The organism is Kordiimonas aestuarii, from assembly GCF_025574465.1.
In the GTDB taxonomy this organism is placed as follows: domain Bacteria; phylum Pseudomonadota; class Alphaproteobacteria; order Sphingomonadales; family Kordiimonadaceae; genus Kordiimonas; species Kordiimonas aestuarii.
Window position 1 is genome coordinate 115,344 of record NZ_JAOBPP010000017.1, and the last position, 49,657, is coordinate 165,000.

The window sequence follows — 49,657 nt, forward strand, 5'->3', positions numbered from 1 at the left end:
AAGCAGCGCCCAGAGCGCACCGAGGAGGCTTAGTCCCGCCCCCGGGCCCACATAGGCCTGAGCTGAGGCCGATACACCGGCAACTGCCAGCATCCCCATCAGGATCGGAAGTTTTTTCATTGCGATATCTCCTTGTTATCCAATGTATTCTCCCCACTGAGAACAGCCTCGTCCAATACGGCGCGGTCAAGCCGCATGGCCCAGGCAATGATCGGTATCTGTGTTTCTTCTTCACCCCCCCGCACCGGGTTCACAAACTGCCACACCAGATCACCCTGGGGCGTAACTTCAATGATGCGTCCGCCGGACGATTCAGTAATTAGGGTATTGCCGTTTGCGAGCCGCTGCTGGTCCGACCTGATCGCACTCTCGAGCGGATCGTCCGCGGTTCCCCGATACTGCCAGACGATTTCCATGGTTGCAGGGCTGAATTCGATCACACGGGAGCGCCCTTCCGGCGTTTTGAAATTGCCATAGTTGTCGAACATCAGAATATTGCCATTCGGCAGGATGTCGGGGTCGTGCTGCCCGATCCAGGGCCCCCTCGCCACCCAGGGCAGTTCGCCGGTCTCCGGGTCCACGACACCAATGGAATGTGTCTCACGGAAAGAGAGCAAGACCTGCCCTTCCTTGCCAAACGGGAAGTTTGCCGCCTTGGCCGCGTCAATATACTCCACTGTATTGGTATGAAGCGGGTCAGCACGAGAGAAAGCCGAAACAGTGTAAACCAGTTGTCGATACTGCGAATCTGCGAAGGACTGCAGGAGCGTCACGGTGTTGAGCACCTGCCCGTCTGGCGACAGGGTTACAAGATAGTCATCAATTCGGGGGGTCTCAAGATTGGCATAAACTGGCATGACCTCACTTTCAATCGCATGTGTGAGGACAAAAATGCGGCCATCGGGCGCGATGTCGAACTGGTGATGCGTGCGTCCTGTATATTTCCAGATAACCTTGGAGTTGCGGTCCAGTTTCACCAGCCCATACCCGTATGGCGTATCTCCTGCCCCTTCATAGAGGGCGATCAGCTCCCCGCCCGGGGCGACCCTGGCCTGCCGGAAATAGACATATTCGTCCGGTTGCGGGTTCTCCGGACCGCCGTCTCCTGTCTGATGGAATTGACTGAAGGGCAAGCGCCATTCATGCAGCAGTTTTCCCTCTTCATCGACAAGGAAAGCCGCGGGCGCGCTACCGGATGTGTAAAGTGTAACACCCGGCTGCATGCGGTTGGAATCCCGGAAGGTAACCCCTTTGCCATCGTACCGTGATTTTACCCAAAGGTCGGTATCATAGACGATATGCTGACGGGTCAGCTTGTCATACCAGGCCATGCCGCCCTTGTAGGCGCGCTCAATCACTGGCCCCGGGAAATAGCCGACAACGACAGAGAGTGCGCCAAAGAGAAATATGAGCGTAAAAACGCCCACACATGTAATAGCGAGAAAAAACCTGTCACTGCGATCAGTACTGTTTTCCCCCGCGTCCGGCCCATTTTCCCGAGAGAAACTCTGCATATAGGGTCCTTCTGAAACAGCGAAAACTGCCCAAGTTTGCGGCTAGAAAATGTGTTCTTTCACCATTCAGAGGACACTATAATTGCGGCTTAATCATGTCTCGTTGCTTCCACCGTGCGGAAATGACTGCGTTTTTTTCCATCGAAGAAAAGATTCCGTGCCCTGCCCCATACTATCAAGGGCCATCAATGCCAGCCCCATAATCCGGACAAAAACAAAGGCCCCGGATGGGCGCCTTTGTTCGCCTTGGTTTTGGTTGCAGGATTACCCTCACCGCCGCAGGGACACCGAGGCTGCAATGCCAAGGGCTTACGGCGCGATAAGTGATCAGAAGGTCATGGTGACGCCGCCAAGTTCATCGAGGCCAAGGCCAGCAATAAACACGCTTTCCCCCACAGCCAGTTCGATCATTACGCCATCCACGCCGCCTTGGGTCGCATCGCTGGCGGCCGCTATTACATCCTCCACGGCGCTGAAAGTGGTGCCATCCACAAAGCTAAGGCTGTCTTCCGCCGCGTCGAAGTCCGTGACAGTATCGCTGCCTGATTGAGCCCCGAAGACAAAATTATCGGCACCATCACCGCCTGTCAGCGTATCGTCTCCGTCTCCGGCCCACAGGGTATCGTCACCCGCGCCACCGGAAACCGTGTCATCGCCCGCCCCGTTGTGGAGAATATCATCGCCGTCACCGCCATTTATGATGTCGTCGCCAGCATTCCCCCAGATCAGATCATCGCCACCATCACCGGTCAGGCTGTCGTTACCTGCGCCGCCACCCAGTGAATCGTTGCCGTCAGCCCCTTCAACGGTGTCAGCGCCATCATCCCCGACGCCCGCGTACACAAGGTCGTCATCACCGCCGGCCATAATTCGGTCATTGCCTTCGCCACCGCGCAAGGTGTCAACGCCCGTCCCGCCATCGACAGTGTCATCCCCCGCACCGCCAAAAAGTTGATCATCGTCATTACCGCCGGAGATGTCGTCGTCCCCCGTGCCCCCGTCGACGGTGTCGCGGCCATCACCTGAGGTGATCAGGTCATCATCGCCACCGCCGCTGACACTATCGTCCCCCTCGCCGCTTTCCACGGTATCCCGGCCATCGCCGGCCTCAATCTCGTCACCGCCGGCGCTACCTGTAATGGCGTCAGGCCCGTCGCTGCCGACCACCGGGTCGCCCCCGCTGTCAGGCTCATCTTCATCCGCGTCCTCTACCGTCAGCCAAAAGAACTTTTTGGTGCCGTTATGCTCGCCATCAAACGCATTGATACCTATCCGCACCGTGGCTTCGGCTTCATAGTCGAGGCTGATACCGTCCTTCAGCTTCAGGACGCCATCCACAACCTCAAACCGTTGGTCCGTCAGGATGAAGCTAACGCTGTCCCCGTCCGCATCGCTTGCTGACAACCGACCAACGACCGCGCCCGAGACATTCTCCTGAACCGTAGTGCTGTCAAGCTGCGCGGCGGAAGGAGCCTGATTACCCGGCGGCGTGCCGATATCAAGGTTAACGGTCGCGAGGATTTCCGGATCACGCCCACGGTAGCCTGTCTGGATGGTCAGAGTTGCTGCGTCATCGCCCTTGACGCCAGTTGCGCTGGTATACCGGATGTTCGAGGGGTCGCTCAGGTATGTGTTAATATTTTCAATAGTACCTGAGATGGTGAGCGTTGCGCCAATTGCTTCGCTGGGCGATGCCGACGGCGCCTGGCCCTCTATTCTCATGCCTTCCCGCCCGTTTATCAAATCTGAACTGCCTATTTTCAGCCCACTTACGCGTGTCGCAGTTAATGTGCCGGTGTCAACAGACAACACAATGGTTATCAAATCGCTATCCTCGTCCGCCAACGTTGCGGCCGACAGGTCAATATTCGATGCTTCTTCAATCTCGACATGGATATCAGTTGGCGTGCCGGTAAGAGTTGGCCCTTCATCCAACACCACCGTCACGGTCGAGCCGATACCGCCGCTTGCCATACCGTCGCCACTATCCGAAATATTGCTAAGGTAAAATGTTCTCGTATCTGCCACTGTTGGGCTGTCTGCAGTATTCCTGTAGGTAATACCTTCAACAAAATCCTCAACTCTGCTTTGGCTCCAGTTGCTGAATGAAAACACAACATTCATCCCGCTTGAGGTAGCGCTCACAGAATAGGAAAGGCCGCTTTGAAATGAAGCAGAACGACCATCGACAAGGGCAACCGTGATGTCGGAGATGTAGAGATATTCATCTCCTTCATCCACCACGCCATCAACATACAATGTGAAACCCGCAATAGTTTGTCCGGCCTCAATCGGATCCATCGTCACACCCGAGAACAGGCTTTTCGCGCTGCCGTACTGCGTGAACGTGGGGTCAAGAGCCGTGGCAGACACCTCCGGCACATCTTCCACGGCCTCTACATCAAACGGTTTATCTTCTGTGGCGCTACCGTTGTTGGCATCAGTTGCCGTAACGGTCACGGTACGGGTGAGCGTACTGGGGTCATCTGACGTATTTTCGTATGTAACGCTGCGCAGCACTTCCTGCACGATATCGTTGGTTGCGCTGTCACCGAACGTAATGGTCAGCGCAGTGCCGCCCGAGACCGTGCCGCCAGAGGCGCTCAGGGTGCCTACTGTCACACCGCCCGCAAGCAGGTCCGTGCCCGAGACCGAAATATCAATGCTGTCGTTATTACTGTCCTGAATACCGATCTCATCGGCATCTGTATTGTTACCGGTGATCTGGATTACAAGAGTGCCACCGTCCCAATCTGCGTCGCCGTCGCTATCCGACAGACGGCCCGAGGACGCCAGGTACATGGCCTCGTCGCCTTCGGTAAAAGTAGGTTCTTCTTCCGGCACGGTATCGAGGGACGGATCGGTATTGACGAGCAGAGACGTGGGGAAAGCACTAGCCGTGACGCCTGCGACGCTGTCACCATCCACGTCACCATTGGTGGTGAACTTGGAGTTAATGACGAGTTGCTCATGATAGGCGAACGTGATGGCGTCACTCTGTAAGCCCTCTGTACTCCTGTCCAGGTCAAAGGCGATCGGATCATCGCTTTGGACATTGCCTATGGCCTTGCGGAGCGACAGGTCGCAGCCGTCGCTCATATCGGTTGCCAGATCTGTATCGGTGATGTTGTCAACGCCACTATCACTATTGGTGGTTACGATGCGCGTAGCCATAGCCCGCCTCCCCTAATATTGGTAATTGGTAAAAATGATTGTTACTCAGGCAACAGCGCTCACGGGCAAGGGCTCGGCCTTGTCTCCAGTGATGATACGGGCGCAGCTGTCTTTCAGGTTTTTCCAGAAATTGAGCCTGCCACATTGCTCAAACAGGTCTGGCGGCAGGATGGTGTTCCGTGGCGTTGGCTCGACCTTGCGGTGTACTGTGTGCAGGCCCCCCAGCCCGAGCTGCTCGTCAAACGCGCTGGAATGAACCTGGCGGCCAAGGCTGTCCATCACCCAGGCTACATTGCACGCGCCGCACAGCATCCTGGCGACCGGGAACAGCCCCGTAACCGCCGAAAGGTTGGCTGTCCACGCCCGGTTGGTATCAAACACCGGGCGGCGCCCGTTCGGCAGATCAGCGTAAAGACTGTCAAACAACCCGTGTGACAGACGCTGGCGTTGAGCCACCGACACCATGGTCGATAATTCCGTGCCCACGCTGGCGGAGCCAATCAGATTGCTGAACAAAGGGCCCACCGGACGCGTCATACCTGCGTGGAATTTTGGGTTCTGCCGCAGAATAGCCGAAAGAAGGATGGCGCCGGCGCGAAGGAGGCCGGAGATAAAATGAAAGTCCCGCCGGGCGTCTGAAGTGCCTGTCATCGTCGCTTACCCTTTACCTGAAAGCCTGAGCGTGGTTTGCTCGGCAAGGGTCAGGCAAGGGACAGCACAAAACAATCGCCCAAAAGGGTGATTGACGTCGCTTTTTTAAATGCGGAAAATGCAAATCACTCCATGGGGATACCTCCCATTAAGGCGGGATATGAAACCAGCAGACAGCAACAGGGAACAACGCTCCCGTTTTACGCTTTGGCAATTGATATCATATGGCTTTCTGACAGCGCCGCTGGCGATGGGTGGTTTTGCGCTCGTGATGTTCGTGCCCACGTTCTACGCCGTTGACTTGGGACTGGGCCTGGGGCTGGTTGGCGGCATTTTTGTCGCTGGACGCCTGTTCGACGTCATCACCGACCCCGTTATCGGCCATATGAGTGATGAAACCTGCTCACGCTTCGGCCCGCGAAAACCATGGATGATGGTGGGTGTGCCCGGTTTTGCACTGGCGGTTTTCCTGCTGCTGATGCCGCCCGAGGGCGCGGGCCTCGGTTATCTCCTGATGGCCAGTGCCCTCTATTTTTTATTCTACACCGTTCTTGATGTGCCCTATTCCTCGGTTGGGCTTGAAGTTTCGCCCCACGTGCACGAGCGATCGGTGCTGGCAAGTTCCAAGGCGGCATTCCAGATCATCGGTGCGCTTACTGTGGCGCTAGTGCCCTTTGCCCTCGCGCTGCCCGTGGCGCCCTCGCTATCGTTGGTGGCGAAGCTTGTACTCATAACCTCGCTTGTCGGTCTAGTACTGTTTCTTCGCTTCGTGCCTGTGCGCACCCGCGCCGTCACCGCAGGAAAGGCCGGCTTTGTTGCTTCGCTGAAAACCATATGGGCCAGCGCGCCCTACCGCCTGCTTATCCTGTGTTTCCTGATTGTCCAGGCTGCCAACGCGCTTTCCGCCGGACTTATGGTGCTATTTGTCACCCATGTGATCAAGGCCCCGCAGATGATTGGCCTGTTTATGGGCCTGCTGCTGCTGTCCACCGCGCTGTTTCTGCCATTTTGGGTCATGCTGTCCAAATGGCGGAGCAAACGCTTTGCCTGGCAGGCTTCGATCCTGCTGTGCTGCGTGAACCTGCTTGCCGTTTTGTTTCTCGGTGAGGGAAGCATCATGGGCGCAGCGCTTGTTTCAATGCTGCTGGGTGCCTGTTTCGGCTGCGATGCCATCATGCCCACCTCCGTGCTCGCCGATATTGTGTACACCGGCGAACAGGAAGGGAAAAACCGATTGGGAGGGCTTTTCCTCGCGCTCAAGAATTCGGTGTCAAAGCTGGCCTTTGTCGTACCCATGGGGTTGGCTTTCCCCGTGTTGGAGGCGGTCGGTTTTAACAAGAGTGGCGATAATTCATCCTTTCAGCTCATGACTCTGGTCTTTTTCTATGCGCTTCTTCCCCTCGGGCTGCGGTTGGTGGCTTGCCTGCTGCTCAGCCGGTTGCCGCTGGTGGCAGAAAACGGCAGGGAACGCACTTCTACCCGCTCGGCGGTTGAGGCTGCCTGACGTGGGCGACAACCCGACATACGACCTGAAAGATGTGCGGGTCGAACAAGCAACCTTGCTCAGGAAGCGGACGGTGGGGTCCTGCCTGTTCGTCCAGTTCATCATCATCAACTATTTTATCATCCTGTATTTCGTTGGATATGAACAGAAAGCCATCCTTTGGCTTTGTGCTTCGTCCCCGATGGTCGGCCTCGTGTATCTTTACGGCACCAGGATACTGCCAGAAGGGATAACCCACGCCAATGTCGGTGCCTACCTGCACGGACATATCCTGATTTGTTGCCTCACCGGCGCCCTTTGGTCCGCCTTCTCCATCTATTTGATCGACTGGTCGTCATATTTCACCGTTTTTGTCGCTTGCGTGCTTGTATTCAGCATCACGGTTGGTGGCATGTTCCCCAATTCCGCCTACCGTCCGGGCTATATCGGGCTGGCGGCCTTCGCGCTGCTGCCGCTTGCGTTTTACATTCTTATTTTTGCCGAGTGGCCAACCCGGCTTTTGGGCTTCGCCACCTTTGTGTATTTTGGCTTCGGCATGATCACAAGCGCACGCGCCGAACTGGACATGCGTGAAGCCATTACCGCCCGCAACTCCCGCGAGCTGATGGAAAAAGTGAAGGCACAAAACGAGATTATCCGCCGAGTGAACGAAGAAAAGCACCGCTTTCTCGCCGCCACCAGCCACGACCTGTCACAGCCGATCCATGCGCAGGGCTTTTTCATTCAGGCACTACGGCAACACCTCAAGACCGCGCCGCAGCGCGAACTACTGGACAAAATCGAGCTGACATGGCTGCGGCAAAGTCAGTTTCTGCGGGGGCTTACTGATGTAACCCATCTCGATAGCGGCACGATCCGCGCCAATCCTTCTTTGGTACACCTTGACCGCGAAATGCAGGCCGTTCTTGATGAATTCAAGGACCAGGCCGCACAGAAACAGCTCCGCCTGACGGGTCAGTTCGACACCATCATGGGTACAACGGACCCCGTTCTCCTCAATCGTATCGTACGCAACCTGATGGCTAATTCCCTGAAATACACACCGGCAGGTGGCGCCGTCACGCTCGGGCTCACCAGCACAGCCCAAACGGCAATAATAACCGTTGCAGACACAGGCCCCGGTATTCCCGAAGCCGACCAGAAGCGCATTTTCGACGAATATGTACAGCTTGGAAACGGGACCGCGCAGGACGGCGTTGGCCTTGGCCTTTCCATCGTCAAAAGACTGTGCCAGCTTCTCGGTATCAAGCTTGGTTTATCTTCAGCTCCCGGACAAGGCACAAGCTTCACGCTGGCGATGTCACTTACCCGGACTGCACAGACCGAAGACGCTTATAATGGCAGTGCCCGCAGCGCCAGCCGGTTTGCAACCGCCCCGCTTGTGGTGCTGGTGGACGATGAGGAGCCAATCCGTGACGCCATGGCAAGCCTGCTGACAGACTGGGGCTGCCAGGTAATCTGCGGCGCAGACGCGGATGAGGTCCTCGGGCCCGTTTCAGCAACGCCTGAGGTGCCCAGCCTGCTGATCATCGACAGGATGTTAGGCCCCGGACCAGACGGAATAGTGCTGATCGAGCGGCTACGCGAGGAAGTGAATGAAGACACCCCCGCAGTGCTCATGAGCGGCGCAGCGGTTTCCGCCACGGATCAGGCGCATGTTCCTGACATGCAGTTTCTGGCCAAGCCGGTCGATCCCGCCGCGCTGCACCGCATCCTTGAACGTGTAACCAGTCAGACAAAAGTACGCCGATAGGCGGCCTCACGCACTCATATCAGGCCAAGCGCCTGCGCCTTGCGCACACAAGCGGTTCGCTTGTTCACACCCAGCGCCGTAAATATGTGTCTCAGGTGGGTTTTCACCGTGTTTTCGCTGATCGCAAGCCTGTTTGATATCTCTTTGTTGGATGCGCCCTGCGAAATCATTTTCAGCACCTCAGTCTGGCGTTTTCCGAGGCTGGGCAACGGGTCGGTCAGCGCACAAGCCTCATCAAACCGCACACTATCCACCGGTTCGGCGCTCATACCGCCAAGTTTTTCATAGCCTTCAAAAAAACTCCCTCCAGCCAGCAGGCTCTCCACGGCTCTCTGCAAGGTCTCGTTGTCAGCGGATTTATGCACAAATCCGCTGGCCCCCAGCCGCACCATCTCGGCAATCGGAGGGTCGGTATTGATCCCCGACAGCATCAGGATGGGCACGCGCTTGTTGTGGGCTCGGGCCGCAGCAACAAAGGCCAGCCCATTCATCTGGTCCATAATCAGATCGCAGATGATCAGATCGTACTGTGTGTTGTTTTCGAGGCTGCCCAGCAAGTTAACCGGCATGTGGAAATTGCTGACCGCATAGTGCGGAGCCATGCTTTCCACCAGCATGGAAATGCCGTCAAGAAACATTCGGTGGTCATCCAGAACCACAATTTTTACGGTATCAGCCACGACGCCCCTTTATCCGCCCCAACGTGTGCGTGCCGCAAATCTAATCAGGAGTGCCCCCGTTAATCAAGTGCCTGCTGGCTATACCCTGGGAAGAACAAGGCCCACTACATAAACCTGCAACCACTCCGGCTAATATACGCCGCCACCTGTGATGGTTTTCCTCCATGAGACAACAAATAATTCATATATCTTCATAACTTAGGGTGATATAGCTGTCCTTCGCATGCGTGACCAGGGGGCATATGGAAGCGGGTTTGGGGAAGTCGATGATCAGAGACCACGGTTCCGGTTTGTTAAGTAGCGTCGCAACATTTGCCTTACTGACGACCATCTTTCAAGGCGCAGCTCTTGCTTCGGATACCATTGAAGAGGTGATCGTCACCACCCAAAAACGCGGGCAGAATATTCGCAACGTACCCCTGACCATTACGAGCCTCGACGGCGACCTTCTCCAGAAGCTGAACATGGACGAATTTGACCGGCTGTCAGACCTTACCCCCGGTCTGCTGGTGCAGGAACAAAGCCCCAACAATCCGGCTTTTGTAATCCGCGGCATCACCTCCGATAGCGGGTCGCCACAAATTGCACCAAGGGTTTCGGTGTACCTCAATGGCATCGACGTGTCGCGCTCCCGTGGGTCACACTTTGAGCTGTTTGATATTGAACGGGTGGAAGTGATTAAAGGGCCACAGGCCACACTGTTCGGAACCGCAGCCGCCATCGGCGCCGTGTCGGTGATCACCCGCAAACCCCAGCAAGATTTTGAAGGTGAAGTCTCGCTCGGCTATGGCAACTTTGACAGCCTTGAGGCCAAGGGCTATGTCACGGGCGGAAGCTCGACGGTGCAGGGTCGGCTGGCTTTCAGCTACCGTCGGCGCGACGGCTATATTGAGAATATCGCCGGGGATCTGGGCTCCCAATCCGAAGGTGGGACCGTGCAGCCAGACCTGAACGGCATCAACCGCGTTGCTGTACGCGGCAGTCTTCGGCTCCTCCCCACCGATACCCTCACCGTCGACCTGGTGTTGAACTATGAAAAAGATGATGATACCGGCAGCAGTTTCAAATCAGGAACCCTCGCCCCCACCGGCGGCGGTACTGACCCGTTCAGCTTTGCAGAACTTGGGGGCGCAGGCCCGCTTTCAGCCGATGTCCTCGGCAGCGCCACCCTTGGTATAGTACGCGAACTTTACGACGCCAACCTGACCATGGATTGGGCCGCGGGCGAAACCTGGACCGTCACCTCCGTCACAGGTTACCGCAAGTTCGACAGCCTAGAGGTCTTCGACGCAGACGGCTCGCAGGCCATCTTTGCCGAATTTGCAGAAGACGCCACGGGTGACCAGTTCAGTCAGGAAATACGCACGTCCTTCGCCGCCGACAGCCTTGATGCCTTCATTGGGATAGGCTATTTCACCGAAGACGGGCGTGTGGCTGTGCCTTTCCTAACCGAAGAGGGCACTTTTTTGCAATGTGCGGCCGGACTAATCCCCGGCCTTCCGTGTGTGGGCCCCGACGGCACCATCGGTTCACTGACGGCCGCGCAGGGCCTGCCCCCAATTTACTATGTCGCCCAGTTCGGTAACACCGGCACCTTCCACACCTATTCGGCCTTCGCCGATGTTACCGTCGCGGTGAGCGAGCGGCTCTCGGCTACAGGCGGTTTGCGCTATGCGCATGAAACCCGGGAAAGCGGCGCCTTCGCCAGCCTACCCGCTTCTGTACTGACCGGTGCCCCGCTGCTTGATTTTGGCAACGTGGATACCGCCGGCGCAGTGGTGAAGGAGAAACGTAGCTATGACGCGCTGCTGCCACGTTTCAACCTGCGCTATGCACTGCAACACGATACAAATCTGTATGTCACAGTTTCAAAGGGGCGGCGGTCAGATGTCATCGAAGTCGCATCGATGACAGACGCAGGGGGCGCCCCTGCCGCGCGCACTACCTTTGTACCAGCGGAAGTCATGTGGAATTATGAAACCGGGATCAAGTCGCGCCTGATGGATGGTCGGTTGGATATTGCCGCGTCAGTCTTTTATCAAACCTACAATAACTTTCAGGTCACCATACTCGACCCCGGCGGGGTCACCCGGCAAGAAAACGCCGGCACCGCCCGAAATATTGGCGCGGAAGGCGAGATCAGGGCCCTTGTCGGCGAGTATATCCAGCTTTTCGGCACTCTTGCCCATATCGACGCCCGGATCGACGACAAAGCCGAAAACGGCGTTTTTGCCGGTAACCGCTTTCGCCTGCAACCTGAGTGGTCCACCGCACTTGGCGCGTTAGTCGTTGTGCCGATCAGCAGTTCCCTCAAATTAACGGGCAATGCCACATGGACCTATCGCTCCGACGTATTTTTTGAAATCGAAAATCAACCTATCGCCGGGCTGGAGATCCGGCAAGGCGGGGTACATCTCGTTAACGCAAACCTCGGCATCGCGGCCACTGATGACCGGTGGGCCCTCACGGCTTTTGCCAGCAACCTGCTTGACAACAACCATCTCATTGATGCGGGCAACACCGGCGGCTTGTTCGGCTCTCCTACATTCATCGCAGGGCCACCCCGCTTCTATGGCCTCAAACTTACATCCCGGTTTTGAGCCTCCCGCGGTGAAGGACAGGTCCAGACCTCTGGACAAAACCCTCGCCTCCAAGCCACAAGACAACGGGTCCAGCCAGCTTGAATAGCGGATTCCCTCACCTCGTCCATCGTATCAAGAAGCGGCATGTTCTTCAGCCGTGTTTTCAATAACCTTGGGGGAGACGAAATGATCGGGATTATCAGACAGCCAGTGCTTGTGGGTATAAGCCTGATAATGACTGCCACGCAGGCGCATGCCAGTGACACCAGCCATTATGATGTAAACGCACATCTATCACCAGACGGAAAACTGAACGCCACAGTGACCATCACGCTGACACCGGAGGACGCAAAACGCGACCTCGACTTCGTGCTGGCGAAACGTTTCAAGATCACGAAGTTGGAGGTGGATGATGCCGCCACCTACAAAATTGGTGTGGCCGAGACACCGCTGCCCGACCTTCAACTGATCGAAACCGATTTTCCTGATAGTCAGAGCGAATTCGCAACGCTGACATTCACCTATGAAGGCCCGCTTGACGAACCTGACAGTAAGGCCCCGGCCTATGGCCCCGATGGGCTTGAACTGGCGCTCGATTATATGTGGTTCCCGCTCGCGCAGCAGATCAACCTCAATTTCAGCGCGCATACTGTCCTGTCTGGCTTGCCGGAGGAGCTTGTGGTTGCGGCACAGGGTGAGGTCGAGCGCAAAGGTGACACAGTAACCATCACGCGACAGTCGCCAGACTTTGATATCCCGCTTGTTGCCGCGCCGGGCTTGAGCAAACGCTCATCGGGCCATGTGGATGTGTATGCGCCAGACTTTGACTATCCGCCGGTTGAGAATATCACCGACCATGCCGCAAAAAGCGCGGCATATTTTGAGGATATTTTCGGGCCGGCCGGGTATCAGGGCCGCATAGTGTTGAGTGTGCTACCGCGGGAGCGTAACGCCTACGCACGCCGCGGCTATGTTGTGATGTCCGAAGCCAGAAGCGCGATAGAAAAAGACCCTAATGTGCCCGCATGGGCGTTCGCACGTATCGTGGCACATGAGTTTTCTCACGCTTGGTGGATGTATGCTGATCCCATGAGCGATGACTTCTGGATGACCGAGTCCCTCGCAGAATATTCCGCAATGCGTTACCTCGCGCGCGGTTTTGGCAGCGCGGTCGCCGATGATCTGATGGAAAAACGCTACCAGACTGCGCTTGACGCCGGGCCCATCCTTGGGGGCGGCAGGCCGAGCTCATCCTCGCTCTATCGTCGCGGCCCTATGATCCTGAACGAGCTTGAGGGCCGTATCGGTCGCGACACCATGGACAAAGTCCTGCGCGTAGTAGCGGAAGAACAGCTTGGCACGACGGACGAATTTCTCACTGTTCTGGAGGGCCATACAGAGGCAAGCATCGCTGCCTGGTTCAAGGCAATGCTGAAAACCGGCCCGGGCCCCTGGCTACCGGAAGACGCGGCAAATACCGCTCAGGGTTCCCGGTAGACAGTACCCGCCTTCATAACGAAAACGACCCGCTCAAGTGAGGTGATATCCTTGAGCGGGTTTTCTTTTACCGCCACGATATCCGCAGACATGCCCGGGGTAATGCGCCCTGCCTCATCCGAAATACGCAGGTGCTCCGCCGCATTCACGGTCGCGGCCTGAATGGCTTCAAGCGGGGTGAGGCCCGCCTCCACTAGCAGCGCAAATTCCCGCGCATTCTGCCCGTGCGGGCTCACGCTGGAGTCCGTCCCGAAGGCGATTTTCACCCCACTTTCATGCGCACGGCGGGTAGCGCCCACCATCTTGGGGCCCACGTCAAGCGCCTTCTTCGCCGTGACCGGCGAGAGCCATGTATCGGGCTTATTCGCCCATTCAGTAACCGTGGCACCGGCAAGCAGCGTTGGCACCAGATAAGCACCATTTTCCCGGAACAGAGTGATGGAGCTGTCGTCTAGGTAAGTGCCATGCTCGATCGAATCGCCACCCGCCTCAAGGAAGGCATTGATACCCGCCGTGCCGTGCGCATGCGCCGTTACAATGCGGCCAAGCGCATGGGCGGTCTCCACAATCGCCTTCAGTTCATCCCCGGTGAACTGCTGGTCAATACCCGCGTCAGCGTCCGATAACACGGCGCCGGTCGCGACAATCTTGACCATATCCGCACCAAACTGGATATGCTGACGCACCACGCGGCGGCAGTCATCAGCACCTGAGCACAGGTTGGGGCGTGCGATCGCATGGGTCACATCTGCCCGGTAGCCAAACACGTCCCCCTCCCCGCCATGTGGGCTAATGACATTTCCGGCCGCAATGACGCGCGGCCCCACGATCTTGCCGGCCTTGATACCGTCGCGAAGCGCATAAATAGAGGTGTTCTCATCCCCCACATTCGCGACCGTGGTGAAACCGGCCATCAGTGTTGCGCGCGCGAAGGGCACACCTTCAATCGCCCAGTCCGCCGGGGTTTTGGTAACCCGTGCCAGCTTGTCGCCAGGGCCGTTTTCATGCAGGAGATGCACATGGGCATCAATGAGACCCGGCAATACGAACTGGCCAGAGAGGTCGACGACATCGCCTTCCCCCACATAGCCGTCACGAATTTCAAGAACGCGACCATCTTCGACAAATATGGTCTGGCCGTTTTTCACCTGCCCGCTGGCAGGGTCCGCCATCAGTTGGCCCGCGTGAATATAGGTCACCTTCGCGAGCGCTGCGGTCGAAAAAACCGCGATAAATGAAACAGTTGTGAGTGTTTTGCGAAGTTTCATGAGCCCTCTCCCTGATCGCTCCGGCGGTGGATTTCTTCTTCGAGCATTGGTAGCGGCAGCGGGCCGGAACCAAGCACGGCATCATGGAAAGCGCGCAGGTCGAAGCGCGTGCCCATAGTCGCGCGCGCCTCATCCCTGAGTTCCAGTATCTTGAGCATGCCGATATAATAGGAGGTCGCCTGCCCCGGCAGCACAATGTAGCGCTCCACCTCGCGCTGATTGTCATAGTGGCTGGAGGGCATGTTCGCATCCATGTAAGTGATCGCTTCCTCGCGGCTCCAGCCCTTCGCGTGAATGCCGGTATCGACCACCAGCCGCACCGCGCGCATCAGCGCCATGGAGAGCCGGCCAAAATCGTCATAAGGGCTTGGATATAAACCCATTTCCTTTGCCAGCTCTTCGGAATAAAGGCTCCACCCCTCGCTGAAAGCGGCGATGCTGGCATATTTCCGGAACATCGGCAGGGCAGGGAGTTCGTAGGCGAGCGCGGTCTCGATATGGTGGCCGGGAATGGCTTCATGATAAAGGAGAACCGGCAACTGATACGCGGGCTGCGCCTTCATATCATAGAGGTTTACATAGAAAATTCCGGGCCTTGAAAAGTCCATTGGCGGGCCGCTGTAGTGGGCTTTTGGGGCTGACTTTTCGCGCCAGGCGGGGATGGCGCGGGCGACGACCTCAGCCCTCGGCAGGCGGCCAAAAATCTCGTGCTCGCGGGCTTTGATGCCAGCCAAAAGTTCATCCGTGCGGGCCATATAGGCGGCACGGCCGTCCGCCGTATCGGGGTAATAAAACGCGGGCGACGTGCGCATATGGTCAAAAAACGATGACAAATTCCCTTCAAAACCAACGGCTTGTGCTATATCGCGCATCTGTGCATGGATGTGTGCAACGGCATCAAGCCCGGTCAGGTGCACTGCATCCGCATCCAGATCAAGCGTGGTATAGTGCCTGAGGCGCGAACGGTAGTAAGCTGCGCCCTCTTCTAGCCGCCAAACGCCATCCTCGGTTCCCGCTTTTTGTTTTGAACCTTCAAGGTGAGCGATAAGCGCCTGATAACCATCAAGAAAATCGCCGACCAGTGCCGCGTTTGCGCGCGTGAGCAGGTCCCGCCGAACATCCTCCGCCACATCCAGCGCGGCCACTTTTGCCTTGAAGTCGGCCCATAAGGGGCTATCCGCTTCCTCGTCAAACGGCTGGCCGGTAATGATTTTCCGCGACGGGTCTATCACCAGGTCATAGACAAACTTTGGCGGGCGTATGCCCTTTTTCTCCTGCAGTTCCAGACGCTTGACCACTTGCCCGAGCAGAGTTCGCACACTGTGCAAGCGGCTGATGTAAGCTTCCGCGTCGTAAAGCGTTGAAATCGCATGATTATTCATCAAAATGGTCGGAATTCGCGTGTGCATGCCGCCCATCTGGCTGACCACATAGCCATAACCCCGCCACCGGAGGCTTTCGATATCACGCCTTGTGATATAGTCGAAGAAGCGGTAATTCTGTTTTGAAATTTCTCGTAAGACATTGAAATCAAATGATTTAAGCGCTTCAAGATCACCTTCCAGTCGCGCCTGCTCCGCCGCTTCTGCCGCTTCGCTGACATCGTCCCAGCCTGCCTGCCCGTCCCGTATGCCCATACGGGACTGCCGGATCGGGCTGAGCGCCAGTTCACGGGAAAAAGCCTGTTCAAAGAAGCGGTTAAGACGCGTGTCTTCCTCACCACCCGCGAACGCAGGCGCAGTGAGGAGTGTGAAAAGAATGAGTAACGAGTGTGCGAATACCCTACTCATGCTTTTTCACCCACACGCTGATATTTTCCTCCAGCACCGAAAGGGGCACGGGGCCTGCGCGCAACAGCTCGGTATTAAACGCCGGCAGCGAGAATTTTGCACCGAGCGCATCTTTTGCATATTCGCGCAGCTCATACATCTTGAGGCGGCCAATCGAATAGGCCGTCGCCTGCCCCGGCAGCACGGAATAACGATCCACCGCCACCACGTTCTGGGCATGGGGGATCGGGGTATTGGCATCCAGCCACGCCACCGCCTGCTCCCGGCTCCAGCCCTTGGCGTGGATACCGCTATCGACCACCAGCCGCCCCGCACGCATCAGCGCCATCGAAAGGCGGCCAAAGTCCTGATAGGCGTCGCGGTAAAAGCCTATCTCGCCCGGCAGGTCTTCAGCATAAAGCGCCCAGCCCTCACTGAAGGCAGTATAACCGGTGTTGGAGCGGAACTGCGGCACACCCTCAAGCGCTTGCCGCATGATCTGCTGCGTATGGTGGCCAGGGATACCCTCATGGTAAGCGAGCGCCGAAATCTCATAAATCGGCAGGCGTTTCATATCCACCTGATTGATATAGATTAGCCCCGGCCGACTGCCGTCCTTGGGCGGAGCATAATATCCCGCGATGCCCGCTGATTTCTCGAGCCAGGGCTCCACCCGCTTGAGCGCGATCTCGATATCCGGCACCCCGTGGAGGATTTCCCCGGTACGGGCATCCACCTCGTCCAGCACCTTGCGCATATGGTCCATATAGGCCGCGCGGCCTTCGTCCGTGGTGGGGTAATAGAATTCATCCCCGGTACGCAGATGGTCAAAAAATGCGCTCAGCTCGCCCTCGAAACCAACTTGTTCCATGATCACACGCATCTCGCCGTGGATGCGTTTCACTTCCTCGAGGCCGGTCTCATGAACCTCTTCTGCCGTGATCGACACGGTGGTGCGCCAGCCCAGCATGGCACGGTAAAAGGCCTGCCCGTTCTCAAGCTGCCAGACACCCACGGCTTCAGGCGCTTTGGGTGCGGTCTCGCGCAAATAAGCGATCAGCGCATGGTAGCCCTCCCCCACGCCGGAGAGTAGCGCCGCTCGCCCCTCCGCCAGCAGGCGGTCTCCCTCCTCGCCGTCAATACCGGCGTGGCTGAGCTTCTTCTTGAAATCAGCCCAGATAGCGCTGTCCTTGTCGCCGTGCTTGAAAGGCGCGCCGTCCAGCATGCCTTCACAACCATCAGCCACACGGCCATAGACAAAACGCGGCATCATGGTGCCGTGATGCGCGTCGCGCTTCAGTTCCTCAATGAGTTGCAGCAGCAGATTTTTGGCCGATGCCATGCGCGCGATGTAAAATTCCGCGTCTGCGACAGAGGCAATCTTGTGGTCATTCATCAGGGAATGCGGAACAACCCACTGGTAACCGCTTCTGTGGCTGAGTTCATAAATCTGGTGTCGCCATTTGTGGAGCGACAGTTCCGTCCCGGCATTATATTCAAACAGGCGGTAGCTGAGTTTTGCCTCCCCATCGAGTGCGTCATAGTCGAACCGGTGCAGGCGGTTCAGGTCTTCGCGCACGAGGGCGGCATTCTCGATCCGCCGCGCCTCACTGAGGTCGGGCCACTCGGGTGAGACATTGTCCGCGCCCAGATGCATCTGAAGCAGCGGATCACGGGCTAGGTCACGCTCGAACACCTGCTCGAAGAAGGCGTTCAAACGGCCGCTTTCCGTCTGGTCGGAGGCATGGGCTGAAGAAAGGCCGAGCAGAACTGCGGCCGCCAAAAGAGAATGTCGCACTGGGGACTCTCCCGAATTTAATACTGGTCATGATGAGGGTCGGGGGAGGCACGCGAGGAACCTCCCCCTAAGGCCGGTCCTAGAATCGCGCTGTCAAACGAAACAGGAAGGTTCGGCCAATCGGGCTGTAGGCGCCAAACGCGCGTGTCACCTGCGCTGCATAGGGCGGGGCTTTGTCGAAAATATTGTTCACCGACATCTGCGCCTGCACATTCTCGAACAGGTCGTAGCGCAGTGTACCGTTGAACCGCCAATAATCGCCGATACTCAACACATCTTCCGGCAAGTTCTCGATGGTGGCGAACTGGTCCTGCACCACGGACCCGGTCCAGAGTGCCTGCAGATCAACACCAACCGGCCCTTCCGTATAGCCTGCGCGGAAGGTGCCGCGGAACTCAGGCGTCCCAACGGTGCCCGCATTATCAATCGCGGGTGAGCCGGGCTGGGAAACCTGTTCATACTTGTCGGTATAGAAAAGATGTGCCCCAAGGCGGACAGTCCCACCTTCACCACCGCCGAAACCGCCGATACCGAAGGAATAATCAGCCTGCGCGATCAACCCGGCAAAATGGAGGGATGAGATGTTGTAGTAGCCCGTGCGGTAACCGTTCGCCACGTCCCCCGTGGTGCGTACTGGCCCCGGCTGGGCCGCTGCCTCTTCCGCCGTCAGACGGCCAAAGGCAGAGCATGCCTGCTCGTTGGGGTAGTTTTCACTGTCATAACAGCTTGCCATGAGCGCCCCGATCCCCAGAGTCTCGATCCCGTTCTCAAGCTTGATATCGCTCCAGTCGACCGCGAGACGGAAACCGGGGATCTGTTCCGGCTGGAATACAAAACCGAGCGACCATGAATCCGCAGTCTCGTTCTGAAGGTTGGGGTTACCAGCCTGCACACCAAAGGCCGAAACCGCCGATGTGGTTGACTGGAAATTCTCCGGTGCCGGGCCACCCACGCCCGCCAATGCCGCGCGGCAGTTGGCTTCACGGACCGAAGGGTTCGGGCCCTGATTATAGTTCTGGGCGTTACACACGTCGGTGATGGCATTCGCCGTGGGTGCACCACCAAGGAACAGTTCGGTGATCGCGGGCGCGCGGATGGAATGAGTGAACACACCGCGCAGGACAAGCCCGTCAAGAATACCCGGCAGGCGCGGCGCGATGCGGCCCCCGACAGACCATGTTGTAGCCCCGCCCGCGATGGAGTTGTCCACATAGCGCAAAGCGCCATTGATGCTCATCGCCTTGATAAGAGGCGTATCCTGATCCGGTGAGAAGATCGGGACCTCAACCTCACCATAATATTCATTGGTCTTGAAGCCACCTTCTACCGCCTCGAACGCAAGCGTTCCCGGACCGAGCAGCAGGATACCAGCCTCAAGCGTGGCATCCGGCGAGAAGCGTGCATCTTCTTCCCGGTGTTCATAGCCAACGTTGAAGGCGACGGGTTCCGAGAAGCCAAACGGCAATGTACCGGTGATGTTGGCGGTCACGGCCTTCTGTGTGTTGATGCTGACGGCGCGGCCACGGTCGGTGACATAGTCCACCGCCTCAGCCGAGAAGTTATTGGTGCCGAACAGGTTGATCGGCACACAGTCACCTCCCGACGCACAGACGATATTGCCGTCGTCGTCGTTGACGGCATCGATTGCTAGCAACAGGCGGTCAGGGTCGATCATTGTCAGCTCTGACATGCTTTCGCTGCGGCCGTAGTTGAATGACAGATCCCAGGACCAGTTCCGATCCCCGACCGCGAACTCTCCCTCAAAGCCGGTGACAATACGGTACAGGTCCAGCGTCGTGGTGCCCGGTGTCTGGTCCACCACGTCATTGAGGTTGCGGTTCAGGTTAAAGTCCGTGAGGCCGTTGGCTATGATGGTATCCCGCGCGGACTGTGACAGGAAAGCATTGTCGACCGAGAAGGTCAGCTCCGGCCCGCCAAGAGCGGCTGGCGCCGCAAACTGGTAAAGCTCGCTCAGTTCCTGCCCTTGGGTATGCGCGTAAGCTACTTCAGTAAAGACCGTCAGCCACGGGGTGAGATCATAGTGCGCCATGCCGTTGATCAGCGTGCGCTCGGTTGGCGACAGCAACGAGAAGTGATCCGCCGGGTTCACGCCGTCACCGCCGTCGGTCAGCACAGGTGCGCCAAGCGCGGCTTGGGCAACATCACCCACCACAAAGGGTACAAGATTGCCGTTCGGCCCGAACTGAAGCGGCGTGCCGTCGGATGACCGGATATAGTTACCCTGATTGTAGATGGGTGGGAACACGATGCCCGGCAGGTCAAGGCCGGCAAGCGGCACCAACTGGTTGTCATACGGCAGGCCGCCTTCCGTCAACACGGCATAGCGCAGGTCATCCACCACAATGCGACTTGGGATACCGTCGCTGTCGGATGTATCATCCGGGTTCGGCAACAGGTAGCGGAACGGCATGCGGTCAGAGAGGCGGAACCCGCTCTGTTTGGTATATTCCACCGCAAGGGTCACGTTACCGCGGTCATCGTCGCCAAAGTTGCCGCCGATAAGGCCACGCGCCATGTAACTTTCGCCGTCGCCCTCATCGGTGATGCCGTACTGAACGCTGGTTTCAACGCCTTCAAAATCGTCCTTGAGAATAACGTTCACGGTACCTGCGATGGCGTCAGCGCCATATACCGGTGCGCCACCGATGGCGACGGTTTCAACCCGCTCAACCAGCCCCGCCGGGATGACGTTCAAATCAACCTGCGAGCCCGGTGAAGCGGCCGCGCCTGACCCCGATACCGTGTTCGACGATACAAAACGCCGCCCGTTCACCAGCGTCAAGGTGCGCTGCGAACCGAGGCCGAAGAAGTTCACGAATGTCTGCGCGACACCGAGCGTGGACTGCGCTGTGCCCACGGGGCTTGAATCGGCGACACCGAAGCCCGGCACATCCTGCAGTGCGTCGGCCACATTCGTATAGCCACGCAGGTTGATATCATCGCTATCGGTTACAAACGCGGCCTGAAGCGTATCAAACCCGGCGCGGGAAATGCGCGAACCGGTGACAATGATTTCCTCGAACTCAAGGTCCTCTTTGGCTTGCTCAGTCGCTTCTTCGTTTGTTTCCTGCGCCAGCGCAGGATGTGCCGTCATGAGAGCAGCCAGCGCCACACCGGCGCACAGGTCGCGGGCGCGCGACCCCCGTTGGGTGGGTTTATATGTCATGTTGTTTCCTCCTCCTTGACCAAGGCCACATTCCCCTGTGGCCCCCCACAAACTACGATGGGCGGGTGCGGGGTTTCCGCTATGCGGGCGGCGGATTTTTTTTGCGCACCCCAAAAAAAGAGGCGCACCCGGGATTTTCCCGAAACGCGCCTGAGCCCCGTGTGCCGTCATTGGAAGGAAAGCAGCGGGTGAAGAGGTATATGGTCAAATACGGATCGCTTAGTCGGACGCAGCCCCTGCAATGGTGCGGATGACCTTGCCGTCGGCATCGAGGAAGTCGATGCTCGGGTCGCCGTTTGCATCAACCTTGAGGATAAGCCGCGGGCGGCCTTCCTTGTCGGCCAGTTTGACGATGGCATCTTCCTTCACCTTGCCCGCGAACAGCCGTTCGGCACCGAGGCCGCCAAGGTCCTGCGCATAAGCGATCATTTCCTGGCGGATGGCATTTTTCTCCTTGTCGGTCTGTGCCTTGGCGGCACGGTCGCTATACTCGAAAAGCGGCTTGATGGAATAATCCGGGCGGTCCCAGACGCGCAAGCCCGCATATCGGCTGCCGTTCCTGTCGCTATAGCTCAGGCCCACCGTCTGATCCTGCTTGAACTGGTCAAACATGATGCCGGAGTTGGCGCTGTAGCCGTCGTCCGTCTTCTCACCGCTGAAGGTCAGGCCGCCAACCTCGTCGCCCTCATCATTGAAGAACAGCATGCCACCGGTCTGCCTGCTGTGATGCTCGAATTCCTGACCGTCCATAAAGAGGCCGGGGAAACGCTCCTCGTTCGAGAGCACCAGCCGATACTTGCCGTTCGGCTCCACGATATTCAGCCGCTCCACATTGATTTCGGAGAAAGTGGCGGTGCCGCCCTCACTCCCCTTCTCCGCCTTGCTGTCCATGCCCTCACAGGCGCCAAGCGTGAGCGCGGATAGCATCATGGTCGGCATCATCCATTTCAGTCGGTTCGTCATCCCTTGTCTCCCTCTTGTGTCTCGAGCGTTCATTTGTAATTCCACCGGGTGGCATCTGCGCCTTCAGGCGCATTCGCGCGGATATGGTCCGCCATCTCACGCACCACACCCTCCCATGTGGTATGGTGCCAGTTATGGCCTTTCTTCGGCCGCCCGTACTCGAAGCGGATGGGATAATCGTCCCCGCCCAGTTCACGCACGGTATCCTCGAAGCCGTACACGGATAAATTGAGGTAAAAATCGTCCATCTCGCCAGCAATCATCACGAGCTTCCCGGCGACCTTGGGCGAAAGTGTCTCCCAGTTGTCGCGTACATAGGCGGTGAGATCATAGCCGTGTGCGCGGTAGGCGGCGGCAACGGCCTTGTCGATCGCGCCGGTGCGGTCATCAAACAGCGGCACCGGGTAACCGTCGTCGCCCACGGGGCCATGCGTCGCCTGCCAGATACCCAGTTGGTAGCCCGACCGGCCTTTTGAACCCAGCACGGCTTCGAAGCTGGCGAGTTGGCGCACGGTCCAGAGCGGCTGGCCCTCCCGGCTGCGGCGGAAAGGACGGTCGGCCCACATGCGCTCGGCCACCTTTAGTGAGAACATATTCTCGACCTCATAGATGTTCACAAGCTGGTAGCGGCGGAAATCAATGGGATCAGGGTTAAAAACCCAGGCACCGCCAAAAAAGTCAGGGTAATAAAGCTGCAGCGCCATGGCTTCCCAGCCGCCGGTGGACGCCCCTTCGACAATGCGGGCATAAGGCTCGGCGATCAGGCGGAATTCTCTCTCGAGGTAAGGGATCAGCTCCCTGGTGATCGCCTCGCCGTAAGGGCCGTTGTTCGCGGAATTGACAGCATAGGATTCGACAAAATAGGGGCTTGGGTGCTCCAGCGTTATTGCCACCACGCGGGGGAAATCATCCGACGTCCAGGCCTGGAAAAAGGCGTATCCGGTCTCAACATTGGCGTCTGCCCGGCTGGCGATAGCGCGTTCGGTGTGGCTTTCCGGGTTGGGATTAAAACCAAAGGGCACATCGCCGTGGCCGAACGGATATACCGCCGGGTAACGAACGCGTTCGTTCTCGTCAAAGCCCTTGGGCAACAGTACATTGGCGCGCAGGTACATTTCCGTACCCCAGAAATCGCTCAGGATCTGGCTGCGGATACGCACATGCTTGAGCCATTCAGTATCCTTGGGCTCCGGCAGCGGCGCGATCGTCTCCGTCAGCGCCAGCTTGACAGTGCCCTTGCCGCCGATCTTCGCTGTCACCGGCTTGCTGTAGGGGTTGCCCGGCATCATCATCGGCATCACGCGGCGGTCGCTGATGGGCACCCACACAGTGTGTCCGTCCGAGCGTGTCACCTCGGTGTAGGGGATCAGCACCGCCTGAACGTCATACTGCCCCGGCGGGATATCGGTGAGCGCATCATAGGGGTAGCCCCGCGCCCCGGCCTTGAGCGCTTTCGCGTCAAGCCATACACTGCTACCGGGTTTGAACGCAGATACGTCCATGCCAAATACGGTGGCGCCCGTCACACTGATCGCGTTTCGTGGCTCGCCCACCTCCGCGGCTGCGTCGTCATGCGGTGTGAGCGCAACGAGCAGGCGACCGGTTACAGCATTGCCTGCCGCCTCATCGGGCAAGCTTACTTCAAACCGGTCCCCTGCCCGTGCGGCCCCCTCGAGCAACGTGACGAACACCGCAAACAGCATCATTGCGATACTGACTACAACGCGTGTTACCAAATATCTTTTGACTGACATGGCCATCCCCTTGACCCTCCCCATTTGTTTGGTTTCTGTCCCTCTCACTGGCCTACGACGGGTGGGGCGCGCATATCCGCTACTCGGGCGGCGAAGAAAATGCGCAAAAGGTCGGCTTTTTTACTTTTTCTTGACGGCTGGATTTTTTCCTGCCTTGCATGAAGGCATGACCGAGAACGAACATATCGAGTGGCTGAGTCGCGAAATACTGCCCCATGAACCGGATGTCCGGATATGGCTGGAGCGGCGGATTCGTGGGCTTTCCGGTATCGATGTGGATGATATTATTCAGGAGGCTTACGCCCGTCTCTGGGCTGCGGAACCCGAAAAAATAAAGGAGCCCCGCGCCTATTTTTTCACCACCGCCCGCAATCTGGTGAGTGAAATTCTGCGTCGGTCGCGCATTGTTTCAATTGAAATGATGGCGGATATCGAGACCTTGAACATCGTAGGAAGTGATATTGATGCGGAACGACGCCTGAGCGGCCGACAGGAAGTGAAACGGCTGTTCGGTGCCCTGGCGGATTTGCCCCAGCGCTGCCGGCAGGCATTTGAGCTGAGGAAATTCGAAGCGCTGTCGCAAAAAGAGATTGCAAGCCGCATGGGGGTGGCTGAAAGCACGGTAGAGAAACATTTGTCCAAGGCGCTGCGCCTTGTTATGGAAAGTATGAAAACGCCCGGGAACACACCCGACACCGGCCCGGAGGGGCGATCCGATGGCGGGGCCCGGGACAATGAGCAGAAGCATGGCAAAAAACGAGATAGATAACATTGCTGCGGACTGGGTTGCACGCCTTGATGGCGGCCCGCTGGGCGCGAACAAGCAGGCCGAGCTTGACGCATGGCTGGCGGCAGACGCGCGCCATCAGGGCGCCTACGTACGTGCACGCGCCATCTGGCAACACACCAACCGGGTGGCGGCCATGAGCGAAGGTGCCACGCGCGATGACAAGCCAGCTCCCGCGCAGGCGGCGTCCTGGGGCATCTCCGGGCGCATGCTGGCCATCGCCGCTACCCTTCTCGTGGCAGTCGTTGGCGCGGGGTATTTTGGTTTCGAGCATTATGACGGCCGCAAAATGGCGGAAATTGGTGAAGTACGGCTGATTGCGATGAATGACGGGTCGGCCATCAACCTCAATACCGCCTCCGTGATACAGACACGCTATGACGCGGATGAGCGACGCATTCTGCTGCGTGAAGGCGAAGCTTCCTTCAAGGTCGCGCATGAAGACGCCCGGCCCTTTGTCGTGGCAGTCGATGGACTGACCGTCAGGGCCGTGGGCACGCACTTCTCCGTCCGTCGCCTCAAGGGGGCGGTGTCGGTCATTGTTGCTGAAGGCATTGTGGAGGTTGCGAACCCCACGACGGGCGAGATACAGCGCCTGCACGCAGACGAATGGCTGACCGCCGTGGCCGGGCAAACCTTCTCCACCGCAAACCTGAGCGCCAACGAAATCAGCCGCCGCATGGCATGGGAAGATGGCCGACTGGTATTTGACGGCGAAAGCGTGCGCGAGGCCACGGCAGAAGTAAACCGTTACGCAACCGTAAAGATTTTGGTGGAAGACCCGGCCATGCTTGACGAAACGCTGGTTGGCGTATTCCGCATCGGGGACAGCAAGACTTATGCAAACTCGGTCGCCGCCGCCTTCGACGCGCGACTGGTTGAGGAAGAAAACGCATTACGCATCGTGAAGAAATGACCGCCCACCGGCGCGCGTGCGGGAGGGAATAATGATAGCGCGGCGAAGGACGTCCCTGCAACTTTTCGCAACCGCCCTTCTTCACCTCCTGCCCGGAAAACCGGCACCACCCCGCGCGAAAAAACCGGCTATGCGTGCATGTTTCACCGCGATAGCTGTACTGGGTGCGATATCCACCACACCGGCCATGGCCACCCCCACCGGGTTTGACATTCCGGTCCTGCCGGCGAGCCAGGCCATCAAGCTGTTCGCCGAACAGGCGGACCTGCAGATCATCGCCCGCGCGGGTGACCTGAACGGCCTTGAGACCAAGGCCATACACGGTGACTTTGAACCGGCACGCGCGCTGGAGATGCTGATTACCGGCACGGGACTTGAAGCCGTGCGCACAGGCCCGAATGCCTTTATCCTGCGCCTGCATGCACCTGCGGAGCTGCCAAAACCGAAAGCGGCAACCACAGCACCACAACAAACGCTCCCCCCTGCGTCAGAGCAGGAAGCCCGTGCAGACCTGATCCCGCCTTTCGACTTTGGCGACAGCGAGGAAAAGAAACCGCATATTGATGAGATTGTCGTAACCGGATCGCGCATCGACCGGGGCGAAAGCGGCAGTGTGCGCCCCTCTGTGTCCTATGACCGGGGTTATATCGAGCGGCGCGGGGTCACCAACATCGCCAATATCCTTGAAGAAACCCCGGGCTTCGGTATTTCGGACGCCAACGGCATCGGCGGGCAAAGCACCTTTGGTGTGGGACAAACCTTTGTCGATTTCCTTGGCCTTGGGTCGCAGCGCACGCTAACGCTTGTGAATGGGCGGCGCTTTGTATCTTCCCACAGTGTGACCAATGTCTCCCCGGCCGAAGCGGGGCAGCAGGTAGACCTGAACATGATACCCGTAGGGCTTATTGAGCGGGTGGAGACAATTGCGGTCGGCGGTGCGCCGATTTATGGCTCTGATGCCATCGCCGGCACCATCAACATCATCCTCAAGGACCGGGTGGATGGCCTGCACCTTCAGGCGCAATACGGCATGGCGGACAAAGGCGATGCTAGCAATTATGCTGTACAGGCCCAATATGGCAACAGCTTCGCTGACAGGCGCGGCTCTTTCATCCTCAGTGCAGAGCACAATAATCAGAACGGCCTTCTGGAGAGCGACCGGGATTTCATGGCGAGGCGCCATTTCCTGACCGCCAACCCGGCGGATACAGGTATGGGGGACGGTATTCCCGCCTTCCGCCTGGTGGATGATCAGGTATTCGCCGGGGTAACAGATGGCGGCGTGCCGCTTCCGCCCGGCGGCCTTTCTGCCGGATGGGTCACGGCGGGCTATCCGGATGGTTTTTTTGTTTTTGATGCGGACGGCAACCCTGTCCAGTTCGCGCCCGACGGCAGCCTGGTACCCTATGAGCTTGGCCGCGGTGGCGGCGATAAGCCGATTTTTGTCAGCGGCGGCGATGGACTGCGTATTCCCGATTATGTGAACCTGATCACACCTGTACGCCGCACCCTCCTCAATGTGATGATGGACTATGCCGTCAGCGATCGGCTGAGCCTCTTCCTTGAAAGCAGCTACGTGCACACCAGCAGCACGGAGATCAGGGAGCTTTTGGCCATCAATGCCGCCCCTATCCCGCAGGGTGGCGCCATCACGATGAACGTGGACAACCCGTTTCTATCAGACGGCGCACGAGCGACGCTGCTGGCAAACGGCCTTCAGGATTTTAGCCTTGCCCGCAATATGAGCGATATTCTGGACGCCAAACCCGGCACCACAAAGATCGACCTGTTCCGCACCGTCGCAGGACTTGAAGGCACATGGCAGCTTGCCGGGCACAACTGGCGCTGGGACGCGTCCTTCAACTATGGCCGCAGCAGCAACCGGTCTGAAATCAGCAACCTGAATGACACCCGTTTCTATGCCGCGGTCGATGCGGTGCGGGACCCTGCTACCGGGCAGATTGCCTGCGCGGATGCAAGCATGGCGGGCTGTATGCCGCTCAACCTGTTCGGCGAGGGACAGGCAAGTGCCGCCGCCATCGCTTATGTCGTGGAAACCGGCGTCGCCCGCAGCCTGAATGAACAGAAAATCCTGTCCGCAAACATAGGCGGTAGCCTGCCTTGGGGGATTGCAGCACCGATAGAGATAGGCCTTGGCTATGAACACCGGGAGGAATGGGCGCATTTTGCGCCGGATAGCCTGCTAGCCACCGGAAACAGCCGCCTGCCCGGTTTTCTAGAGGTGGACGGCCGCTACAATACGGATGAATTTTACGGCGAATTCCTTGCCCCCTTAGTGGTGTCTGCCGATAACAACACCATCCTTCGCGACTGGGCGGTTGAAGGATCTTTCCGCAGCATCGGCAACTCGGTTGCGGGACACGATGTCGCCTGGACGCTGGGCACACAGGTCGAACCAATGGTCGGCGGGGCGCTTGAGGGGCTTTCGTTTCGCGGCACGCTGAGCCGTGCGATCCGCGCACCGGCAATCCCGGAACTTTTTCTGGGCGCCGCGCCGATCCGTGCGTCAGCCGGCGACCCATGCAGTGCAACATCTTTCCGCGCCGGGCCTGTTCCCACAGTGCGAGAAGCCAACTGCCGCGCAGCGCTGGCGGCCGCTGGCATCAGCAATCCGGCAGACTTCCAGTCTGATATCGAGGATATCGGTATTACGGGCGTGCAGGTTGGCAACCCATCACTGAGGAATGAAAAAGCACGGTCATGGTCTGTCGGCCTGGTGTACCAGCCGGAGACGTTGCCTGCGCTCCGCCTCTCGGCGGACTGGATTGACATCACGCTGACGGACGGCATTCAGGCCTTGTCGGTCGGACAACTTCTGCAAGCCTGCTACGACAGCCCGGCCTACCCGAGTGCGCCTGCCTGCTCCGCGTTCACACGCGGTACGGGCGCGGAGGCAGGCCAGATAACCGACTATCGCTCCGGTTACTATAACACTGCCCGCATGACATTTGACGGGCTTATGACCAGCGTTGCCTATAGCACGCGGCTTGACCACCGCCTGCTGGGGCTTGACCTTGCCGGCATGCTGCATTTTGACAGCAAGGTCTTCTATACCCGGCGGCTGGACGTGATGCCGTTTGAGAACTCGGCGCCTGAAAAATTGGCCGGATTGATTGGCCAACCGCATTTCCAGGCGTTTTTTTCGCTGCGCTACAGTAGCAATAATGTGGAACTAGCCTGGCAAACCCGCTGGACCGGTGCGGCAAAGCTCGACAATTCCACCGAGTTGGAAACCCTGCCCGTCAACCGGGTGGCGGACTATATGATTCATAATATCTCGTACGGCCTGCGCGTGAACGAGCACCTGCGCCTGAGGCTCAATGTTGATAATCTTTTTGATCGCAAACCCCCGGCGAATGCGCTTATCGGCTCCAGCAACGCGCTTCGGCGGTCGTATGACGTGCTGGGGCGGCGCGCTTTCCTGACGGTATCGACCGCGTTTTAGGCCCTCTTCCGGATCAATCTGAAACCAGGTATTTTCCGATGTCACCCTTTATGGTCAGAACCTGATGAAAGCCTGTACTGCTCAAAAAACATGCCGCGGGCAACCTGCATGTGCCAGACCGACGCCATCAATCGCACTGGACTGAAAGTGATGATGGCCAATACCCATAAACAGAGATGGCGTATCATGTAGGAAAAATACCATCTGGGGAATATGCCTATTCGGGCCACTTCAGCCTCATTACCCAGACGAGACCAATGGACTTGCCCCCGCCCAAGCCTAAAGGCCCGGCCTTTCAACCATTTTTTTGTCAATTGTTCCGGCCGGATCTGGTGCTTGACGGCATTATTGTTATCAAAATAAAAGTGGTAGCCCATTTGGGCGAGCATCAGGTTAAAAGAAGACTCGCTGCCGGGGATGTAATTCGCACCGGAGGGGCCAATGCCTTCATTGAACCGATGGCCTTCTTTGAACACCTGTTGCCGTACAGCCATATTGGGGCCCCATATTTTCCCCGGGTTGATTTCGCCATCCGGGATGGTGGCATCATGTACGGCAAAAGCATCGCCAACGGAAACACCTTCAAGAATTGTTTTTGAGGGAGCCGCCGCAGGCCAATCAGGGACTATTCTGCCCCCAAACACATCATAATCCGGGTTGCGGGAAGCCAGAGTGATATAGTTCAAAAGCCAGTCTGCCGGGACCAATACATCATCATCCGTAAAAACAATAAGCCCCCCTCCTGTATGTTGAAGGGCCACGTTTAAAGACGTGTTTTTCCCTTGTATCGGATTATGCAGAACCGTCATGGGGAGTTGGTTTTCATACCGTTTCAACACATCAGGTGTTTCATCGGTTGATCCGTTATCGACTACAATCAGCTCCCAGCCTGCATCCGGAGCCTTCAGCCGTGTCATACTATCAAGTGTTTTATCCAGCCGCGCGCCACCGTTATATGTTGCCAGCACCACAGAGACAGGGACGTGCGTTGCATTAGGCTCAGGCATATCCGGCTACACTCCGCTTCTGATAAAAACAGGTATCAACGCCTGAAAGATTGTATTTTTTGATAAATGTTGGCAACGCCTTTTCTTCGCTCGTCTGCTATGGCCGGAATGAAAAAGCCGGAAAGAGCAATCCATATTAAAAAAGTGCTCGACCCGGAAAAGAATAGCACCGCGAAATATGTCCAGTCTTCACTTTCACCCATCGCGGTGAACACAAGAGACGGCAACAGGCTCAGGGCTGTCAATATGCCAGCCCGCACATGGGTGGATATGAAATCCAGAATGGGGATATTAAACATGCTCTTCAACACCCATACATAAAGCGGCACGGCGACAATGGAACTTATGGTCACGGCTATCGCCACCGCGGAAAGTCCATGCTGGACAGCCAATAGAACACCGACAACACGGGTGGCATACATAATCACGTTAAACACGAAAATGATTTTAACCCTGCCGTAGGCGGTTAAAACAGTGGGCAACAAGGCTGGCAGGTTCATACTTACAACGACGGAAACCGCCAAAATTTGCACTACCGGCACAGCATCAAACCATTGATCCCCGAACAGAAGGCCCACAATCGGCTCGGCGTGCAAGCCAACAAATGCGTAAACCGGCCACAAACAGCCGGCCATCAACGCCAACGTTTTCATAATCGCGGGCCCGGCAGGCTTTCCAGATCGCTTTATCTCAGCAAAGGAAGGTAAAGCCACAGATTTGATTATATCTAATAGAATTGTTGTAAAACGCTCTACTATTGTTGCCGCTCGCATATAAAGCCCCAGGGCCTCAAAACTAAGCATTCTGGCAATGATCAATAAGTAGCCGTTATAGCCGATGTTACGTATAATGGATGATGCGGTTACCCAGGACCCAAATGTAAATACCTTTTTCAAATCAACGAAATGAGGACGCACAAGCATATAGTGTGGCGCTAAAACCGCTGTCGCTATTAACAACGCAAGATTTGCCGCGAAGGTTGCCCAGGCAATACTTAAAGCGCCAAAACCATTAAGCGCCAGAATGATTGCAACGCTTAAGTTTGTCAGCGCGCTCAACAGGCCGATGATACTGATTGTGCCGAACTTCATATCCCGGCTTAACCGGGCATGGGCTGTGCTGCTGATCGGCAGGAACAGAAAAGACACAGCGACCAGCAAGATCACTTTTTGCAGAAGCGGCTCTTTGAAATAATTGGCAATTACACTGGAAAAAGCGGCTAAAAGCCCGGCCAAAATCCATGACAGGACGCTCGCAACAGCCAGGGCTTTTCTAACATCCTTAACCTCCAGGCTCTTTTCCTGAATAAGATAATCATTCGTGCCAAACATTCGAATTGTCTGGGCAAAAGCAATAATGGAATTGGCCGCCGCAAAAATACCAATCTCTTTTGGGGAGAGAAGCCTCGACAGAACAATCGTCCCCAACAAAAAAAGGCCAAATTCTCCATATTTGCCCAAAGCCGAGAAGAAAAGAGCCTTGCGAACTGTCGACATAATGGTTTGAGCCTTTTTATCCTGTATGTTTATAGATTGAGTAGATTGATATTGTAGTAGCATTAACAGCAAAATACTTTTGCATATAGATCGTATAAAAATACTTGGTACTGACACAAAGTAAAAAGTGTCTTTACAGGGAAAAGTAAAGTAATTAACAAAGTGTATGAACCATGCGTCCTAATAAATGATACACACCGAACAATGGCATAAACAGGCTTATAAATGAGTGCTTTCTGTACCGTCATTATTGTAACTCACAATCAGCCAAAAAGTCTGGAACGAACGCTTACATCACTCGCCCGATGTGATCGCATCGCGGAAACTGAAGTAATTATTGTGGAAAACAGTGGCAACTTCATCGAAAGTGAAGTTGTCGCAAACGCTTATGCGTATCCCTCCACCGTAAAGTTCATTAAAACCAATGATAAAAGTCTGGCAAAAGCACGAAATCTTGGTTCAAGAGCAGCATCGGGTAAATTTCTTATATTCTTTGATGACGACATTGAAGTTGGAACGGATACTCTTGCAAGTTATATAGCCGCCGCCCAGGCTCACGATCACAAGCATTTTTTTGGGGGTCCGCTCCAAGCTGTATATGAAACTATGCCCAAATTCTGGCTGAGAAGCCATTTGCCTCCTTCTGCATTAGGTTTTTCCCTTGGGGAAGAACTGAAAGAGATAAGAGAGCCACTTTTTTTGGGGGGAAATTTTGGTATTTTCAAAACAGCCCTTCTGAACATCAAGGGATTCCCCGAATACTTGGGAATTACAGAAAACTATTCAGCCCTGGGGGAAGAGACGGTACTACAGAAGCGCTTATTAAGACAAAATTACTCAGGGATTTACGTACCAGCAGCAATCATTAAACATCATGTTCCTGCAACCAATTGCTCTCTTGAGTTCGCCAAACATCGCAGCTACCGATTAGGTATCACGAAGATACTCACCGAATATGTCGAGAATGGTACTCGCCCCCCCAAGTTCCCACCAATGTGGATGTATCGCAATCTAATAGAACTAAAGTTCCTTATCATTCTCAAGAAGTTGCTAGGACGCCCCAAAGAGCAACTAGTGACAGAACAGATAGCCCTGATGGACCAGAAAGGCGCTTTTGACGCTTTTAAGTATTTGAATAACCTGGATATAGTCGACCAGTATTATCCTGATAATCACACTTAACACCAAGCAATTAACATCCAGCCTCGCCGGCAACGAGGTTGATTGTCATCCACGGTGATGGATACCGCTGAGACCCTCCGTAGGGCTTTCCAGCTGACTGCAATATTTATTGTTCATAAAGTGCTTTTCATATAGCACCGCAGTCCCGGCACGACTTCATGATGGCATCCAAATCCTTACTGGCCGCAGCGCGATCTTCCTGCAAAGATAGACGCCCATACTGCTAGTGATCGGGCAACCAAGGATGGCTCAATATGAATACGAACATTCCCAATAAGCCTGACCATATATGCCGAGACCGGGAGGGCTTGCTCAAGCGTGCAAATGATGCGCTGGCCCGTCAGGATGACAAAAGCGCACTGGTTCTTCTCAAAGAGGCGCTTGAGTTCGCGCCTGATGATATCCTGCTGCAACAACGACAGGCGTTTACCCTACGGCGGCTGGGCCGCCACAAGGAAGCCCTGGACTGTTTGGAAAAAATTTGGGTAAAAGATAAACGCAATGTCTCCGTGATCATGGATATGGCGGCAAGCTGGCGGGCGCTAAGTGACATTGACCGCTGCATGAACCTGTTCCAATCCGCTCTTGACGTCGACGACAGCAATAAAGGGGCGTGGATAGGGTTGATCGACTGTGCCCTTGCTCTTTCAAATCATGATGTAGCGCTCCGATATGCTGAAACAGCAGACGTAAAATTGCCCGGGGAATTTGTCTTTGGACTGAAAAAAGCGGCAGCCCTGAAGGCGCTTGGGCGCAAGGAGGAAGTCCTTGCTCAGTTGCAGTCCATGCTTGAGCGGTTTCCGGATATCATACCGGTGCGGCTTGCATTGGCGCTGGCTTGCCGAGAAGTTGGCCAGTTTGGCGAATGCATGACGCACTATGAAGCTATTCTTGGAAAAGAGCCGGGTAATAAGCCAGCATGGTTTGGTTGTATCGATACCGCAATCGCACGGCAACAACCTCTCCTGGCACTGGAACTGGTGCAAAAGGCTTCTCAGCATTTGGCTGGAGATATCGATCTCGGTATCAAAGAGGCCTTTACTCTGCAAAAGATTGGCAAAAACCGTGACGCTATAAGTAGGCTTGAGGCTTTGGCACGGGCATATCCAGATAATAAAACGGTTTATCTGGCGCTGGTTTCAGCCTGTTTGTTGGCCGATGACCATAGTCGTTACGAGGTTTATGTTGCCACACTAAAAAACCTGGCGCCTGCGGATACAACAAGTCATCTGCGCCTTGCGGCCGTTGCAAACGCGCAGGGGCACTGGCTTGCCGCTGCAGATCACAGCGCTACCGTTCTCGGCGTAATGCCGCAGCATATTGAGGCAAGCATCATCCACGCTCGCAGCCTGCTTGGCATGGGAGACGCCAGGCAGGCCGAAACCATACTCACCGATTTGCTGCAGCACCCAGAACTTTCGCCGATGATCGAAACCCGTGCCTGCATGGCCATGGCTCAGGTGCAACGGGTCAAAGGGGATACAGAGGCTGCCATCGGCTATCTGGTCCGGGCTCGCAAGGCAAACCCGACGGATATTGCGGTCGTGATGGAACTGATCATGCTTTGCGCTGCGGCGTCTCGGGAGCATGAAATAGGCGGCATGCTGGATGACCTTATCAAGTTAACCAAACTGGTCCCAAATGAACGGCTGACTATCATGTTGGCTGAATATGGGCGCCTGGATGAAGCTTTGGCAATATGCCGGGCATGGCATGGGCTTTATCCGGGCTTGGGTTGGATCGCGGAAATGATGGCCTGCCTGGCCCAATTGAAAGGGAAAGACCCACCTGTTGGCAGCCTTCACCCTGAGGCGAACCCGCCCACCGTGATGGAAGAATTGGCATGCCCAGCCAAAGGGCGCTTTCGGAATTTATTGGACGCAACCTGGCAGGAAAACCATGATCCCGTGGAATTGAAATCCGGTGAGCCTGCATCCTCTGACCCCAGCGTTTATGCGGTTGCCTGGTCACACAGCAAGGTGCCGGGACTTGATTTTTCTGACTGGAAGAAGCGCGCCGATCTGGCCACCCGTACATGGATGGAGTATGACGACCTTCTGTACCGAGATGTCAGCGAGCTTGATGCGCTCAATCACTATCTCGACGACGACGGTCTCTCTGTCCTTGAGCCCTTAGCGAGAGATCGGCGGCCGTGTTTCATTGTTTCATCTCATATGGGTGTTCCCGCGGTTGTCTGGTATCTGTCACGGAAAATTCCGCAATTCCATTATCTCTCCGGCTGGGCAGCCAAGGCGTCAGAACATCGGAAGCCCCCTTTCAACCCACTGGTAACAAGCTTGAACAACGGCGCGACCATCCGGGCTATCAAGCGACTGATTGATGAAGGCGGTATGCTGGGCTCGTCAGTTGATGCACCGTTTGTGGCTTTCAATCCACAGTTCACATCGGGCTACAGCTATGGAACCTTGTGCGGCCAAAAGTTCAGAATTACCAATCTGATCCCGCGCCTGGCTTACAGGTTTTCGGTGCCAACGGTATGGGTTCAGCCAGTTTGGAAAGAGCGGCGTATCATGGTGGAAATTGAAGAAATTGATGTTTCAGCAGGCGGGCTATCTGAAGCAGAGTGGCTTAATAAGTGGACAGCGAGTTATCTGCAGAAGTTGGAACGGTTGATTAAAAGCGGACCGGAAAACCTGAATTTGAGGCGGGCATCGGCTTGGCGATATCTTTCCGCAGGACATTAATGGGGGCCAGTGATATGCCAGCTTTATATTGGGGGATTTCGGCTGCTTAAACCGCAACATCTTGTGTATTTAAGCTCATGTTTATATTATATTTTTTTGTGCCGCCCGGCGCTTCAGCAATATAATCAGGGCAGACTAGACTCGGGAAAGGTTGCACACTTGAGTTACCGTGCGACACTAGAAGCTATTCGTCAAATACTGATGGACCCGACCGGACCTTACTCTTCGCTATGGGCTTGTCAGGTAAGTTGTACGTGCCTTTCGCGTGCTACCTTTTATGAAATAAGCCAGCGCTGCAACCTTTGGCGCGGAGATTGTTACTATTTTGAAAACAAGGACAAACACATCCAGCAAGACCAACGGGCTCCGGACAAGCGGCTCTACCATGAGGCCTCGCCCCGAGGAACGCCGGTTTTTGATGATGAAGGCCTTTGAGCGTTGGCTTGATATGAGCGGGGCTGGAGCGTATTTTCCTGTATCCTTTGCCGGACATTTACCAAAGCCTTAACCGTATCGAACCGGCACCAGAACCAGTACATCAGTCTGCGTAAAACATTAACGCAAGATCGCGAGGTCGCCGACGCAGCCGGTGTTGGCCACTTTATTTTGGCTTACAGTGACGAGAATTCCACGAGCAGGGGCTGGCGTGAGCGCAGCGCCAGACTAGCGTACAATTTCACGCTCTCCGCATCATGGGTTATAAATCGCTTTTCCCGAATGATCGTGGCAAGGATGGCGACCATTTCGAACATGCTGTTTTTGGCCGCGATGCATATGTGCCTGCCGCTTGAAAACGGGATGAACGCCATCGGATGTCTCGGTTCAGGCGATTGCGCATTGAAGCGGGATGGACGAAAAACATCGGGCTCTTGCCAAAGCGTAGTGCTGCGGTGCAGGGCATAGAAAGGCACCACCAGCACTGTGTTTGGTGGTAAGTCGGTTCCCGCCACAATCACTGCCTCTGTATTGGTCCGGATGGTTGCCAGGGCAGGCGGAAGCAGGCGCATGGATTCTTTCAGCACACAGGTCAGCAAATCCAAGCGGTTAAGGCCTTCACGCCGCATCAGTGCATCTTTGGGCACGGAGCCTATTTCGGCGCGCACCTTGTCTTGCAAGTCCTGATCTTGGCCTAAAATCCACAGCGTCCAGGAAAGCGCGAGTGCCGTTGTTTCCTGCCCGGCATACAACAGCGCAAACAGATTGTCCTTAAGCTCTGCTTCACTGAGCCCACTGAGATTGACACTACTTTCGGCTGTCAATGAACGGAAGGGATGGTTCTGTGCCATTTCGGGGCCAGGCAGCCGGCCAGAAGCTGTCGCTACCAGACCCATGATGCTGATCGCGGCGCCGGCCAAATCGTCACGGTCAAATGCCGCAACCATCCGGTCCGATATCGCCTGAATATGCGGGTCAGTAGGAGAATGGGCATTGTCCCCCATCAGGGTGCGCCACATCACATCAATGGCGATCCGGTTGCATAAGGGAAACAGGCTTTGCAGGCCGACAAGGGGACGGGTTGCTGATGTGGCTACAGCCTGGGAAACTTCTGTCAGCAGTTCGGTTCTGTCAGGTGCAAACTGGGGGTTAAAGGCCTTTCTATATTCGGTCCACTGCAGACCCTGTACAGCTAAGATGCTGTTGGGTCCGGAGTAGCGCGTTGCACTTGCCCGGTAAATCGGTAGCCATTTGGGGAAGGCCTGTTCGCCGCTACACAGGATTGTCTTGATGGCATCTGGATCGGTTACCAGTGCTATATGCTGGTTTCGCACCTGAAAGTGGATCAGGGGTTTCGACAGGATTGAGACAGGCCACGATCCCTGCGGGTCACGCACGGCACGAGTTGCCGATTTCAATTTTGTTTCACAGCCTCGGAGATCAAGGGTCGGGATATACATGCGGAGCCCTATGGGTTGTGTGTCCTGAGGGGGCAAATGAAAGATAGTCCACCCCCTTAACTCTTACTGCTGCGATATCAGAAAAACCAGTGATTAAAAACGTTTATCGTGCGAGGCAGATGTCCGCACAGACAGCAATTCTCGGGCGCAAACTTGTTGTAACGCTCAAACGCAGTGTGTATGACTGGCATCCTGTATGACTGGCATCATGCTCGCCAAAGTCCGGACTTTTTTTAGGAACCGCGCCGATGACCAATGATCAGTCACGCTTTATCGCCAATTATGACCGGGAAATTCAAGGTGATTTCGCCCGCAGTTTCTATGGCGACAGCGGTTTCTATAATATTGGTTTTTGGGAAGATATAGCCCGGAAAAAGAAGACTTCCTTTGTTGCTGCCTGTATTGCCTTGGTGAACCATATGGCCGCGGTAGATAGTGCGGCGGAAAAGGCCGATTGCCGCGATTTGCTTGATGTTGGGTGCGGGCTTGGGGCAACAACCGCTTGTCTTGCCGGCCTTTATGACAGGGCGGCCATCCATGGCATCAATCTGTCTGAGGCGCAGATCAAGGCATCCCGCAGGCGGTGCCCCCAAGGTTTGTTCCAGGTGATGGATGCGACCAAGCTTACCTTCCCTGACGCCAGCTTTGACCGTATTTTTTGCGTGGAAGCGATGTTCTATTTCGAAACCCGCGCGACTTTCCTTGCTGAGGCCGCACGTGTATTACGCCCGGGCGGGCGGCTTATTGTAACAGATGCCTTATACCGCCGCTGTTTGGGCCTTCAGTTTCCAAAATGCAATCTTGGCACGGACCCCGGCATTTTTTCGCCACTGGCTGAGGAAGCCGGCCTGCACCTTCGCACGGCGGAAGATATCACGGCTGATACGCTTGCACCCTATATCCAGATTGTGCGCGAGGCGGGCCATGAGGGATGGGCCCGGTTGGTGAAATCGGCCATCACCTCCTATCACTATCTGGTTTTTGAACGGCCTTAAATCACTCAAAAATACAAAACCAGCTGGCAGTTGACCCCCGTTCGTGACGCCTTGGACGGCATGATGCCGTGCTGTCTCAGTGTCATCTGACATACTGTCGCGGATGGTGGTGATATGGCAGATATCAACGACCCACTCTAAGATTTCGCGCTCCTCACGCAGGAGCTTGTTCTCTCGACCGCGCCATGTTGCTCGCGCCGCACACCAAACTTTCCCATGTCAATACCGTGCGTTATGGGTGCATCTGCGCCACCATACCGAATGACCTGACTCCTGCTGACGTCTATTTGGGCAGGGAATACGCCATTCTGGGAAAGAGCAGAAAGATCAATGAAGATATTATCAAACAAAGGCACTTGCCTTACCAGATACGAGTTGCCTAAACTGCGACACAAATCGGAGACCAACCCTCCTGAACAATGGAAATACCCTACCCCAACCGTATTGATGACGTACCAGCACCGAACAATGCGAGGCAGGACCATTTTTTTCGGAGCCCAAGTCCATCCATCGGACATGACCGCAGCGAAAAACGAACTGGAAGACATAGATCAGGCATTATCCTGGAGGATTTTCTGATCACAAAAAGGGCTCGTGCAAAATGGCGCCTGCACAGGATAATCACGAGTGCGTAGAACATGGCCTCGCAGACAGCGCCTTTGCCCACGGCAAACTCTCGGACGCCCTGCGATATTTGCAGGCCGCCATTGCCATAGACCCCGACAACTTTCAACTGCTGCTGAAAAAGGCATCGGTGCTACAGGCGCTATACCGCGACCATGACGCCGCGAGTGTGCTGGATGATGCGCGAGCTCTGGCTCCAAATGATATCTCGGTACGCTTGGCGCGCGCCCAACTCGCTACGGCACTGGGCGACCAAAAACTGGCCAATTACCTGTATAATAGCAATCTGGCCCTTACCCCCTACCATCCAGGCACACTGATTGCCCGGATCGACACGGCATTGGCCACACAGATGAACGGCCCCGCTGCTCGTGCTCTGGCATCCAATACACGCGCCATCCTTGAGACTGCATTGAAGGACAATCCAGAACGGCAGACAGAATATCAACAGGCGCTGGGCGACCTTGCCTTCCGTATGAGGGACTGGGAAACTGCCTTGAGCCACTGGCGCGCCATCGGTTTGGATGATGGCTGTTTCAGCCGACGCACCTTTCAAATCGCACAGTGCCACCTGTTCTTGCTGGAAGACACCCACGCGCGACGCATCATTGACATGGCGCTGGGCATTAATCCGGATTCGGTCCCGGCGTTACAGCTTCTATCAGAACTGGAAATGTCAATCGGGCATACCGGAAAATCGATAGAAATTCGCAAGCACCTCTTTGCCACCGAGGGCCTGCACCGTGTTCCTGTTGGTGTTCGCCTCGCGCAGGATTTTCTTTTGCTTGGCTGTCGTGACCAGGCCGCAGATATGCAGTTGCAATGTGCAACTTTATCCCATGAACGGCTGGAGGTTGGCTTTGTCCGGTTATTGATGAATCAGGAACGCGCACAGGAAGCCTGGGATTATGCCATCGCCTGGCAAGACTGTATCGAACAGTCGTCGTTGATCTCCCGCCTGTTTCAGGATCTCTGCCAGATTATCGACTGCCCCGAAAGCATTGGTATCCGCGACAGGTTGTCCCGCCTTTCAGATAACAAAGAAGCCGGGCTTTTCCGAGCTCCGGCAGAAGTACGCGACATATTCTTCTCGCTGGAGCCAGCACCTTCCGATGTTATGCAGGGACGGCAATATCTCAGGTTCGCCTGGGAACGGCGCAAGCAATCCGGGATTTCTTATAAAGACTGGCAGGACAAAACCTTCCGGGCCACATCTGCAAACCATTACCTGACGCCCGTGCCAAAGGTAAGCGCGCAGGAGGTTGCACAGCTTACCGTCGCCGCAGATTTTGATATTCTCAAACCCTATATTGGGAAGGACCGACCTGTACTGTTTGCCTGTAGCCATCAGGGTCCCTATATGCAGCATCTGATTTCACTTTATTTCAACCGTTTTCGATTTGCGACACTCGGCCATACAAATGATGATGCAGGTAATCTTGATGATCGGAACTTTCCACTGCAGGGCGGGCGGGAAGGCGCCGCCATCGGGCTGGTCAAAGCACTACGCCGAGGCGAGGCCGTTATCCTGCCTGTGGATAATGGGTCCCTGTCTTTTGCCGCAAAAAAAACCAACGGAGCCAAAGGTAAACTGTTTGGTATTCCCATCAGCATCCCGGACACCATCCCACGTCTGGCCCAGGAATTTTCAATACCCAGCTTCTGGATTTATAGCAATTGGCAAGACGGTCAGCTACGGTACGATATTCTGCGCTTGCCCGACCCGTTTGAAGGCGAGACAAGGCAGGAGTGGCACAACAGATGGGCTGGGGCTTACCTGCAACATCTTGAAGCCGCAATGAGCGGGGAGCCGCAGAATGTCAATATTACCGCTCCGCTGTGGCGGCAACTCTTGCTGAACAGCGGAAAGTAGACTGCCCCTAAAGGCCTTGGTCCATAACGTTCATTCCAGGAAAAGCATATTTTTCAATGAAAACGGCCCTACAGCAGCAATTACTAAAGCGCCTTCACGCGAAGAAGGACAAACCAGTTTTTACTGTTGTCAGGCGCTCCGGCGATAACCCGGCAATTGACCTCACCGGTGCCAATTTGTTGGATCGTGCTGAACGCATGCAGGCGTTATGGCGTGATATCTGCGGACCGGGGCCAAAAACGGTCGTTCTTGCCTTTTCACATGGCGAACTGTTTCTGAGTTCCCTAATAGCCGGATTGCTGTCAGATGTCACCATAGTGCCCGTTGCCCTGCCGCGCCCGGGGTCACAGTCGGACCGGTTACGCCATATTGTTCAGGACTGTGGGGCAGCCGCTATTTTCTGTGATGCGGATCAGGTGAATAATCTGTGCAGGGCGCTAACCCATGAGGGCGAGATCGCCCTGCCCTGTCCCGTTGCAGGGCTGGCCATGGACGGTATGGTGACAGAGGTCGAAACATCCACCAGACACGAGCCGGTGCCCAACGATACCGCAGGACCAGCATTGATCCAGTATACATCCGGGTCAACACGGATGCCGAAAGGTATCCGGATATTTGACGACCAGATTATTGCCAACGCTAAAATATGTAGTGACCGGTTCCGAATCAGCGAGCAAACGCGGTTCGTCAACTGGCTACCGCACTATCATGACATGGGCCTGATGGGCGGCATCCTGTATCCCCTGCTACGCGGGGGCTATAGCGCCCAGCTCAGCCCATTCGACATGATCCGCAAACCGATATTTTGGCTGAAATGCATTTCCGATTTCCAAGCGACCATGAGTGGAGGGCCTGCCTTTTCTTTTGCCCACTGTCTGGCGCATGTGTCGGACAAGGATTGTGACAATCTGGATCTTTCCACCTGGGTGACTGCCTTTTGCGGCGCAGAGCCCATACCGGGTGACCTGCTTCCCGCGTTCCGGCAACGCTTTGCCCGCTTCGGCCTGCTCCCAAATGCTGTTTTTGCCTGTTATGGCATGGCGGAATTCACGCTGTATGCCGCAGGGGAAAGAGAGCTTGGGATGCCCCCAACAGGCCTGGAAAATACTCACCCCTGTCAATTGACCGCAGATACAAAGGCGGGGCTTCGTATCTTTGACCCCGAAAGCGGTGTGCCTCTCCCAGATGGGACCAAAGGTGAAATCTGGCTTCGTGGTGGTTCGGTGGGCCGGGGGTATGTGAACCTGCCCGATGACACCGCAGCGACCTTTGGCATACAGGCCAGGAGCGATACTGCTAATGCCGATCTCCTTGGGCCATGGTTGCGCACAGGTGACCTGGGTATGATTGTCGACGACTGGCTTTATATCACAGGTCGGATCAAAGATATCATCATTGCAAACGGCATGAAAATAGCGTCTACCGAGCTTGAGTGGTTGGCTTCCACCATGCACGATGCGCTCAATCCGTCGGCTGCCGCGGCCTTTATGACTGACCCCACGGTTAGCGGCCACGCAGTGTTACTGATCGAGCTGAAACTGGCCAGATTCACGATTGATGAACCTGACCGAGTTAAACATGCAATCGCGCAGGCAGTTGCGGGGGAATGGAGCATCAAGCTGGATGAAATCCGCTTTGTGCCGCGCGGCAAACTGGAACGCACAAGCAGCGGTAAAATCAGGCGACAGGCGATTGCTGCAGCCTGGCGGGAAAAGCACCGCCAGCGGCAAACAGAAAACGGGCCGGAACAGCATATGAAAGCGGAAAAATAAACAATGGGCACTCCCCGCGCAGGTATGCCGCAAATCATGGTTTCTGATCCTCATGCTGCCACCAAGGTATTGCGGAGCCGCGAAATGACAGTCGCCGGTATCGGCCCGCATCTTGAACGGCTGGAAGCCGCGACGGGGGAGGATTTTTCGAACCTGAAAAAGGTGATAAAAAGCTCGCTTATCTTTCAGGAGGGTAGCAGCCATCTGCAGTCGCGCCGCATTCTGGCACGGTTTTTCAGTGAACGGTCGATGGCCGACTGGTCCGACATGATTGATGCACAGATTGACACCCAGATCAGGCATCTCGAGGCCAGCCCTAATCCTGATCTGGTGCGCGATTTTACCGACCCGCTTTTTTCCGCAGTGATCGGCAAACTGGTCGGCCTTCGGCCCAAGCCCGATAGCGATTTGATCGAACTTGTCTCCCGCGTCAGTATCCTGACAGAACCACTTTTGTCGCTGCGCCAGATACGATTGATGTCCGCTGCCATTGGCGAGATCATAGATATGATCCCGACTGATGGCTTTAATCCCGCGCTTAAGCCGCGCCCGCTTGCCCAAATCGTCGCGGAAGACAAACCGCAGATGCCGGAAGGTGTTTCGGTCTATGCCACCATCGCCACATTGGTTGTTGCAGCGCATACAATGGCCGAAAGCATGGCTTTTTTCCTTTGGGGACTGTTGATCCAAGACCATGCACCCTGGCGGGCAGCGGCGCAGAATGGCTGGCGCGAACAGCACCTTGAACGATTGCTCAGCCTATATCCCTCGACCTTGTTTTTATACCGGGTTGCCAACGGCGACAGTATGGTGGGTAGCTGTCCGGTGAGCGCAGGGCAAACCATCACCCTCGATATGCCAGGCATGAACAATGCCATCCGGGCAGCAGCCATAACAAACGACACGCCCGCAGGGGAGTGCCCCCTGAAACAAGGTCAGATCATGTCCTTTGGCACAGGGGCACACAAATGCCCAGGTGAGGCTCTGGCAAGGCTGACAATCAGCCGGGTCGCCCCCGCGCTTGCCCGCAGCTTCCCCAATCTGACCCTGTTGCGGGATAAAGTGTGTTTCCACAAAACTGCTGTCATCCAGACGCCTAGCACCCTGCCGTGTGATTTGAAGGGTCAGCCTCACAAGGTCGGCAAAGTGTGGCATGTCAGGGATACAGTTTCAGCCCGTACCATCATTACCGATGATGCGGCTTTCGGCCCACCTCGCATGATTGACCATCTGACGGCGCTGGCGCACGCGACAGGAGTTGATCTGAACGTTGCCATCCGTATGGCAAGCAATGCCATGTTCTTCATGTCCGGCCCACGGCATAATGCGGCCAGAAGGCTGGTAAGCCAGTTTCTTGGCAGCAACCGACTGAATATTTGGACGCCGCTGATTGACGCGACAATCGAGAAAGCGATCAATCGATTGTCGAAGACGCCAAAACCTGACCTTGTTCGCGATTTTTCGGAACCGTTATGCCAAACGGTCAACAAACAGGTGCTGGGCATTCACCCTAGCGACGATGACCGCTTCAACCTGCTGGCACCCGAATTTCACAAGTTGCTGGAACCTATGCTGCCGTTGAAGGATGTTCTGGCATTACAGGACGTGCTGAGTGAAGCGGTGGGATTGCTGGTCCAATCTGATTCAAAGACACCAGCCCGAGCTGGCCTTTTGCAGGCCATGTTATCTGACCAGCACGTCGATTTTTCGCCCGATGACTGCCGGGCGCTTGTCCTGATCCTGTACGGTGCCGGCTTCAATATGACGCATACATTGTCAAGCGCGCTGTACTGGATATTGACCATGCCGCCGGAAGAGCGCACGGGCATTCAGGAAAGTGACTGGACCGCGCGGCGGCTGGAAACCATTTTGTCACTGCTCGCGGCACCAAAGTACATCTACCGGATGGCAAACAGGGACGTTGAAATTGGCGGCATGCAGTTCGCCGCGCGGGATACAGCCCAGATACATCTGGCCAAGGTCAATCTTGGTGTGTCAACCGGTCATCTGTCGTTCGGGCATGGTCTGCACCGCTGTGTGGGGGCAGCCTTGACCAGAATGACAATAAAAAAGGCCATTCCTGCCCTTTTCCGCCGTTGCCCCAATATATCTCTTGAACCTCAGGGCCATAGTTATTTCAATTTCTCACAAACCGTGGCACTAGAATCCCTTAAGTGTAAAAATCTGTCCCGATGAAACGGTACAGGGTGGAGACTACTATAATGAATGCTACAGACCCGAGAGCAGCCCAGGTTCTTTCGTTTTTGAAGACAAAGGTGATCGAAAGAATTGGCGTCCCGGCAGAGGATGTGACAGAGAATTCGGTGTTCATCAAACTGGGCCTGGAATCAATCGACGCGGTGCTGGTAAGCGGTGAAGTCGAGGACGAATTTGGCGTCGAACTGAGCCCGTCAGCTATCTTTGACCATGAAACACTCGGCGGCTTTACCGCCGAGGTTGTCAGGTTGATGGAAGCACAATAAGCGAGTGCCCCTTTTCTGATACAGGGTCAGGAGGCCACACGCTCCTGCGGATACATCGGGCGCCAATCCTTCAAGCGAGAAATCCGGTCATCGGTAAAGTTGGTGTCAAATGGGGGAGCATCCATTTGCGCCCACTCCGGGTCATACATGCCACCCTTGGTCAGGTTGACCTGAATAGCCAGATAGCGAATGATGACCTCACTGATCGCGCTGGAAATTTCCGGGCGGTGCCGGGCCAGCGCCATGGCGTCATTGATGGTGCCGCGCATGGCCGGGTTGAGCTTGATCGATTCCCGTATCGCGCTTGCGGCAAGCCATGAGTTCAGCGCTCGTGGCTTCCTGACGCGTTGTTCCAGGCCAAGTTTACCCCACGGGGGTGGTGCCAACAGCTTCGTAATATTTTCAAGCCGGATCATGAAATTGTCCGGGTGATAAAGCTTGCTGATCAGCCAGCGCAGGCCGATATACAGCTCGGTCCGTGATAACTGTGCCGGTTCAAAATTGGATGTATAATAAGGCGGTGCGCCGGAGAGAGAATTAGGATCCTGCAAAAGGCGGCCTTGTTTACGCATATCATCAAAAAGCGGCGTCGCAACCGGCGCCACCAACGGACCGACCCGGGCAGACCCTGCTGGCAGCGCCATCGCAAACCGGAACTGCATCTCGAAGGACGCCTGAGTATCGCTATCGAAGCCGACAATGAAAGCCGGTTCAAGTTTGATGCCCGCCGAGACCGATTTCTCACACTGCGAAATCAGGTCAAAACCCTTGTTCGGTCGTTTATCACATTCCGCAAGTGCCAGCGGATCACTGGTTTCTATGCCAACAAAATTGGTCAGAACGCCGGCCCTGTGGCAGTCGGCCAACATATCGTCATGCTTTGTCATATTGATTGACATCTGGGTTTGAAACGAAACAAAGTCCCGGCCCTCGGCTCCGTTCCACTCGGCAATTGCATGCAGCAGTTCCCGCGCCACTTTGCGGTTCGCGGTGAAATTGTCATCCGCAATCAGGATCGAGGAAAAACCGAGATCATAAAGTTGCTGGATTTCTTTAATAACCTGTGCCGGGTCCTTGTGGCGTTGTTTGTTACCCAGATATTGGATCACATCACAGAAATTGCAGGTAAAGGGGCACCCGCGGCTGGATTGCACAACCCCGCTGACGAGTTTTTCATGCGGATACAGGTCCCAGCGCGGTGTCGGTGATATACGCATGTCCGCTTGGCGCCCCGTGTAACTGGGTTTCAAGGTGCCGTTCACCATGTCGGAGAAAAACTCTTCGGCCATATGCTCCAGCTCGCCAACCATCATACTGTCGCAATAATCAACAAATATTTCCGGCGCCAGCGATACATGCGGCCCGCCAAATACAACGATTTTCCCCCGGCTGCGAAAAGCCTTGGCGATATCAATCGCGCGGCCAGCCTGCGATACATTGGCGGTGATGCCTATTACGTCGGCATCCGTATCCATATCAAGTGGTTGCGTGGCTTCGTTACACAGGCTGACCTCGATAGTCTCAGGCACCAGCGCCGCAACTGTCGCAATGGACGTCGACGGCGACATCTCATAGCCGCCGACATTGGCGTCAAACGCATTGAGCGGGCTATCTTCCCCTTTTCTGATTTCGTGGCGGGGTGCAACAAGCAATAATTTCACAGCGTTACCTTTGATCTGACAGATGGCCATCGAAGTGTGCGGAAGGCAGCTTACCAGAGTAACATACTATAATATTTGATCAATATATGGTCGCTGTGCTCAAAATATGGAGTGAATAGCCCCTAGATTTCTAGACATCTTGCTTGGTAAAAATGAAGCAAGGAGTTTAGGTATGTCATCAGGTATTCGTTATACGGAAGAGTTCAAGCGTGACGCGGTCGCGCAGGTGGTTGATCGGGGTTACTCGGTGCTTGAGGTTGCGACCCGGCTGGGGATCAGCACCAAGTCGCTTTACGATTGGAAGAAGCGGTATCACAAGCCGGAGCGGCAGATCAGGCAGGAGGCTGCGGACACTGCTGAGATACGTCGTTTGAAGGCGGAACTGGCCCGCGTCACCGAAGAGCGGGATATCCTAAAAAAGGCCACGGCGTACCTCGCAAGAGAAGCCAAGTAAAGTACGCCTTCATCAAAGCGCATCGGGGCTTGTTCCGGGTGCGTGTGATGTGCCGCGTGCTGCTGGTGCATCATAGCGGCTTCTATGCCTGGCTACGCTTGCGCTTGAGTAACAAGGCCAAGGACGACAGGCGGCTGACCGGATTGATCAAACAGGCATGGCTGGAAAGCGGCTGTGTCTATGGCTACCGCAAGATCCATGATGACCTGCGCTCTATCGGGGAGACCTGTTCACCGAACCGGGTTTGGCGATTAGCTCGTCTGGCAGGCATAAAGGCACAGGTTGGCTACCGCCGCCGCCCGGGCAGCTATGGCGGATCGCCCACAATTGTGGCCCCTAATCAACTACAGCAGCAGTTTGATACAGCTCAGCCCGATCAGACTTGGGTGACAGACATCACCTATATCAAGACCCATGAAGGCTTTCTGTATCTGGCTGTCGTGATAGACCTCTATTCTCGTCGCGTGGTCGGCTGGTCGATGCAGTCCCGCATGCATATGGATCTGGTTCTGAGCGCGCTTTTGATGGCTGTCTGGCGGCGCAAACCCAAGTCCAAGGTGATCATCCATTCAGACCAGGGTAGCCAGTTTACCAGCCATGAGTGGCAGAAGTTTCTGCAGACCCACAATCTGGAAGCTAGTATGAGCCGGAGAGGGAACTGTCACGACAATGCGGTTGCTGAAAGTTTCTTCCAACTCCTCAAGCGGGAGCGGATCAGGCGGCGAACCTATCGGGACCGCACACAGGCTCGGCAGGACGTGTTTGACTATATCGAGTTTTTCTACAACCCAAAACGCAAGCATGGTAACAACGGGATGTTGTCACCCGTCGAGTTCGAACAGCAGCAAAATTAGAAAGCTCAAGATGTCTAAGAAACTAGGGGCTATTCAGTTATCTTGTTTTACAAGGTGTAAAATCCGTATCTCACAGCGACCAAAAAGCAAAAACCCCAGCCCGATGGGCTGAGGTTTTCTGCTTTGGTTGCGGGAGTAGGATTTGAACCTACGACCTTCAGGTTATGAGCCTGACGAGCTACCGGACTGCTCCATCCCGCGTCAATTTTTTCTTTGCTCCTGGTATCGCTTGACGCGATCCCATGGAAGGCGCTCAGGGCTGCCTGACGAGCAGGAACCGAGCGGTGTCACACATCTTACCGACGCCCTTAGGGCTGAGGTAAGGCCGGCTGGCCGCCGCGACCGTATTCGCGAGAGCCAAGCGTGAGCGCCGGCGCCTGGGGCAGGCAAAAGCCTTAACTAAAAAACCGGCCTTTGGCCGGTTTTAAGTGTTTGAGTGTAAAGATGTTTTACTCTTTTGTAGATCTGGCGGCGACCTACTCTTCCGCGCCTTAAGACGAAGTACCATCGGCACAAAGGCTTTTCACTTCCGGGTTCGGGATGGGACCGGGTGGGACAACCTTGTTATAACCACCAGATCAACAAAAGAGTAATTGCGTGTTTTACATGCTGCTTTAAAGATCCATCACTTAAGTCTGCAGGTTTTCACCAGCAGCCTTGAGCGCGCTTCATGGGATCGCTACTGCGATACCGGAAGCAGACATAAGAAGAAGAACTTTCCTCTCTGTCTATGGAGGGCTCTCAAGCCTATCGAGCAATTAGTATCAGTTAGCTTCATGTGTTACCACACTTCCACACCTGACCTATCAACGTGGTGGTCTTCCACGGCTCTCAGAGAGACCTAATCTTGAGGGGGGCTTCCCGCTTAGATGCTTTCAGCGGTTATCCCGTCCGGACATAGCTACCCTGCAATGCGGCTGGCGCCACAACAGGTCCACCAGAGGTCCGTCCACCCCGGTCCTCTCGTACTAGGGGCAGCTCCTCTCAAGTCTCTTGCGCCCACGGCAGATAGGGACCGAACTGTCTCACGACGTTCTAAACCCAGCTCACGTACCTCTTTAATTGGCGAACAGCCAAACCCTTGGGACCTGCTCCAGCCCCAGGATGAGATGAGCCGACATCGAGGTGCCAAACACTGCCGTCGATATGAGCTCTTGGGCAGTATCAGCCTGTTATCCCCGGCGTACCTTTTATCCGTTGAGCGATGGCCCTTCCACACAGAACCACCGGATCACTATGACCGACTTTCGTCTCTGTTCGACTTGTCAGTCTCACAGTCAGGCAGGCTTATGCCATTGCACTCAACGATCGATTTCCAACCGATCTGAGCCTACCATCGCGCGCCTCCGTTACCATTTGGGAGGCGACCGCCCCAGTCAAACTACCCGCCACA

At 55.8% G+C, this 49,657-nt stretch carries 30 protein-coding genes, 1 tRNA gene and 2 rRNA genes (2 of these 33 only partly in view); 15 read left to right on the top strand and 18 right to left on the bottom strand.

Going from position 1 to position 49,657, the window contains the following annotated elements; translation table 11 throughout:
* From OEU85_RS05930 to OEU85_RS05945, 4 genes are all read right to left on the bottom strand, one after another.
* On the bottom strand, positions 1 to 120 hold the 5' portion of the coding sequence (locus tag OEU85_RS05930) for an NfeD family protein (RefSeq protein ID WP_262690538.1). The gene continues 117 nt to the left of window position 1, outside the view; 120 of the gene's 237 nt are visible here — the first part of the coding sequence; its start codon is at positions 118 to 120; its stop codon lies off the left edge, out of view.
* Positions 117 to 1,514: an arylsulfotransferase family protein gene (locus OEU85_RS05935; protein WP_262690539.1), complete on the bottom strand. Its 1,398-nt coding sequence runs from the start codon at positions 1,512 to 1,514 to the stop codon at positions 117 to 119. Before OEU85_RS05935 ends, OEU85_RS05930 begins: the two co-directional genes overlap by 4 nt.
* A gap of 327 nt (positions 1,515 to 1,841) precedes the next feature.
* On the bottom strand, positions 1,842 to 4,688 hold the full coding sequence (locus tag OEU85_RS05940) for a calcium-binding protein (protein WP_262690540.1): 2,847 nt from the start codon (positions 4,686 to 4,688) through the stop codon (positions 1,842 to 1,844).
* A 45-nt stretch (positions 4,689 to 4,733) separates the two neighbouring features.
* Positions 4,734 to 5,339 (bottom strand): hypothetical protein, encoded by a 606-nt coding sequence (locus OEU85_RS05945; RefSeq protein ID WP_262690541.1) that lies wholly within the window; start codon positions 5,337 to 5,339, stop codon positions 4,734 to 4,736.
* 160 nt (positions 5,340 to 5,499) lie between these two features.
* On the opposite strand from OEU85_RS05945, the gene OEU85_RS05950 reads away from it, so the two are divergent.
* Both OEU85_RS05950 and OEU85_RS05955 read left to right on the top strand, forming a co-directional pair.
* The gene (locus tag OEU85_RS05950) at positions 5,500 to 6,843 is read left to right on the top strand and encodes an MFS transporter (RefSeq protein WP_262690542.1); all 1,344 of its coding nucleotides are present in this window, start codon (positions 5,500 to 5,502) and stop codon (positions 6,841 to 6,843) included.
* 1 nt (position 6,844) lies between these two features.
* The gene (locus OEU85_RS05955; RefSeq protein ID WP_262690543.1) at positions 6,845 to 8,596 is read left to right on the top strand and encodes an ATP-binding response regulator; all 1,752 of its coding nucleotides are present in this window, start codon (positions 6,845 to 6,847) and stop codon (positions 8,594 to 8,596) included.
* A 14-nt stretch (positions 8,597 to 8,610) separates the two neighbouring features.
* Here the strand turns inward: OEU85_RS05955 and OEU85_RS05960 are convergent, their stop codons facing one another.
* Positions 8,611 to 9,276 carry a response regulator transcription factor gene (locus OEU85_RS05960; protein ID WP_262690544.1) on the bottom strand — a complete coding sequence of 222 codons (666 nt, stop codon included), beginning with the start codon at positions 9,274 to 9,276 and terminating at the stop codon, positions 8,611 to 8,613.
* A gap of 266 nt (positions 9,277 to 9,542) precedes the next feature.
* Here OEU85_RS05960 and OEU85_RS05965 point away from each other — a divergent pair, with 266 nt between their 5' ends.
* Positions 9,543 to 11,876, top strand: a complete 2,334-nt coding sequence (locus OEU85_RS05965) for a TonB-dependent receptor (protein ID WP_262690545.1) — start codon at positions 9,543 to 9,545, stop codon at positions 11,874 to 11,876.
* Between the two features lie 168 nt (positions 11,877 to 12,044).
* Positions 12,045 to 13,355 carry a M1 aminopeptidase family protein gene (locus OEU85_RS05970; RefSeq protein WP_262690546.1) on the top strand — a complete coding sequence of 437 codons (1,311 nt, stop codon included), beginning with the start codon at positions 12,045 to 12,047 and terminating at the stop codon, positions 13,353 to 13,355.
* Here OEU85_RS05970 and OEU85_RS05975 read toward each other — a convergent pair.
* The 6 genes from OEU85_RS05975 to OEU85_RS06000 all read right to left on the bottom strand — a co-directional run bounded on the left by OEU85_RS05975 (position 13,340) and on the right by OEU85_RS06000 (position 24,094).
* The gene (locus OEU85_RS05975; protein WP_262690547.1) at positions 13,340 to 14,623 is read right to left on the bottom strand and encodes a metal-dependent hydrolase family protein; all 1,284 of its coding nucleotides are present in this window, start codon (positions 14,621 to 14,623) and stop codon (positions 13,340 to 13,342) included. The genes OEU85_RS05970 and OEU85_RS05975 overlap by 16 nt on opposite strands.
* On the bottom strand, positions 14,620 to 16,413 hold the full coding sequence (locus tag OEU85_RS05980) for a DUF885 domain-containing protein (protein ID WP_262690548.1): 1,794 nt from the start codon (positions 16,411 to 16,413) through the stop codon (positions 14,620 to 14,622). The genes OEU85_RS05975 and OEU85_RS05980 overlap by 4 nt, the downstream gene beginning before the upstream one ends.
* Positions 16,406 to 18,190 (bottom strand): DUF885 domain-containing protein, encoded by a 1,785-nt coding sequence (locus tag OEU85_RS05985; protein WP_262690549.1) that lies wholly within the window; start codon positions 18,188 to 18,190, stop codon positions 16,406 to 16,408. Before OEU85_RS05985 ends, OEU85_RS05980 begins: the two co-directional genes overlap by 8 nt.
* 79 nt (positions 18,191 to 18,269) lie before the next feature.
* On the bottom strand, positions 18,270 to 21,377 hold the full coding sequence (locus OEU85_RS05990) for a TonB-dependent receptor domain-containing protein (RefSeq protein WP_262690550.1): 3,108 nt from the start codon (positions 21,375 to 21,377) through the stop codon (positions 18,270 to 18,272).
* 219 nt (positions 21,378 to 21,596) lie between these two features.
* Complete coding sequence (locus OEU85_RS05995) at positions 21,597 to 22,340, bottom strand: hypothetical protein (RefSeq protein ID WP_262690551.1); 744 nt, start codon at positions 22,338 to 22,340, stop codon at positions 21,597 to 21,599.
* A 29-nt stretch (positions 22,341 to 22,369) separates the two neighbouring features.
* Positions 22,370 to 24,094, bottom strand: coding sequence for an alpha/beta hydrolase-fold protein (locus OEU85_RS06000; protein WP_262690552.1), 1,725 nt, complete (start codon positions 24,092 to 24,094; stop codon positions 22,370 to 22,372).
* Here OEU85_RS06000 and OEU85_RS06005 point away from each other — a divergent pair.
* The 3 genes from OEU85_RS06005 (at position 24,093) to OEU85_RS06015 (ending at position 29,263) form a co-directional block, all read left to right on the top strand.
* Complete coding sequence (locus tag OEU85_RS06005) at positions 24,093 to 24,863, top strand: RNA polymerase sigma factor (protein ID WP_262690568.1); 771 nt, start codon at positions 24,093 to 24,095, stop codon at positions 24,861 to 24,863. The genes OEU85_RS06000 and OEU85_RS06005 overlap by 2 nt on opposite strands.
* Positions 24,841 to 25,797: a FecR family protein gene (locus tag OEU85_RS06010; protein WP_262690553.1), complete on the top strand. Its 957-nt coding sequence runs from the start codon at positions 24,841 to 24,843 to the stop codon at positions 25,795 to 25,797. Before OEU85_RS06005 ends, OEU85_RS06010 begins: the two co-directional genes overlap by 23 nt.
* A 130-nt stretch (positions 25,798 to 25,927) precedes the next feature.
* Entirely contained in the window at positions 25,928 to 29,263 is a 3,336-nt protein-coding gene (locus OEU85_RS06015; RefSeq protein ID WP_262690554.1) for a TonB-dependent receptor, read from the top strand.
* Positions 29,264 to 29,304: 41 nt separating this feature from the next.
* On the opposite strand, the gene OEU85_RS06020 is transcribed toward OEU85_RS06015, so the two are convergent.
* Both OEU85_RS06020 and OEU85_RS06025 read right to left on the bottom strand, forming a co-directional pair.
* The gene (locus tag OEU85_RS06020) at positions 29,305 to 30,270 is read right to left on the bottom strand and encodes a glycosyltransferase (protein ID WP_262690555.1); all 966 of its coding nucleotides are present in this window, start codon (positions 30,268 to 30,270) and stop codon (positions 29,305 to 29,307) included.
* A gap of 35 nt (positions 30,271 to 30,305) precedes the next feature.
* A complete protein-coding gene (locus OEU85_RS06025; protein ID WP_262690556.1) occupies positions 30,306 to 31,766 on the bottom strand; it encodes a lipopolysaccharide biosynthesis protein in 1,461 nt (486 codons plus the stop codon).
* A 225-nt stretch (positions 31,767 to 31,991) separates the two neighbouring features.
* Here OEU85_RS06025 and OEU85_RS06030 point away from each other — a divergent pair, with 225 nt between their 5' ends.
* Complete coding sequence (locus tag OEU85_RS06030; protein WP_262690557.1) at positions 31,992 to 32,948, top strand: glycosyltransferase family A protein; 957 nt, start codon at positions 31,992 to 31,994, stop codon at positions 32,946 to 32,948.
* Between the two features lie 254 nt (positions 32,949 to 33,202).
* Complete coding sequence (locus OEU85_RS06035; RefSeq protein WP_262690558.1) at positions 33,203 to 35,653, top strand: hypothetical protein; 2,451 nt, start codon at positions 33,203 to 33,205, stop codon at positions 35,651 to 35,653.
* 611 nt (positions 35,654 to 36,264) lie between these two features.
* Here OEU85_RS06035 and OEU85_RS06040 read toward each other — a convergent pair.
* Positions 36,265 to 37,506, bottom strand: a complete 1,242-nt coding sequence (locus tag OEU85_RS06040) for a cytochrome P450 (RefSeq protein WP_262690559.1) — start codon at positions 37,504 to 37,506, stop codon at positions 36,265 to 36,267.
* Positions 37,507 to 37,796: 290 nt separating this feature from the next.
* On the opposite strand from OEU85_RS06040, the gene OEU85_RS06045 reads away from it, so the two are divergent.
* The 5 genes from OEU85_RS06045 (at position 37,797) to OEU85_RS06065 (ending at position 45,295) form a co-directional block, all read left to right on the top strand.
* Positions 37,797 to 38,543 carry a methyltransferase domain-containing protein gene (locus OEU85_RS06045; RefSeq protein WP_262690560.1) on the top strand — a complete coding sequence of 249 codons (747 nt, stop codon included), beginning with the start codon at positions 37,797 to 37,799 and terminating at the stop codon, positions 38,541 to 38,543.
* Positions 38,544 to 39,144: 601 nt separating this feature from the next.
* Positions 39,145 to 41,040, top strand: a complete 1,896-nt coding sequence (locus OEU85_RS06050) for a tetratricopeptide repeat protein (RefSeq protein WP_262690561.1) — start codon at positions 39,145 to 39,147, stop codon at positions 41,038 to 41,040.
* Positions 41,041 to 41,096: 56 nt separating this feature from the next.
* Entirely contained in the window at positions 41,097 to 42,812 is a 1,716-nt protein-coding gene (locus OEU85_RS06055) for an AMP-binding protein (RefSeq protein ID WP_262690562.1), read from the top strand.
* A 3-nt stretch (positions 42,813 to 42,815) separates the two neighbouring features.
* Positions 42,816 to 45,008 carry a cytochrome P450 gene (locus OEU85_RS06060; protein WP_262690563.1) on the top strand — a complete coding sequence of 731 codons (2,193 nt, stop codon included), beginning with the start codon at positions 42,816 to 42,818 and terminating at the stop codon, positions 45,006 to 45,008.
* Between the two features lie 80 nt (positions 45,009 to 45,088).
* A complete protein-coding gene (locus OEU85_RS06065) occupies positions 45,089 to 45,295 on the top strand; it encodes an acyl carrier protein (RefSeq protein WP_262690564.1) in 207 nt (68 codons plus the stop codon).
* Between the two features lie 26 nt (positions 45,296 to 45,321).
* On the opposite strand, the gene OEU85_RS06070 is transcribed toward OEU85_RS06065, so the two are convergent.
* Positions 45,322 to 46,956, bottom strand: a complete 1,635-nt coding sequence (locus tag OEU85_RS06070; RefSeq protein WP_262690565.1) for a B12-binding domain-containing radical SAM protein — start codon at positions 46,954 to 46,956, stop codon at positions 45,322 to 45,324.
* Between the two features lie 172 nt (positions 46,957 to 47,128).
* On the opposite strand from OEU85_RS06070, the gene OEU85_RS06075 reads away from it, so the two are divergent.
* Positions 47,129 to 48,264 (top strand): IS3 family transposase gene (locus tag OEU85_RS06075; protein ID WP_394805385.1). Its coding sequence is split into 2 segments (ribosomal slippage): positions 47,129 to 47,402 and positions 47,402 to 48,264, totalling 1,137 coding nucleotides; the frame shifts between segments, so codons are not numbered across the junction.
* A 124-nt stretch (positions 48,265 to 48,388) separates the two neighbouring features.
* Here the strand turns inward: OEU85_RS06075 and OEU85_RS06080 are convergent.
* From OEU85_RS06080 to OEU85_RS06090, 3 genes are all read right to left on the bottom strand, one after another.
* A tRNA-Met gene (locus tag OEU85_RS06080) sits at positions 48,389 to 48,465 on the bottom strand.
* 262 nt (positions 48,466 to 48,727) lie between these two features.
* Positions 48,728 to 48,842, bottom strand: a 5S ribosomal RNA gene (gene rrf / locus OEU85_RS06085).
* Positions 48,843 to 49,001: 159 nt separating this feature from the next.
* A 23S ribosomal RNA gene (locus tag OEU85_RS06090) occupies positions 49,002 to 49,657 on the bottom strand; it runs 2,090 nt beyond the window's last position.

Coding starts and splice junctions, on each gene's coding strand:
- OEU85_RS06000 (WP_262690552.1), bottom strand. CDS start 24,094: ATGTCAGTCAAAAGATATTTGGTAACACGCGTTGTAGTCAGTATCGCA.
- OEU85_RS05965 (WP_262690545.1), top strand. CDS start 9,543: ATGATCAGAGACCACGGTTCCGGTTTGTTAAGTAGCGTCGCAACATTT.
- OEU85_RS05995 (WP_262690551.1), bottom strand. CDS start 22,340: ATGACGAACCGACTGAAATGGATGATGCCGACCATGATGCTATCCGCG.
- OEU85_RS06045 (WP_262690560.1), top strand. CDS start 37,797: ATGACCAATGATCAGTCACGCTTTATCGCCAATTATGACCGGGAAATT.
- OEU85_RS05970 (WP_262690546.1), top strand. CDS start 12,045: ATGATCGGGATTATCAGACAGCCAGTGCTTGTGGGTATAAGCCTGATA.
- OEU85_RS05940 (WP_262690540.1), bottom strand. CDS start 4,688: ATGGCTACGCGCATCGTAACCACCAATAGTGATAGTGGCGTTGACAAC.
- OEU85_RS06035 (WP_262690558.1), top strand. CDS start 33,203: ATGAATACGAACATTCCCAATAAGCCTGACCATATATGCCGAGACCGG.
- OEU85_RS06060 (WP_262690563.1), top strand. CDS start 42,816: ATGGGCACTCCCCGCGCAGGTATGCCGCAAATCATGGTTTCTGATCCT.
- OEU85_RS05980 (WP_262690548.1), bottom strand. CDS start 16,413: ATGAGTAGGGTATTCGCACACTCGTTACTCATTCTTTTCACACTCCTC.
- OEU85_RS06020 (WP_262690555.1), bottom strand. CDS start 30,270: ATGCCTGAGCCTAATGCAACGCACGTCCCTGTCTCTGTGGTGCTGGCA.
- OEU85_RS06010 (WP_262690553.1), top strand. CDS start 24,841: ATGGCAAAAAACGAGATAGATAACATTGCTGCGGACTGGGTTGCACGC.
- OEU85_RS06030 (WP_262690557.1), top strand. CDS start 31,992: ATGAGTGCTTTCTGTACCGTCATTATTGTAACTCACAATCAGCCAAAA.
- OEU85_RS06050 (WP_262690561.1), top strand. CDS start 39,145: ATGGCGCCTGCACAGGATAATCACGAGTGCGTAGAACATGGCCTCGCA.
- OEU85_RS05950 (WP_262690542.1), top strand. CDS start 5,500: ATGAAACCAGCAGACAGCAACAGGGAACAACGCTCCCGTTTTACGCTT.
- OEU85_RS05935 (WP_262690539.1), bottom strand. CDS start 1,514: ATGCAGAGTTTCTCTCGGGAAAATGGGCCGGACGCGGGGGAAAACAGT.
- OEU85_RS05975 (WP_262690547.1), bottom strand. CDS start 14,623: ATGAAACTTCGCAAAACACTCACAACTGTTTCATTTATCGCGGTTTTT.
- OEU85_RS06055 (WP_262690562.1), top strand. CDS start 41,097: ATGAAAACGGCCCTACAGCAGCAATTACTAAAGCGCCTTCACGCGAAG.
- OEU85_RS06005 (WP_262690568.1), top strand. CDS start 24,093: ATGGCCATCCCCTTGACCCTCCCCATTTGTTTGGTTTCTGTCCCTCTC.
- OEU85_RS06025 (WP_262690556.1), bottom strand. CDS start 31,766: ATGTCGACAGTTCGCAAGGCTCTTTTCTTCTCGGCTTTGGGCAAATAT.
- OEU85_RS05945 (WP_262690541.1), bottom strand. CDS start 5,339: ATGACAGGCACTTCAGACGCCCGGCGGGACTTTCATTTTATCTCCGGC.
- OEU85_RS05990 (WP_262690550.1), bottom strand. CDS start 21,377: ATGACATATAAACCCACCCAACGGGGGTCGCGCGCCCGCGACCTGTGC.
- OEU85_RS06015 (WP_262690554.1), top strand. CDS start 25,928: ATGCGTGCATGTTTCACCGCGATAGCTGTACTGGGTGCGATATCCACC.